This is a genomic window from Pseudomonas sp. KCJK9111 (assembly GCF_046231935.1).
Classification (GTDB): Bacteria; Pseudomonadota; Gammaproteobacteria; order Pseudomonadales; family Pseudomonadaceae; genus Aquipseudomonas; species Aquipseudomonas parafulva_B.
Window position 1 is genome coordinate 1 of record NZ_JBJJMO010000036.1, and the last position, 45,384, is coordinate 45,384.

The window sequence follows — 45,384 nt, forward strand, 5'->3', positions numbered from 1 at the left end:
TCTAGCACTTATCGACCCGCTGAGTACCGCCCTGGATCAATACTAAAGCGCGTTTGCGGTGGTGGGGTCGCGCGTGGCGCTGTGCCTGCAAGCATAGACCAGGGTGCTCTGATTGCTCCTCGTCGTGGCTGCACGCGCTGGAAGGGCAGCGCTCGCGCTAGGCGACATCGCATACGCAGAGCGGGCTCAGCGCCAGGTGCGGTTAGGCGCGGGGTCACTGGAATGTCGGATTTAACCCCTTCCCTGTAGGGCATTTCCCAAACATACTCTTGCCGCCTGTTTTCCGTTGCGGCTGCTCAAGTGGCGCTCTAGTCTCGGCCTGTCGTTGCTCATCAACGACACAGCTTTGACAGGCTGTGACGGTAAATAGTGCGCGGCTTTCCTATATGGTGGCTGTGCGTGCGGGCACGCTTGCGTGCGCCGGAACTTAGCTATTTCCGCCGGTCTGTCAACCCACGTACAGCTGCCGCCCTTCTGTTTGACAGCAGGTGGGTGGCCAGCCATAGAAGGTAAATAGCTATGTTGAAGATAGTCCCCGATCCACCTCGCATCTCTCATTCCCTCGAAGACACCCTGATCCAGGCCACCGACCACGCACTCTGCGCAGCGACCGTGGTGCATCAGGCCTTGCTCCAACAGCCCAAGTCACCTGCATCGATCCTCATGATGACCTCGATGCATGAACTCGAAGCGCTTCGGGCTTTGCTTGAGTCGGCTTTGATTCAGGTGCAGATGCCAGCCGGTGCCAAGCCTTTGCACTGAGGCTGATCGATGTGTAGCGACAGCCGGCCTTTGGCGGGTAAATCCACGCCTACGCAATCACCGCAGCCTGCAATGTTCCACATTGACGGCGGGAGCGGATCTGCCCGCACCAGGAGCCGGCCATGCAGTCGGAAATTTTCAGGGGATTCAACCATGACCATAGAAGACACCCAGTTCACCGTCGGTCAAACAACTTTTTGCCAAGGTGAAAACGGCACGCACGCATTGTTTCGCATCGAGCCCGGCATACCGTGCCGGGATGCTCGCGAGCAGTCGTCAGAGTTGATGGGTTACGTTCGCGAACTGACCATCATTGGCCTGACGGAGGACAGGCCAATGATGATCTGGGCGGCCCACTACCTCAGCGCCATGGCCAAGGCATTGATGGATGACGCCGAGCTGGGCATGGCGCACTGACGTACTGTGCGGTCACATGTCTAGATGCAGTTTTGCATGGCGAGAGCTCAGCTGGCAGCTGAGTAGTCATTGCTTGATGCCTGCATGCCGTTGCAGGTGCAGTGTATGCCTGCTTGTGTCAGGTGCATGAGACAAGCCCCAAGCTTGGGAAGCTCGGGGCTTTGTTCGATTGCAACCCGCTATCAGTGGAACTGCTCTTCCTCAGTCGAACCGGTGAGCGCAGTCACCGACGAAGCCCCACCCTGGATCACGGTGGTCATGTCATCGAAGTAGCCCGTACCCACTTCCTGCTGATGCGCCACGAAGGTGTAACCCTTGCTGGCGTCGGCGAACTCCTGTTCCTGCAACTTCACGTAGGCGGTCATGTCGTTGCGGGCGTAGTCGTGCGCCAGGTTGAACATGCCATGCCACATGTTGTGGATGCCGGCCAGGGTGATGAACTGGTGCTTGTAGCCCATGGCCGAAAGCTCACGCTGGAACTTGGCGATGGTGGCATCGTCCAGGTTCTTCTTCCAGTTGAACGAAGGCGAGCAGTTGTACGACAAGATCTGGTCCGGGTACTCCTTCTTGATCGCTTCGGCAAAGCGGCGGGCTTCGTCCAGGTCCGGCTTGGCGGTTTCGCACCAGATCAGGTCGGCGTACGGGGCGTAGGCCAGGCCGCGGGCGATGGCCTGGTCTAGCCCTGCGCGCACTTTGTAGAAGCCTTCGCGGGTGCGCTCGCCGATCACGAACGGCTGATCGTAGGGGTCGCAGTCACTGGTCAGCAGGTCGGCAGCGTTAGCGTCGGTACGGGCAAGGATGATGGTTGGCACGCCCGAAACGTCGGCTGCCAGGCGCGCGGCGACCAGCTTTTGCACGGCTTCCTGGGTCGGCACCAGCACCTTGCCGCCCATGTGGCCGCATTTTTTCACCGAGGCCAGCTGGTCTTCGAAGTGCACGCCCGCAGCGCCCGCTTCGATCATGTTCTTCATCAGCTCGTAGGCGTTGAGTACGCCGCCAAAACCGGCTTCGGCATCCGCTACGATGGGCGCGAAGTAGTCGATGTAGCCTTCATCGCCTGGGTTCTTGCCAGCCTTCCACTGGATCTGGTCGGCGCGGCGGAAGGCGTTGTTGATGCGCTTGACCACCGTCGGCACGGAGTCGACCGGGTACAGCGACTGGTCGGGGTACATGGACTCGGCGGAGTTGTTGTCGGCAGCTACCTGCCAGCCCGACAGGTAGATGGCCTGGATGCCTGCCTTGACCTGCTGCACGGCCTGGCCGCCGGTGAGGGCGCCCATGCAGTTGACGAAATCTTTTTCCGGGCGGAACGATGGATGTGCACCTTGGGTAACCAGCTTCCACAGCTTTTCTGCACCCAGGCGGGCCAGGGTGTGCTCCGGCTGCAGGGAGCCACGCAGGCGAACGACATCGGCGGCGGTGTAGGTACGGGTCACGCCTTTCCAGCGCGGGTTTTCGGCCCAGTCTTTCTCAAGGGCTGCAATTTGCTGTTCGCGTGTCAGTGCCATGGAAGTAAACCTCGTCGCATCGATCTTGGGTTAATTGTGCGGATGCTCGGGGCAGATCAGGGCGCTGGCGGCAGTCCTGTTCAAGCGGGTGCGGCGACATCGGGCAAGGATGAGGGGCAAGGCGGGCAGTCAGGTCCATCGGTGCCCCGGCAGGTCGGCTCGTGGATGCCTCGCTGCGGTGCTACGCGAATGCTGTGACGGCGGTGACGCACTTGAATCCCTCGCAACCACTTGCTCGTTGCAGTCGCCACCTCGTCGAACCGCCTTGTGGGCTGTACGGACACAGGGCGCCTCCAAGGTGACAGAGGGCGCCCCGAAGGCCCTTGCCAGGGCCCCTGATTAGCGGGAGCGAGGCCATCATGCCCTCGTGAAAAAGTGCCTGTCAAACGTTTTGTAGTGCCTTTTTAGGTCTACTACATCTTTGGTCTAATACGACTCATCAGTCAGTTCAGAGGCCTTTGGTCGAGGCCGCAGACTGTCTGACATCAGTCCAAAACATCGACTTTCACTCGCACTGTCATGTTTTTTTCCCGCTCGGTGCTGTAGATATGGCTTCCGCGGCTGAAACCGGCCTGACTCTGCTGGTTGTACCCGGCCACATCGATCCACTCGCCAACCTTGCCGGTCAGGGTTGTGTCGGTGCTTTGAACATCCACTACATCTGCACGTTCGCGGCTGATACGATCATTATTGGTGCTGATCTGTAGGCGAACGGTGTCCCCAGTAAGCATCGGTGTTACGTAAAAACCTTGGGTGACATTGCGGTATTGGGTGTCGCTCTGCACGCGCCCGTATCCATCGGTGCTGGAGCTGGTGACGGGGATGCTCTGGCCGACCTGGATCAGCGCTGGTTGGCCTTCGCTGGCCTGGATCTGCTGTACGCCGCCGTCGCGGTTGGAGGTGCCATGGCGGATGATCCTGGCGTTGCCGCGGGTATCCTGAAATTGGCTGTCGCTGGTGTCGACGCTGATCAGCAAGCGCTTGGCGGCCGTGTCCAGTTGCTTGAGCAAGTTACGCAACTCGCCAATGCGTTGTGGGCTGGCATTGACGATGAGCTTGTTCTCGAAGGCACTGACGGTGCCGTCCTGGCCGATGAAGGCTTGCGCGGGCGGCAGCAACTCGGTGCTGCTGCGGTGCTGCAGCGGCACGACCTCAGTCTCGGCCTGTGCGCTCAGGCTGACCAGCAGGGCCAGCGATATGAAAAGCGGGCGTGTGGACATGAGCAGAGTCTCCGTAAAAGGTGAGTGTAATCGCTGCATCGGCAGCACCTGGACTTCCTGAGCTATTTCACAGCAATTAATTCCTAAATCGTCAGTGGTGCCATCCTAGGCCTCGGCTTTCATAAACAGGGTTCAGAACGGCAGGGCAGCGGCTGAACCTTGGCAGGTGCCGCGGGTCGCAATCACAGGTCATCCAGGGGCAACTGTCATGAGGCGCTGGTTCATCATATGGGGATGCCTATGGGGCGCCGGTTTGCAGGCAGCGCCTGATACGCTGCGCATCCAGCAACTGCAACGCTGCGGTGATGTATTGAGTACTGAGCGCCAGCAGTGGTGCCTGCGCGTGACGGGGTTGGGTGAACAGCTGCCAACATTCAAGGTTGGGGGTGTGACAGTGCCTGCTAAAGCATTGGAGCGCCAAGGCGACACGTTCACGCTGACCCTTGAACACCGGCCTGGGCCGAGTGCGCCGTTGTGGCTGGAGGTCAACGGGCAGGCCAGCAACTCCGTATGGTTGACCCGTCAGCGCAGCCATGTGGTCGCCGCAGGCCCCGATGACGTGGCCAAGAACATGGACGGCCTGACCACCTACCTGAATCTGGTCAGTGTGCTGGTAGAAGAGAAATACGACGGTCTGCAGGAGGCCAGGCGCATTGCCGACAAGTACGGCGCGCAGGTGGTAGGCGCCATAGCGCCGCTGAACGTCTACCAGTTGCGCCTGCCGGTGCACGACTTGGTGCAACGGGACGCCATGATCCTGCGCATGGGTACGGAGGTCAGTGTCGATGCAGTGATCGTCGAAGAGTCGGCTCCCGAACGGGGCGAGGAGGGGGACGACCGCGCCGAGCCGGCCATCACCCAGGCGGATGAATGGGCCGCCAACCGCTTCATGGACGCCTTGTACTACTATCAACGCCGCATTCCTGCTTCCAGAATCCCTGTCCAGCCTGTGCGTGTCGGGGTGATTGAAAGGGGTGTGGACTTCGATGCGGCTGGCTTCACGCGTTATCGCGGCGCCTGTGAGCACGGGCAGACGTGCGTGTATGCCAGGGACGGCAGCGCGTCTGCTAGCCATGGCACCCATGTGGCGGGGATCTTCGCCGCTCAGGACGAGGGTTTTCTCGCTGGGCTGGGCAAGGCAAGCCCGGGGTTCGATGTGATCATCGACCGTAATTCCGACGCCGGTATCACGGCCAATATCGCCGCATCCGTCAACCTGGTACAGGACGGTGTGCGGGTGCTGAACTGGAGTTGGGGCATTCACCGGGTAGGTGCGCGTAACATCAAGGGGGATGAGGTCGACTCGCTGGTCCGTTCCGGGCTGGCCATGAGCGGTTATGAAGAGCTGCTGGAGGAGTTTTTCCTGTGGCTGCGGGCCAAGCATCCGGATGTCATCGTGGTGAATTCGGCGGGTAATGGGGCTTCGTGGTCGGGCACGGACGAATACCGATTGCCGTCGTCATTCGTCACCGAACAGTTGCTCGTGGTGGGCGGCCATCAGCGCAGTGAGCACGCCGTACCCGTCAGTGACCCGCGGCATGTGCGCAAGCGCCACAGCTCCAACATCGACAGTCGCGTGGATGTCAGCGCCGCCGCATGCCTGCGCCCCTCCGGCGAAGCCAAACCCCATTGCGGCACGTCCTATGCCACGCCTTTGGTGGCGGCCACCGTGGCCGCGATGCTGTCGATCAACCCGGCGCTGACCCCGACGCAGGTGCGTATGCTGCTACGTCGCAGTGCGCTGACCCTTGGCGAGCAGCAGGATTTCGAGGCGATGGATGCCGAGGACTTGACTGCCCCCATTTTGCCGTCGGAGCGAAGCGGGCGCCTGGACGATCCCGACCTTGGGCGTTCTGCGCGCCTGGACATGCAGCGTGCCCTGGATTTAGCGGTGCAGAGCCGCGATCGGGTGCGCTGATCGGTGGCTCCTGCCTGACAAATTCCGTAACATCGCGCCTTTGTTTTCGCACTCCGTCCGTTCTGGACCGTCACCCAGGAATTCCATGAAACCCGCTCGCCTACGTGCCGACCTGCTGGCCGGCTTGACCACCTCGTTTGCCCTCGTGCCCGAATGCATCGCGTTCGCCTTGGTGGCACACCTCAACCCATTGATGGGCCTTTATGGCGCATTCGTCATTTGCACGCTGACCGCGCTGTTCGGCGGCCGGCCGGGGATGATTTCCGGTGCTGCGGGCTCGATGGCTGTCGTGATCGTCGCGCTGGTGGTGCAGCACGGCGCGCAATACCTGCTGGCCACGGTGTTGCTCGGGGGCGTGGTGATGATCCTGTTCGGCGTATTGCGCCTGGGCAAGCTGGTCAGGCTGGTGCCGTACCCGGTAATGCTCGGCTTCGTCAATGGTCTTGCGATCGTCATTGCCATGGCCCAGCTTGAGCATTTCAAGCAAGGCGAGCGCTGGCTGCACGGGGCGCCCTTGTACCTGATGGTCGGCCTGGTGGCCTTGACGATGGCGGTGGTCTACATTCTGCCCAGGCTCACCCGCGCCGTGCCTCCGGCGTTGGTTGCGATCCTGGGCGTAGGCCTGTTGGTGTACCTGTTAGACCTGCCGACCCGCACCCTGGGTGACATGGCCCACATTGCCGGTGGCCTTCCGCAGCTGGCCTGGCCGGCGGTGCCCTGGACCCTTGAAACTTTGCAGATCATTGCCCCTTATGCCGTGTTGATGGCCATGGTGGGCCTGCTCGAAACCCTGCTCACCCTCAACCTGACGGACGAGATCACCGAAAGCCGCGGCTTTCCGGACCGCGAGTGCGTGGCACTCGGGGCGGCCAACATGGTGTCGGGATTGTGCGGCGGCATGGGTGGATGCGCCATGATCGGTCAGACGGTGATCAACCTGAGTTCCGGTGGGCGAGGGCGGCTGTCAGGGGTGATGGCCGGGGTGATGATCCTGTTGTTCGTGCTGTTCCTTTCGCCATTGATCGAGCGTATCCCCTTGGCGGCCCTGGTGGGTGTCATGTTCGTGGTCGCGCAACAGACGTTCGCCTGGGCGTCGCTGCGGGTGCTGCACAAGGTGCCGGTGAACGACATGCTGGCGATCATCGCCGTCACCGTGGTGACTGTGTTCACCGACCTGGCCATGGCTGTGCTGTTCGGCATCGTGATCGCGGCGGTGAACTTTGCCTGGCAGCACGCGCGCGAACTGTACGCCGACAGCCATGAGGACGAGCACGGGCACAAGCGTTATCAGGTGCACGGCACCTTGTTCTTCGCCTCGACCGCGCCGTTTCTGAACCAGTTCGACCCGGCCAATGACCCGGCCGAGGTGACCTTGGACTGCCAGCACCTGAGCTTTGTGGACTATTCGGCCATTGCCGCGCTGAAAACCTTGCGCGAGCGCTATGCCAAAGCCGGCAAGCACCTGCGGGTGGTGCATTTGTCCGAACGTTGCAAGAAGCTGCTCAAGCGGGCCGGCGAACAGCACTGAGGCGGCTCGCCGCATGGGCCGCAGGCCAGAACTTCAGTCAGCCGGGGCCTGCAGGTGCCACTGCCCGTCTGCTTCACGGACCAGCCCGCTGGCGGGCAGCAGGGCGAGCAGGCGCGGGTGCAGCGCTGCATCCGTGAAGGTCTGTACGGTGGCCAGGTCGAGGATGCCGGACAGCGTCAGATCCACCTTGGTGTACGACAGCCAGGCCTTTTTCAGCACTTGCGCCACGTCGCTGGCGGCGGTACTGGCGAAGCGGCGATGCCATGGCCGGCCGTCGAACGAGAACGTGTGCGCCAGGGCGTAGGTCGTCTGGTCGGCGCCTTCAAGGCAACGGTGGCAACGGCAGGGCCCCTCGCCAAACGCATTGCGCAGATAGCTGTTGAAATCGACCACCGGCTTGAGGGACAGGCGTTTGTCGACGTCGAACAGGTCGGCGATCATGGGTTCTTCAGCGCTCACTCGAGATCCTCGTATGCTAGGGCGTATATCGGCCGGCACCCTAACAGATCGTTGCGAGCAGATCACCTGTGTTGGCCTGCACCGCGGCGGTTCGGCAGGCGAACGCTAGAGACAAGGGGCGGCGGCTGCCGTACTCTACGCGCCCCTATGCCCACCCACGTTTCGAGGTAGACCCGCTTGAGCAACCAGTACCCGTACATCGCCACCATCACCATCAGCGCCGAAGACCGAGGCGGCGACATCGAAGCCTCGGAAAACGCCAGCATGCGCGTGGGCCTGGAAGCGGTGACCGAGACCCTCAAGAAGGTGCATTTCGTCGGTACGCTGGCCGCCCCGGAAAAGAACGCCACGCACATCTGCGTGACACTGGAGAATGGCCTGACCTACTACGGCCCGATCGTCAACGGCCACGCCGAACTCGAAGGCGGCTGGATTGCCTTCGAGTCCGATATGCTTACCCCGCAAGAGCTGGGTCTCTAAGCCCCTTTTCAGGAGCCAAGCTCGGCAAGGCACTGCTCGAGAATATCCAAGCCTTCCTCGAGCACGTGGGCCTCGATGGTCAGCGGTGCCAGCAGGCGGATGATGTGCCGTGCCTTGCCGCTGGGCATCAGCAGCAGCCCCCTGGCGCGAGCCGCTTCCATCACCTTGGCCAGGTGCGCCGGCGCCGGGCTGCCGTCGGCTTGGACAAACTCGATTCCGCGCATGGCACCGACCCCGGTCAGGCGGCCGAGGTACGGGCTCAGGCCCGTAGCCTTCCAATGCTCGAAGCGGCGCACGATTGCCTGCTCCTGGCGTTCGCCCCAGGTAGCGACGTTCTCGTCGGTCATCTGTGCCAGGCTGGCCAGGGCCGCTGCGCAGGCGATCGGGTTGCCTGAATAAGTGCCACCCAGGCCGCCCTTGGGCAGCGCTGCCATCAGTTCCTTGCGCCCGACCACCGCACCCAGCGGCATGCCGCCGGCAATGCTTTTGGCCAACAGCAGCAGATCGGGCTCAAGCCCTAAGCGTGGGAAGGCGAAGCGCTGGCCTGTACGCCCGAAGCCCGACTGGATCTCGTCGATGATGATCAGTATGCCGTGCTCGTCGCAGAAACGGCGCAGGGCCTGGGCGAACGTTGGGTCAAGGGTAAGGAACCCGCCTTCACCTTGCACCGGCTCAAAGATGAACGCCGCCACGTCCTCCACTGCCAGCTCGACGCTGAACAGGCGGTCCATGGCCTTGAGGGCCTGTTCGCAGGTAACCCCGGTGTCGGTGCTGGGGTAGGGCAGGTGGTACACCGGCCCCGGCAGCTCGCCGACCCGCTGCTTGTAAGGGGCCACCTTGCCATTGAGGTTCAGGGTGGCCAGGGTACGGCCATGGAAACCGCCATCGAAGGCGACGATGGCGCGCTTGCCGGTCGCCGCGCGGGCCACTTTCAAGGCGTTTTCGGCCGCCTCCGCGCCGCTGTTGGTCAGCATGCCGGCCAGCGGGTAAGCGACCGGGATGAACTGGCTCAGTTGCGCCATCAGCTCAAGGTAAGGGGCATGTGGGGCTGCGTTGAAAGCGTAGTGAGTCAGGCGGCTGGCTTGATCCTGTATGGCTTGTACGACCGCTGGATTGCAATGGCCCAGGTTCAGCACGCCGATGCCGCCTACGAAATCGATGTAGCGTTTCCCTTGGTCGTCCCACACCTCGGCGTTGCGGCCATGTGTAAGGGTGATGGGATGAACGATGGCGATGGATTGGCTGATGCAGTCGTGGTTCATGAGGCGGGGACCTGTGGGCGATGTACTGCCTATCCAAGCGCCTAGGGTCAGGGGGTGCAAGCGAATTATTGGATTGGTTTCATTCCTACGGTTCTTGATGTGTTCGAGGCTGTGATCAGTGGTGCACTGGTCATGCTCTTTGAACAACATGATTCACCCTTTTGCAAGGGAGACTCATGCGCCACGCTAGGGGACGTGGTCCACATAGGAGAGCGCTTGATCATTCCCTCAAGGAATTACGTACTGATAAAACGTCGTTTGTGACACCTCTGGCAAGTCTCAATACTGACCCGGATCAAAAAATGACCGTGCGATCCAGTCAGAGGGTTCAACATGGCTTCCCCGAACAACAAGAAACAGCGTTCCTTGCAACATGGCCTGACGTCCCGTCAGGTATCGATGATTTCCATTGCCGGCATCATTGGCGCCGGGCTGTTCATTGGCTCCTCCAACGCCATCGCCACGGCAGGCCCGGCGATCCTCATTTCCTATGCCATGACCGGGCTGCTGGTGTTGCTGGTGATGCGCATGCTGGGCGAGATGGCCATCGCCAACCCCAATAGCGGTTCTTTTTCCACCTACGCCTCGCAGGCCATCGGCCCGTGGGCAGGCTTTACCATCGGCTGGCTGTACTGGTGGTTCTGGGTGCTGATCATTCCGGTCGAGGCCATCGCCGGCGCTGATATCCTGCATGCCTACTTTCCTGGGGTGCCGTCCTGGCTGTTCGCCTTCCTGATCATGCTCGTGCTGTCGGGTACCAACCTGATCAGTGTCAAGAACTTCGGCGCCTTCGAGTACTGGTTCGCGTTGATCAAGGTCGTGGCCATCGTTGCCTTCATCGTCGTGTGTACCCTGGCGGTGACTGGCTTCTGGCCCTTGGCCGACGTGTCCGGGGTCAGCCGACTCTGGGATACCGGAGGCTTCATGCCCAACGGCTTTGGCACCGTACTGGGCGGTGTACTGATCACCATCTTTTCGTTCTTCGGCGCGGAGATCGTCACCATCGCTGCCGACGAAACGGCCAACCCCAAGGACAAGATCCGTCGTGCCACCAACCTGGTGGTGTATCGCATCGCGATCTTCTACCTGGCTTCGATCTTCCTGGTGGTTTCGCTGGTGGCCTGGAATGACCCAGGGCTCAAGGCAGTCGGCTCGTTCCAACGGGTCCTTGAGGTGCTGAACGTGCCTGGCGCCAAGCTGCTGGTGGACATGGTGGTGCTGGTGGCCGTGACCAGTTGCATGAACTCGGGGCTGTATACCGCCTCGCGCATGCTGTATTCGCTGGGCGCCCGCGGGCAGGCTCTGCCCATTACCCGGCGCATTGCAGGCTCCGGCGTGCCTACGGTCGCGGTGATCCTCTCGACGTTGGCAGGGTTTGCCGGGTGTCTGGTCAACTACGTGTTCCCAGGCAAGGTATTCGGCTTTCTGCTGTCCACCACCGGTGCCATCGCGTTGCTGGTGTATCTGGTCATCGCCGTGTCCCAACTGCGCATGCGCGCACGCGCGGAGCGCGAAGGGCGCTCGCTGGAGCTGAAGATGTGGTTGTTCCCCTGGCTCACCTGGCTGGTGATCGCCACCATCGTCCTGGTGCTGGGGTACATGTTGTTCAGCGATGCCTACCGGTACGAGACATTGATGACAGCCGGGGTCACGACGTTCATCCTTGTGGTGGCGCTGGCCAGGCGCCCCGGCAAGACGAGCCTGCAAACCGCGTGACCTATCTGCTTTAATGAGGGCGTAGCGCGCCCTCATTACAACAAGCACAGGAAGCGTATGGACGATCAAACCTTGAGCCTGCAGGCAGTGGCTGCCCCGGATGGCATTTGCTATGGCTGTGGCAGCGCCCATCCGCACGGGCTCCGTGTACAAAGCCACTGGGCCGAAGACGGCATTCATCTGATCTGTCGACACACCCCCGACGCTACCTTTACCGGCTGGCCGGGGCTGGTCTATGGCGGATTGCTGGCAATGCTGGTGGACTGCCACTCCAATTGGACGGCCATGGCCTATCACTATCGAAGCGAAGGCCGGGCGCCTGGCAGCTTGCCGCGTATCGATTGCGTCACTGGCCGCCTGGGGCTTGAATACCTCAAACCGACACCCATGGGGGTTGAGCTGCTGCTCAAGGCTCGAGTCGAGGGGGAAGTGGCACGCAAAAGCCGGGTAGTCTGCGAGGTGTGGGCCGATGGGGTGCTCACCGTCAGGGCTGATTCGGTGTTCGTTCGTGTCGATACCGATGCATTGCAGCGCCAAGCCCACGCAAGGGCGTGAGTTCGTTCCGGCCAAGCCTGCCTGAGCGGGAGAACGCGTGATGCTGCAACTCATTCCTGCCACTGACAGTGATCTGACGTTCGCCCGCGACCTGACGCGCCGCCTCATGCTGCCGTATTACCATCAATACGACCTGCTCTGGGTGGAGCAGGCATTCGACCAGGCCTGGCAGTGGCGCGAGCAGTGGCTGGTGACCAATACCGACGCCGTGTTGGGTTTCTGCAGCCTCAGCCAGGATAGCCAGGCACTTTTCATCCGTGAGTTGCATTTGCTTCCCGCTTACCAGGGGCAGGGGGTTGGCAGCTGGGTGCTCGAAACGCTCGCGCAATGGGCAGCCCAACGGCGCCTGGCGCTGCTCAGGCTGATGGTGTTTCGCACCAATCCGGCGCGCAGGCTTTACCAGCGACGAGGGTTCGTCGAAATGGGCGAGGATGATTGTTTTGTGCGCATGCAGCGCAGGATCGATTGCTCAGGGCAATGATGCCTTGTCCCAGTCGTCCGGCAGCGGCATAGTGCCCTTTGTAAACGAGGCAGCGGTGCGTGTGGACGTGGCGCTGCTCGGATATACCCAGGGACAAGGAGACGCCCGGATGAATGGAATCGGCCCCCGGCTGCGGGAGGAACGTGAACGGCTGGGTATGACCCAGCGTGTTTTCGGCGATATCGGCGGGGTGGAACCCAACGCGCAGGGCAAATACGAAAGTGGGGAGCGCATGCCACGTGTCGATTACCTGGCTGCGGTAGCGGCCAAGGGGGTTGATGCGCTGTATGTTCTGAACGGGGTACGCACCCCTGTGCCCTTGCATGGGCTTAGTGCGCAGGAGTCGGACGTGCTCAACGCGCTTCGGGGCCTGGCTGAGGCCGACAAGGCGGCGATTGTTCACCTGTTGAAACGTCTGCCTGACCACAGGTATGAGCAGCCGGGGCGTATGTATTCAGACCCAGGTCGTCAGTCGTTTCTGACGAAAGCAATGCGCTAGGCCGGTCTTGAAAAATTTTGTTAAGGTGGCGGCATCCAATCGCCCTGCTGAAGAGGTGTGTGCTTGATTAGGGTCCTAGTGGTCGACGACCACGATCTGGTACGAACCGGTATTACGCGCATGCTGGCCGACATCGACGGCTTGCAGGTGGTAGGTGAAGGGGACTCCGGCGAATCGGCGCTCAAGCTTGCGCGCGAGCTCAAGCCAGACGTTGTGCTGATGGACGTCAAGATGCCTGGCATCGGTGGCCTTGAGGCCACGCGCAAGTTGCTGCGCAGCCACCCTGACATAAAGGTGGTGGCAGTGACCGTGTGTGAAGAAGACCCGTTCCCCACGCGCCTGCTGCAAGCCGGGGCGGCCGGCTACCTGACCAAGGGCGCCGGCCTCGACGAGATGGTCCAGGCCATTCGCCTGGCATTTGCCGGCCAACGCTACATCAGCCCGCAGATCGCTCAGCAGTTGGCGCTAAAATCGTTCCAGCCACAGGGCTCGCCATTCGATGCGTTGTCCGAACGTGAAATCCAGATTGCCCTGATGATCGTCGGCTGCCAGAAAGTGCAGATCATTTCCGACAAGTTGTGCCTCTCGCCCAAGACCGTCAATACCTACCGGTACCGGATCTTTGAAAAACTCTCGGTCACCAGCGACGTCGAACTGACATTGCTGGCCGTTCGCCACGGTATGGTTGACGCAAGCCTGTAAACCTCATGTCTGAAGTCTTTGATGCCAGCGCATTCCTGGCGACCTGCAGTGGTCGCCCGGGTGTGTACCGAATGTTCGACGCCGATGCGCGGCTGCTCTACGTGGGCAAGGCCAAGAACCTCAAGAAGCGCCTGGCCAGTTATTTTCGCAAGTCCGGGCTGGCGCCCAAGACCGCTGCACTGGTCAGCCGCATCGCCCAGGTGGAAACCACCATCACCGCCAACGAAACCGAGGCGCTGCTGCTGGAGCAGAACCTGATCAAGGAGTGGCGCCCGCCGTACAACATCCTGCTGCGTGACGACAAGTCCTACCCTTATGTATTCCTCTCCGACGGTCAGTTCCCACGGCTTGGCATTCATCGGGGCGCGAAGAAAGCCAAGGGGCGCTACTTCGGCCCCTACCCAAGTGCCGGGGCCATCCGCGAGAGCCTGAGCGTGCTGCAAAAGACCTTTCTGGTACGGCAATGCGAGGACAGCTACTACGCCAACCGCACCCGTCCATGCCTGCAATACCAGATCAAGCGCTGCAAGGGGCCCTGCACCGGCCTGGTCAGCGCCGAGGAATATGCCGAGGACGTGCGCCATTCGGTGATGTTCCTGGAAGGGCGCAGCCAGCAATTGGGCAACGAGCTCAATGCCGAGATGGAAAAGGCCGCCACGGACCTCAATTTCGAAAAGGCAGCCGAACTGCGCGATCAGATCGGCCTGCTGCGCCGCGTACAGGACCAGCAGTACATCGAAGGGGGCAGCGGCGAAGTCGACGTCATTGCCGCGTTCGTCAACCCCGGCGGCGCTTGCGTCCACATGATCAGCGTCCGTGGTGGGCGTGTGCTAGGGAGCAAGAACTTCTTCCCGCAGGTCGGCATCGAGGAAGACGTTTCCGAGGTGATGGCGGCATTCGTTTCCCAGTACTACGTCGGCAACCCGGAGCGTGAGTTGCCGGGGGAGCTGATCGTCAACGTGGTGCACGAGGACTTCGAGGCCATCACCGAGGCCCTCAATGCCCTGCGCGGCCGCGAGCTGACCATCAGCCATCGAGTACGTGGCACCCGTGCGCGCTGGCAGCAGTTGGCAGTGACCAACGCCGAGCAGGCGCTCAACGCACGCCTGGCTAACCGCCAGCACATGGCAGCACGCTTTGACGCACTGGCCGAAGTACTGGGCCTGGACGAAGTGCCGCAGCGCCTGGAGTGCTACGACATCAGTCATTCCAGTGGCGAGGCGACGGTCGCCAGCTGCGTGGTGTTCGGGCCGGAAGGGCCGATCAAGTCGGACTACCGGCGCTTCAATATCGAGGGCGTCACGGCCGGCGACGACTACGCCGCCATGCACCAGGCCCTGACCCGTCGTTATGGGCGTATCCGCGATGGCGAGGGCAAGCTGCCGGACGTGCTGCTGGTGGACGGAGGCAAGGGCCAGTTGAACATGGCGCGCGATGTGATGCAGGAACTGGGGTTCAGCGAGTTGACCCTGCTTGGCGTGGCCAAAGGCGTGACGCGCAAGGCTGGTTTCGAAACCCTCTACCTGAACGATGTGCACAACGAATTCACCCTCAAGGGTGATTCGCCGGCGCTGCACCTGATCCAGCAGATCCGCGACGAGGCCCACCGCTTCGCGATCACCGGCCACCGTGCCCGTCGCGGCAAGGCCCGGCGGGTGTCGAGCCTGGAGGATGTGGCAGGCGTCGGGCCCAAGCGCAGGCGGGACTTGCTGAAACATTTCGGCGGCCTGCAAGAGCTCAACCGCGCCAGTGTCGACGAGATTGCCAAGGCACCGGGTATCAGTAAAAAGCTTGCCGAGTCGATTTATGCCAGCCTGCATAGCGAGTAGAATGCCGGGTTCAACCCGCGGCCAGTCGTACCGATGAATATTCCAAACCTGCTCACCGTTCTACGCGTTCTGCTCATCCCGATTTTCATCCTGCTGTTCTACATGCCGTTCCATTGGAGCTACATGGCCGCCAGCAGCGTATTTGCCGTCGCCGCCGCCACCGACTGGCTGGATGGCTACCTGGCGCGTCGGTTGCAGCAGAGCACCCCGTTCGGTGCGTTTCTGGACCCGGTGGCCGACAAGCTCATGGTGGCCGTTGCGCTGGTGCTGCTGGTGCAGACCCACGCCAACTTCTGGCTCACCTTGCCGGCTGCGGTCATCATCGGTCGCGAGATTGTGGTGTCGGCGCTGCGCGAGTGGATGGCCGAACTGGGCGCGCGGGCGCACGTGGCCGTGTCCAACCTGGGCAAGTGGAAGACGGCTGCACAAATGCTGGCGTTGGTGATCCTGCTGGGCAACCCGCCAGCGGTAACCTTTTGGGTGGTCCTGGGTTACGGGTTGTTGTTAGTCGCGGCGGGCTTGACCCTGTGGTCGATGGTGCATTACCTGGTGGCTGCCTGGCCGCACCTGCGCGAAGGCTCTGAGCAGAAATAAAAGTTTTTTTGAATCAAGGGGTTGACGCCATTTTGGATATCGCTACAATGGCACCCATCACGACGCGGGAATAGCTCAGTTGGTAGAGCACGACCTTGCCAAGGTCGGGGTCGCGAGTTCGAGTCTCGTTTCCCGCTCCATTTATAGATCTACAGAGTTCCATGGAAGTCTGTAAGTCGTTGAAATCAGACGCTTCGGCGTCTTTTTTCGTTCCAGTCAAAGCCACTCCGATCCATGGGCATCCGGACTTTTTTAGTCCAGAAATTAGTCCATGAAATCCGGACTCCCACCGTGGCGGTTTGTTGCTGGAGAGGAGCGTCGAGCGTCACGAGCATCTAGCCCTGAATTTCATGTTCAGGAGCTCGTACATGGCGCTCTCAGATGCAACCGTTCGCCACGCCCAGGCCACTGGCAAGACTACACCCTCGGCAATAGCGATGGCCTGTGACTCAGCGTGAGCGGGCTGGCGGCAAGTCGTGGCACTTCCGCTACTCGAGGGCCGGCAAGCAAAAGCGCATCCCCGTCGGTATTTATCCCGAAGTCGGCTTGCGTCAGGCACGCTTGCTGCGCGACGAGGCGCGGCGGCTGATTGCTCAGGGCACCAACCCCTGCACGTATCGCTGGCATCAGCGTCATCCCCAAAACCTAGCAGAACAGAACATCTTCCAGGCGATGTACGCACTGTGGCTTTAGCTCCACGGTCGTGTGCTGGCCAGGATTGAGCGGCGACGGGCGAATACCGGGGCCGAGAAGGTCAGAGCCTGGTTCAGGCAGCTGTTCCGTTTTGCGTTGGTCAAGGCGCCGGGGCTGGAGCAGAACCATGCGTCGGACCTCTATGTGGAGGCCGCGCCCAAGCCGCCTGTTAACCGCAATCCATTCCTGCGATTACCTGAGCTGGCTAACTTGCAGCGAGCCATCGACGGGTTTGGGGGCGCGTTGCAAACCCGTCTGGGCCTGCGCCTTCTGGCTGCTGACGGGTATGCGCACCGGCGAGTTGCGGCTCGCCACGCCGGATCAGTTCGACTGGCAGCAGGGGCTATGGGCGATCCCGCCTGAGGTGGTGAAGCAGCTGTGGCATTGCGCAAAGAGGGGCGCCGGGCCCATGAGATTGCGCTTTACAACGTGCCTCTGTCCGAGCAGGTCAAGCATGTCGTTAGGCAGTTGCTGCGGCAGATGCGTCCGGCGCAGAAATATGTCTTTGCCGATCGCTACCACCTCAACGAGAGGATGAGTGAGAACACGCTAAATTCGGCCTTGCACCGTATGGGTATGCGGGGTTGCTGACGGGGTATGGCATACGCGGGACCTTGTCTGCGCGACATCGGCTATCCGAAAGTCTGGATGGAAATAACTTATCCGCCTGGGTCCTGTGGTTCACAGGACCCAGGCCGAGATAATCCAACGGCTGTTCATCATGATGCGCCATGACCCTAAAGTCGAAAAATCCCAGTCCTCAAACCCTTCGACTTATAGCGAAAACTTCGGTGGTCCACTTTTCTAGATTTTGCTAGAAGGTAACTTCATGAACGGAATATTCATTTTCAGTTCGGATGCACGACAGGCGACAAAGTCGTAAACCTTGTAGGAGTGACCTGCGCTGTCCAACGTATTTAAGGCGTTGGCGAGTGGTCGCGGTCCCGACTTCGGCTTAAGCACCAAAACATCGACATTGTATTTTTCCACAAGTTGACGCAGGTGCAAATCGGAGAATTTTTCAAAATGCTCGATGACATAGTTGGAGGTAAAGTGACTGCCTGGCACGACCTTGGTCACATTGCCAGTCCCTGCGGCAACTCGCTCCAACCCTACATCTCGTGCAACTGTATTCGTTCCTCGTATATACGCGATATCGGTGTTCGCAGTACCCGTGGCGGGAGCATAGTGATTGAGTTGCGCATGTGCTGGAATTTCTACTTTGCCTCCTCTCACTGAGTTCATTCCATGGAATGACATGACGACCCTGTCTGATGGGTCATAGGCTCTACGATAAAGCTGATAATCACCCAGATCGTCTACCGTGACAACATGAGGCACATGCAGTGTACGCGGTGGTGAGACATTGCTGGGAGGTGTAGCAGGACGACTCGCATTGAGCGCGTCCCTCTGTTGTTTCGATACCCGTCCAGGGATTGTTTTGACTGGCGCTTTTGATACCGTCTCAACACGGTACAAGAGTCGCTCCGTGATGTTACCGAGGCCACGGCGAGCACCTTTGGACAGTGAGCTGTACAAGCCCTCAACCCGCCTCAGCATTGAGGTACGCAACGTATTCAACGCTCTTACACCTTTGCTTGCACCTCTGAGCAGCACGCTACCTAACTTGGCCAAACCTTTTCCAGACGCATCGAACAGGCCGACCGCCAGGGATGCCCAGCCCAATTTCGACGACAACGCCGGGTTACTCTGCCGCAAGGACAGTTCCGCCGCTCCCAATCCGAATGCAAGGCCAGCGACGGCGAGTAACAAGACGCCGAGCAAACCGCCTGTAAGAATCGCGCCAATGACACCTAGCACCAGAACACCCGCTAATACTAGCCATTCCCACCACGCCGCAGGCTCATGATGAGGCGGGGCAGTTTCGTGGATCATTTCGTCCAGGGACGCAAGCGTCGAAGCCTCCTCCCGGCGACTGATCATGATGTGCCCGCTCGGATCATGCCAGTTCACCGGATCCCGACCTGCGCAGTACGCACGGTCGTTCAGCCCGCCCTCACCAAACGGGCTCAGGCTGTCGCCCTGGAAAAAAGCCTGGAATCGAGGGTCGTACACGCGATAGCCGTTACCCAAGTGGTAGGCGCCTGTTACCGGGTCGACACACTGGCCGTTGTAGCCAAGACCACTGTTGAGCGCATTGAGGCTATCCAGGGAAGCTTCACCCCACGGCGTCAAACCTATAGATTGACTTACCCAGTCGCCGCGGGCATCCATCGAGTACTCTTCTGCGCCACCATTTTGCGGATCGGGCAATCTGAAGCAGTAGTGAGCGGCGGTAGCCGCCTCGCTCATCTCTTGGCATTGCACTACCAGGCCGGCTTCCTCATCCAGCACCGTGCCCCGCACTGGTGTGTCCCTCGCATCTAACCATACGACTCCGCACAGTTGGTCGCCCTTGTATTGCATGACCCGTCGCTGTTGCTTGTTTTCATCCCATTGAGAGGCCAGACGACCAATGTGGTCATATTCATAACTGGCAAGCAGCGTGCGATCCTTGACGTTAGTCACAGACTGAAGTTGGCCAACGGGCGTATAGACGAATTGGTGGTCTGAGTCATCAGTGGTAAGGCTGCCGTTCTTGTCACTGACCAGGGTGTGCGTTGTCGACTTGCCCGCTTTGCCCCCGTTAGGGGTGTGCGTCACAATGATGCCTGTGCGCTGGGTAGGCTGCAGTGCATTGCCGTAAACGAATTTGCGTGTTTCGCTTGCGCCGTCAAGGAAGGTCGTGACGCACGTAAGCAGGTTGCCTAGCGCGTCATAAGTGTAAGCTTGGTCTTGGATGCCTTTCTGGTTCTTGTCTTGAATCTCGTAGCCTTTGGATGCCCGAACGCTCCATTGCTTGAGTTCGTTGCGATGGGTCTCATAGGCGAAGGTTTCGCTACGGGTCGCCTCGCTTTCACCGTTACGGAACCACGATTTGCTCAAGAGCTGCCCGCTTACCGACCATGTTTGCTCATAGCGGCTCTTAATCTCGCCATTGAGGTGGTAGGTACGCTGAGTTTCCCGGCCAAGGGTATCGTAAGCGAAGGACGCCAGCAGTGTTCTGCCGTTGGCCCGATCACTCACAAGCAACCGGTCGATCTCACCCTGCCCAGCATAGCGATAGCGATAGTCCAGGCCCATGCGTCGTACCCGAATGCGTCTGTTCTGTCCATCGTGCCAGACGCGGGTGGCGATGCCATTGTTGAAGCTCGCTTGACTGATGTCTCCCCGTAGCGACTGTTGAACATGCTCACGCTGGTGCATGCCACGCAGTGTGCGGGTTGTCAAAGTCTGCCCTAACAAGCGGGGCGAGAGGCTCTCGGTACTGATCTTGCTTTGTAGGTTTACTGATGCTTCGAGGCGCTCGAGATTGACGGCCTGGGTGATCTCGTTGTAGGTGAAAGTTGTGATCTTCGCCTTGACTGCACCCGCTTGATTGCCCTTTATGTACCACGACACACTGTTGCCATCGGCGCTGCTTTCATTCCACACATTCGTACCATCAGGGCGTTGATAACCATCGCTTATGAAGGTGATTTTTTGCGTTGAGCCCTCGGCGCCTACCACTCTTGATTCGATATCCGAGCCGTCGTTTCCCTCACCACGCACAGTCTGTCTACCCAATTCTTGCACGGCGCCTGATATGGCCTGAATACTGACTTTGGTAGGAACAGTGCTGAGCCCTTTGAACGCCCATGTCACGACCGTGCCGTCTGGCGCGGTCGTTTGGGTCCGGCGGCCGAGCTCATCGTAGGCGAGCGTCCACTTCCGGTTAACGTTTCCTACCGTCTCGATGACCTGATCGCACAGGCCGCGGCTGTTGATTCGTTGCTCGCAACTCAGTCCAGTAGCCTCCATTTTTTGGCTCGCCGCGCCCCAGCGCTTATGACTGACCGCAAGCGTGACACTACCATCTGCCTGGTTGGTCTGGGTGTTCTCAACGCTGTGCAGAGGGCCTCGCAGCATTGTGCCGGTGAGCGTTTCGACCCGCTGAATTTGTGTACCATCTGGCTTGGTTTGGTCATCCCACGCCTCGGCTTGCCAGAACCAGTCCCGAAGTGAAGCAGGCAGGCTCGCGCCGTCATTACGAACGCATAACCCCCCTGGGTGATAGTCATAAATGCACTGCTGTTGCGGCTCACCGTCTGCGCCGTAAACGACTTCCTCAAGGCAGACGTAATTCTGGGCTGAGTCGTCGCTACCTGCTGCGCGCTGCAGTTCTCGCCGAACGGGACGTTGCAGACCATCAAGCAAGGTGCGGCCCTTGCGACCATCTGGGCCGACCGTGACGATCCAGGTTCCGTTGCCTGTTTCTATCCATTGCTGTGTCGTTTCCGACAGGGCCTTGAGGTCTTCAGGTTCTGAGGAAAATTTCTCGGCATTCCAGGCATACGTGGTGCTCGTCAAAAAACGATCTCGGGCATCGTACGTGTAGTAAGCCATCGATGCTGGCCTACCCAATTCATCTTGATCGGTATCGACCAGCACGCGGCCGCTTCGTGCGGAGCGAATGTGTTGGGCCAGGGTGGCAGTGAGATTCAGCGCTCCAACTGTGAGGGGCGATTGGCTCTTCACCTGCAAGGTGCCGGCGCTGGTATCGATGGTGGTGGTCTCAGTCAGCTTTTGTGTCTGCCGGGCATGATTGTCCTTGAACCAGCGGGTCGAAGTCGTTTCGGTCTTAACATCTGTGTCACTCAGAGTGCTGCTGACCTGCTGCAAGGTGACGACCAGCCCTTGGCGACCAGGTGCTTTGGCAACTGTCCATGGCGTAGTGGAGGTCTCCACCTTAACGCCCTCCAGACTTAGTGTCGTGTCAGGGATCAACCCACCACCGCTGTTTTTGTGAGCGCTCGTGTAGCTGTAAAGGCTGATGTTCATTTCCGAGCAACTGCCGTCCGGAAACGTCAGATAACTGCATTGCGCAAGAAGAGGCGGGTTGTTGACATCGGGGATTTCAGTGCATCCAAGCGCTACTGTAGAAAGAGCAGACTCATCCTTCTCCAATTTGAACCCTTTCAAAAGCGATGCCAGCGCAGGAACCTGATCGCTACGATCCGCTTTTTCAGCACTTGACTTTACCGGGTAATAGCACAAATGCGTTGTCTGACCATCGTCCAACACTGTTTTGGTGAGCAACCCTGAGTCTTGGTCGTATGTGAAGCTCGACGTCTTGCTCACAGTTCCTGCTGCGGTGAATGCCTCGTCACTGCGGCTTGCATTGAGGTCGGTAGTCATGGATGACGCTCCTCTGCGGATTTATCGACAACAGTGTCCACGGGTGCAGTGGGCTGAGAATGGGCACGCAAATCTTCAGTGGTCACTGTCGTGCTGATGGGCTGCGTAGCCAGGCGGAACCTGACTGCGGGATCACTGCTGGCGACCGTGTCGGGGTAGATCATGCTGGTGGTTTGCCGGACCAGATGCGAAAGCTTCTCGACGACCTGGGTTTCGACGATAAAACCATTCTTGAGCGTCCAGGTACGTGACGTGGAGGGCCCTTCGCGATGGCTTCCGCTGTCCAGGCTGCAGGTCGACGAGAACGTCGCGCCTTCTTTCATCAGCGAACTGCTGCCATGCCACTCCCATATATGGGTGATGGGCAGTTGCCCGGCGCCAGGCACCAGCGTGTGGCGCAAAACCCGCGACAAAGGAATGAGGCTGTCGCTACTGTTATCCCAGTCCTTCCACGTCGGCCCGTAACTAACGGCCTCCAGCGAGCCGTCCTCCTCAGCGATTGAGCACAGCACGCGGTCCAGAACCGGTTCACCTTCGTACCCGAACACGACTGTCTGCACTGGCTTTGCATCGTTCTTGCCCTGGCGTGTCAGTTGCGTGAGCAGACAGTCTTTGATACACAATTTGACCGTGTAAGTCTCTTCGGTATCGGGCCACACAGTGAATGTGGAGCTGTATTCACCCTCTGCTACAGGTGTCTCGTGGCTGGCGATCATTAGCGTGGTGTCGCCATCAGCGATATGCTGCAAATGTACGTGGCCTTCCTTACCTTCCCAGGACAACGTGAGCACACCGCCTTGCGATGCCGTGATACTGCGAGGAACCAGAAGATACGCCTTGCGTTTGATATCGCTCTCGAGCTTGCTCAGCTCTTGGATTTTGGCCTGTAGCGTTTCTTTTTGCTCTTTGCTGACACCTGACTCCTTGAGCCATTGCTCAAGGTTTTCTTTGAGTTTTTTTACTTTGCTGACGAAAGCTTCTTTGTAGTTCTCACTTGCTTCCTTGCCATCATGAGGGTCGGGCTTGGCCAGGACTTCACTGCGCCCGCTTGGGAACACTACGGTCAAGCCGGTCAGGGCGCCGTGATTGCCCTTGGCGCCGGTGAGCGTAACGCCATTGATGGTCAAGCGCTTTTTACCGTTCGCTTGGCCCACATGTTCGGCGGTGAGGGTAATGGTCTGACCGCTATGCAGTGTCAACCGGTGGAGGCGATTGTCGTAGACGCTAAAGCGAAATGCCCAGCCGTCGCCCAACGCACTTTCGTTTGCGCGGGTGGCGGCGTAATGCAGGGTCAGGTCAAGCTCCGGGCCTTTGCCTGCCAGTCCGCGTATGACGCCCACGGGGTAATGGGCGTGGAACAAGCCGGTTTTGCTGTCGACACCATTTTCGCTGGCGCCGCTGACGTCATAGAGCTCAGAACCCAGGGTGCCGGCGTAGTCGGCGCAAAGCGAGTCTTTCGGGATGAAGGTGCGGCCTTTGAACGGCATTTCAATGGTGAGTGGCATGGGCCCCAAGGCCCCGTTCGAATAGGCTGTATTAAAGAAGGCGGGGGTGATTCCTGAGCGGTTGACATAGCTGGCGCTGCATAAGCCATCGGCGCGATCGAGCGTTGCACCTTCAGGTATGTGGAGATGAATGCCTCCATTCCAGGACCGCAAGTCCGGAGAAAGCTCATAGATACGGCGTATGTCTGGGGAGAGGTCCGCGGAGTAGTCAATGATGCGGAACCCTTTTGCCCGGGCCGCTGGCGTTAATTGAAGGTGAAGATGATGCTGATCTGGGTTCTGTTCACCGCAGAGTAACTGAACGAGTAGCGGCTCATGTGCAATGTCCAATTTCCCTAAGGCTTGTAGGGTGGTCCAGGTTGCCTCGGAGTACGTTTTCTCCTCTCCGAGCACCACGCGCCTAGCAGATTCAAGGAGTTCGGATTTTATGCTGGAAATTTCAGGGGATGTTGCCGGCAGAGTGCAGAGTTTATTGAAAATTTCCTGTATTTCATCTTCAGGTCTACATATTTCTCTCACCAAGGGCAGATCATAAAACATGTTTTGGACTTGAACTGAATTAAGACTGTAGGCTCTTAAAAACCAATTATATTCACACTTGATCGTGACCTCAAGGAAAGCGATTTTATAGTGCTCGATTACTGCCAGTAGCTCCGTATTTGCCAACGCTGAAACCAGTTCATCAGCCTGTTTAAAACAAGCTGTATCCTGAGGCCTCAACGCATCGATGCTGGTGAGTTTTTTTGCAGCGGCATCAAACCACCCACTCCGCATCGCATTCCTTACGGAATCGCTCATTTTTTTCTCGTTCAAACTTTCGTTGTCACGGGTCGCCTGTATAACTCTCAATATGCCCAACAGGTAAAGATAGTCGTGATCTGGCTTGGTAAATTGAACGACAACATGGCCCTCGCTGCCTGCCCGGCGCTGGGTGATATGGTTGGATGGATATTGAAGTTGCCAAACATCGTTCCGCGCGTATAAAAGATCGTCGCGTGCGAGCCTGGACGCCACCAGTACGGGTGTATTGGCTGATGGGCCTTTAAATTGAAAGTCGGCATAAGTAATCGTCTTGACAGAGGTTGGATTGTACGAGAAATAGCGAGACCGTATTTCGCCCACATCGCGAGCGGTAAGAACATCATCCCCCCAACTGAGGATTTTCGAAAACTGTGTCGAATAGTCCGTCTGGGAGGTCCATTCCGTATAGTAACTGTAATACTGTGCCTCTTCCCATATCAGCTGGTTGCGCTTGTAAATTATCCTTTGTTCGAGCTTTGGCGGTTTTCTTGATTTGTATAAAGATGCAGTGATAAGACGGTGAGCAACCAGCACAACTTCAGCGTCCTTGGGTAACCAGAGGGTTCGATCGGCCAAGTCGTTGGCCTCGACGTCTGGCTGGGTCAGGATCGCTTGACGCGTACCCCACCTCGCAAAGCTCGATGCCACCAGCTCCCCCAACCCCTTGACCCACTTCGCAAAGCGCGCAGCATCGGTCCCTGTGTCCAATTCATCCTCCGCCTGCGTGAAGTCCCAGGAATCAACAACCTGCCCGGTCCAGCGGTCACTCAATGCCAGGGTCAGTCCATCCTTGAAATTTTTGTACAGCTCACCAAGCGTGAGTGGCTGGCCTTCCGGCGTCTCAAGCGCCGGCTCATAGCCACTGGTCAACCCGGGTACACCCGTGACCACTATCCTGACAGGTAAAGGCATATGCCAAAGCATCCAGTCTTCGGTGCCAGTGGGTTTGCCTTGCGCCGAGTCACGCGTGCCTAACCGTAGGTACTCGCCCAGGTCCGATGCATGAAGTGCCTGGGCGAGTGATTCAAGACATTTCGCCGCTGTAGCGTCGGTACTTTTCACTGTGTATCGCAGAGGGGAGCCGGGCAGCTGCTCCGCGCTATAGCGATCATAGAGCCAGATCTGGATGACGGACCCTGGCTGTGGTGTAAACGTGGTGGCCGTGCGGTATTTCTGCCAAACCATCGAGTCCAATTCCACCGACAGATCAGCGTGTTGTGCAACCCACAACGCATTACCTTTGTCGGCGGGTTCAATAGTGACGCCATCACTGCCCAGTACGCCCGCCCGCAGTAGCCCGTAACGCCTATCCTGGCACTTGGCATTGATGTGGCTACACAGCGCCTTGCTCCATAGAGCCGCAGTTATGCTGGGGTCGTCAGAACGCTCGGGGTCGATCGTTGGCTCGAACAGATACGTTTCATACAAACGCAAGGACGTTCGATCACGCACTTGCACCGAAATGCTCTCACCTGGCGGCGGGGGGCTATCGGACAGTCGACTGACAATGGCCTGATTGGCCACGAATGGAGCATTGGTGAAAAGCCGCAGCCCGCTTCCATAGACCCAAAGTCGATTGAGATTATCTTTGCCGGTGGACGTGAGCGCGGTGAAAGCCGCCGTGGTAGGGCTGCCACTCTCGGATACACTCAGCTCACCTGCTACGGTCAAATGACCCGCGCACAGCCATTTGTAACCTTGGGGGTCAACTGGAGCAGCATTGACCGCCTTTAAAAATTCCTCTGGCCATTTGGCCAACGCTAATGTTGCCTCTGCGGCTTTCCATGCGACGTGCTTGACGATGCTTCCATCGGTTTCATTGATGACCCAGGCATGGAGGTATTCATCGACCTGCAAATCCCGATCCGCGAGCAGGTAATTCAGGCTACGCCAGACTTCCTGACCAGCGCCAAGCTGCGCGGGCTCGAAGCCAGTCATGTTTGGGAGGGTGTCATTATCAGCCGGTGTTTCGCTTTCCCCCCACCAGGCGGGCACACGTTCTGGAGTGTCATGGGCCGGTGCCGGGGTGTCCTGCTCCAACTTGACGTCGGCCATACTGTAGATGGTTTTTATACTACCCCAAGGAAGTGTAATTGTTTCGACCGTCGCATAGCGCGAAGCAGCGTCCACCTGAGTGATAAGTGCTTCATATATTTGTTTAGTGCTCTCATCACAGGTGACCTGCAGACTGCCTGCAGACGCTGACCATTTCTGAACATTACTGATCATGCCAAAGATGCCGTCATAAGCTGACGATGCACGTTCAGCCGAGACTTCCTCCTCTTCATCCGAATCAACTTTTACGAACTGTTCTGGCGAATGGAGTTCCACCAGGAAGGGGCCTGGACGATCGCTTAACTTTGCCCACTGAGCACGCTCTACGCTAATCGCACCTGCGGCAATCAGCGCGTTCTGCGTCTGAGCGCGCCTCACCAACAGCGTCTTGAGGTCGGTGAGTTCAGGCAGATCCGTCAATGCGTAAATTGCATGAATGTTCGATTTCTTGATACTGTCAATGAATGCCAATCTAAAGTGATAAACAATACCATAGGCCCTACCGAGTGAGGCTGCACGTTGTTCAAGTGCACTATCGCGTGAGACGCTGACGTGTGTGCCAGTCATTGATGGAGGTGCATCCAGATAACAAAGAATGCCATACGTGTCGGCGAGTGCCACACCATATCCATATATTGCGTCGGGCGTGTCGACCACATCGGGCTTGATTTCAATCAATACAGGTACGCTCCGTGTTGATTGCTCTTTGATGTCGTCCAGTGTTACGAGTTTGGCGCCTGCACGGGTCAGATCACCAAAACCCTCTTGATAGGCTTGTTCCAGCAGCCGATAGTTTTCGGGATCTTGGCTCTCTAAACTGATCTCTGCGCAGGGTACCTCGGAGATCGTTTCGATGCTCGTGTAAGGCACGGTGACAGGGTAACGGCGTGCATAGTCCTCAGTAAATTTGCCATTCTTATCCACATACAGAACGTGGAGCTGAGTGGACTCGGCTTGCAAAAACCAACAGCCATCGCCATTAACATGAATCCGCTGACCTCTCTTCAGGCCTGCATTGTCGATAACGCTTTTGTTATAACCATTGACACGAGCATCCAGGAAGCGACTCATGGCTGATTTCCTGATTAGTGGGGGAGCAGGACTTGCTGCGCAACGTCATTGAGTCGTATGCTCCGGCGCGTATCACCTTTTGTCACCTGACAAAAATACTAGGTTATGTACTAAATCCCGAGAAAGCCAATCGCCGCGCCGCAAGTGCATCGATTTATAAATCCGGATGATCGACTCGACTGCCGTACGCGCCACCCGAGCCTCCTCTGACGCCGGGCAAAAGGCCGGCCCATCGAGCCTGCCGCTCTCGTTCTAGGCCGCAGTCACGGTGGCCTAATGTGGTGTTTCGCAACTACCACTCATATTTTTGATCTAGGCGCTGACTGAGATTCCGGCAAATGGACTGCTGTGACCGGAAAGCCAAAATTCTGTGAATTTTGAAGCTGTCTACCCAAACAAATTCTGTGATGGCCAAGCGCTACGAACTATCAAATGAAGCTTGTGACGTGAATCGCAGATATCTTCACTCCAAAGGCAGGCCGCGATCAAACGATCGCCTGATGCTCGACGGCGTACTGTGGCTGCTGTGCTCAGGTGCCGTAAATCGGCCCCGGTTTCTTAGGTCATCGAAATAAGACGCTTAGCAGACTGTGTGAAAACACACTGACAGGCCCCGGACCAAGCACCCCGACTTGTTCGGGGCGTTTTTTTTATGCTGAAAGAGGTTCATCAGCCCATTGGTTGCATCATTTGCTCGGCACCCAGGATCTGATCGCCCGCTTGAGGTTGTAAGCGGTCACGGCCAGAGCCATTTCAGCGCTTGTGCCTTCGAGTTGTCGCCGCAGTAAACGCCCGTTCCCAAATAGCCATTGCTTGAGATTGCCAAACGGGTGCTCCACGATGGACCTGCGCCGTTCCATCATCTCTGAGTGCAGTCGCATCCGCTGCGCCCTACGCCTAAAGGTTTTCTCTCGAGCGTGGCGCGAAACATAGCGGTGCCTGGCCGTCGTGCATTGGGTTTTCAGCGCACAACCGGCGCAATCACTGATCGCCGCCTGGTAGATCCGGTGTAAGCGTCCGGCGAACTCACCTTCCGAACTCCAGTTTTAAGGGCGATGGTGTCCGCGTATTTTTAAGCGGACGCGATCACCCTTATCGCCAGGATTTCCATGCGCCAACGAAGCTCTTATCCGAAACCGTTCAAAGCCCAGGTCGTTCAGGAATGCCTGCAACCTGGCGCATCCATTTCCAGTGTCGCCATCAGCCATGGCATCAATGCCAACGTTATCCGCAAATGGCTGCCGCTCTATCGAGATCAGCCCACAGCAGCTTCACTACCGGCATTCGTCCCGCTAAAAGCCACACCTAAACGGCCAGTCGAGGCCTCAGTGGTCATCGAGTTGCCCATGGCCGGCCAAGTGATCACAGTGAAATGGCCAACCTCAGATCCCGAGGGTTGCGCGCAATTTATCCGGGCTGTCGCTCAATGATCCGCATCGATGCCATCTGGCTGGCTACCGAGCCGATGGACATGCGCGCCGGTACCGAAACCGCATTGGCCCGAGTGATCGCGGTGTTCGGTGCGGCGAAGCCGCACTGCGCTTACCTGTTCGCCAATCGCCGGGCCAACCGGATGAAGGTGCTGGTGCACGATGGCGTGGGCGTCTGGCTTGCTGCGCGGCGACTAAACCAGGGCAAGTTCCACTGGCCGGGCATTCGCCATGGCGCTGAGGTCGAACTCGACAGCGAACAACTCCAGGCCTTGGTGCTGGGCCTGCCGTGGCAGCGCGTCGGTGCAGGCGGTGTGATTAGCATGCTGTAAACGCCGGCCATTTGGCCGGTCTACTTGTCGTCGCCCCGAGCCTGCTCTGGCACAATCGGCGGCATGACTTTCTCGCCCAACCTCGACCAGATGACCCCGGAACAGCTTCGTGCCTTGGCGGCACAGGCGTTGCAGTTGCAGTCCCAGATCGAGGCTATGAGCAAGAAGATCCAGAACGATCAAACCGTCATTGATCAGCTCACTTACGAAATTGCCCTGCTCAAACGGCACAAGTTTGCCAAGCGCAGCGAGCAAATCAGCCCGGCGCAAAGTAGCCTGCTGGATGACTTGCTCGACACAGACCTTGAGGCTATTGAGGCCGAGCTAAGACAGCTCCTCCCAGCAGCTCCCCAGGCCGAACCACGGCAATTCCCGAAACGTGCGCCATTGCCGCCGCAGTTTCCACGCACGGTGATTCGTCACGAACCCGAAAACACCCAGTGCGCCTGTGGCTGCCAACTTCGACGCATCGGCGAAGACGTCAGCGAGAAGCTGGATTACACGCCGGGCGTGTTTACCGTCGAGCAACATGTGCGGGGCAAATGGGCCTGTCGCCAGTGCGAAACCCTGATCCAGGCCCCGGTGCCAGCCCAGATTATCGACAAAGGTATCCCGACCGCAGGTTTGTTGGCCCACGTGATGGTGGCCAAGTTTGCCGATCACTTGCCGCTGTACCGGCAGGAGAAAATCTTTGGCCGCGCCGGGCTGGCAATTGCTCGCTCGACCCTGGCGCAGTGGGTCGGACAAACCGGCGTGCGGCTTCAGCCACTGGTCGATGCACTGCGTGAAGCCGTGCTGAACCAGGGCGTGATCCACGCTGATGAAACACCGGTGCAAATGCTTGCGCCAGGCGAGAAGAAAACCCATCGGGCCTATGTCTGGGCGTACAGCACGACGCCGTTTTCAGGGCTCAAAGCGGTGGTTTACGACTTCAGCCCAAGCCGTGCTGGCGAACATGCGCGCAACTTCCTGGGTGACTGGAACGGCAAGCTGGTCTGCGACGACTTCGCTGGCTACAAAGCCGGTTTCGAACAAGGCATCACTGAAATCGGCTGCATGGCCCACGCCCGGCGCAAGTTCTTTGATTTGCACGTGGCGAACAAAAGTCAGCTGGCTGAACAGGCCCTGCACTCGATCAGCGGCTTGTACGAGGTCGAACGTCAGGCGCGGGACATGAGTGATGAAGAGCGCTGGCGAATACGACAAGAATTGGCGGTGCCGATCCTCAAAAAACTGCATGACTGGATGTTGGCTCAGCGAGACCTGGTGCCCAATGGATCAGCCACGGCCAAAGCCCTCGAATACAGCCTGAAACGCTGGGTAGCGCTGACGCGCTACCTGGATGATGGGGCTGTGCCCATCGACAATAACCAGGTCGAAAACCAAATACGGCCATGGGCACTCGGGCGCTCGAACTGGTTATTTGCGGGATCCCTGCGCAGCGGTAAGCGAGCTGCGGCGATCATGAGCCTGATCCAGTCGGCGCGGATGAACGGGCATGATCCATATGCGTATCTCAAGGACGTGCTGACGCGGTTGCCGACGCAGAAGGCCAGTGAAATCGAACAACTGCTACCGCATCAATGGACGCCAGCCTAGCTAACCGAGATCAAATGTTTACATACAAGGAAGCCTGCTCAATCTCATTTAGTTGAACAGGCGCCTTGTTGCTTCTAAGAACGGAAGCTAACTCCTGGAACCATTCAAGTCAGCTTTGGCAGAAACGGATACGGTTACCGAAAGGATCGTATACCTCCAAAAGCTTTCCCCATCCCTGCTCCACAATGTCGGGTCGCCCGAAACCGTAGCGTTTGGTGATCAACTCGTCCCGAAACAGCTCAATGTTCTGCATGGGAACAAAAATGGTCGTTCCTGGGCTTGCGTCACCATGATGCTCAGAAAGGTGGACTTGCACTCCATCCCGGCTAAGCCCTAGGTAGAGGGGAAGATCCACTTCGAAGCGATGCTCGAATTCGACACTGAAGCCCAAAAAATCGAGGTAAAACTCCCTCGCCTTCGCTTCATCGAACATTCGCAATATTGGAATAGCTTTCTCCAGCTTGATTTCAGAGCCGGTCAGACCATGAGGGAGCGCTGCTGAAGCCGTATTCCAATCTTTGTAGCCCAGTTGCTGAGCCACCATTTCAAGAGCTACCGAATGGGTTACCTCGTGATCGCGAGCTTCAAGCAAGGTGCGAAGAGACTTGGCCATACGCTTAGCGTTTTCGATTGTCGACATGATTCCTCCTGGAGTCGAAGCGTCTTGGTGCTCGCGTTACCAAACCCCGACTATCAAGAGAGATACGGATGGGTTGGAGCAGATATGCTTTCACCTTTCCTTAAGGGTGCGAGCGGCAGGCAGCATAAGCCTCAACCCATGGTACACAGTCTATGGCACGGTCGGAAGCTGACTTTAGCTAGAGGAGCAATTTGACATGGCCGGACGCTTACGATCCGGTCGCCTTTGTGACGCTGCTTCAGCGTTAGCCACTGACCTGCCGGGCACTGGTATCGTTCCTGTTCGGCGTCGTAGGCAAAGTCCTAGCGCTCGAGTAACGTCTCGCCGCCTGGGTTGGAGGTTCGGTTTGGCGGCACGTAGGCTGTAATGGAAGCTTCCTCGCACGCTTGGAACTGCTGGCCATTCGAATAGCCCCTATTAGCTGTCACGGTCAGCGCTTTGCGCCCCAGCTCAGCTTTGGTAGCGTTAGCCATGGGCTCAAGCTGCTTGCGGTCGTCACCCTCTTGCGTCACCTCATGATGCAAAATTAAGCAGTACTCTGCGTCGACAGCGGTCTGCACGTTATAGGCAACACGCGCTCCTTTGGGCGTGCGCATTATTCGGGCTTCGCTTTCGTGTGTGTTGAACTGCTCCAACGCGATCGATTACATCAAGGCTTGGCAACTGCGGTTGTCTTGCTGCTTGGCCTCAAGGCTCGCGAAGGCCGCCTGGATCGCAGTGCGATCTACCACGTGCTCATCCTCAGACTTATCAGCGGCATCCAGGTCAGCCAGGTAATGGGCGATCCGCTTATCCAGCTTCTCATCCTGACGCCTGAGTTGATTCAGACTCAAATGACGCCGCGAAGAAGCCACTGCCTGAAACTTGCTCCCCGTCGATTGCAACCAAGTGTCAGGCAATAAAACCGACAGTTCGGCAGAACCGCACAATAGCCCTGCATGTCGAAGCCAACGCAGCTTTGTTGTTCTTGCGGAAATCAGCGATGGCTTTAAGTCAGATTTGAGTTAGTTCATCAGCCACATCACTTCGATGTTGCGCTGGCACTCGGTCTCTAGACACCGCGCTGAGCGAATGTCAGTGGCAAGAACGCAGTCCTTGAAGACGACGCGCTGAACTACCGCCCATTCCTTATTCGTGTCAAATCGTCGCTTGGCATTTTTTTTGAATAAAATTTTAGTCGCTTTTTTCATCTCTAGCGGCATCGACTGGGCAAACGCTTGCACATGCCCCACACTCAGTGCACTTCTGAGCGTCTATTACATACTTGTCATCAACCGATGAGATAGCAAATGTTGGGCATTCGGTCTTACAAGCTCCGCAAACAATACAATCCTCAAAGATCTCGTAGGCCATGGTCGTACCCCTCATAGCGCCTTACTATTCACCCATCCGCCACCTAGCTCTACGTGCGCTGGAACAGTGGCAGGCCGGCCTTAATGCTTAATCTTTCGGTACGCCTCGATGGCCTAAGCGCCAACAAATAGCCCGAAATACCTATCAAAATTGCCAGTGTTACCCAGGCTGTTCTCAACGTACGTTACCTTTTTAACGCAATGGCCTTGCCAAGGAAGGTTCGAATGAAAAGATCAATCATGGTGATCGTGTTTGCTGGAGCGACAGCCTATTGGCCTAGCCTCCACGCAGCAAAGATCAGCGCCGCCGCGCAATCTGTGCAAACGCATCTTGCGGCGTGTCATGAGAAAGGCAGTACGGTGAACTGTGAGGTCTCTGGCGTCGTACGCCTGGGCGAGCGCGTGATATTGGCAAATGACAAGCAGATGCCCAACCCTGGTGACCCTGCCATTTTCACAATCGGGCTGGACAATCAAAATCGGCTGGCTGGACAACCCAGTTACCTGGATAGCCAGACACTCAAGCAAGCTGACAAGTATGAAGGGCTCACAACCACGCTGGACGGTAAGTACGTGATTGGCATCACGGCATTCAACAAAGAGGGGACGGCAGAAAACCCTGCGGCAGATGCACTCAATACACTGCTGTATTGGCCCGTAGGCGCGTCTGCCGATGCAAAAATCGTCAATGAGTCAACGCGAGGGAATGTTGCCAGTTCGCGAGATTTGCGTGAGCGCATCAGCAAAGCCGTAGGGTCGCCTTACTACCAGATCGAAGCCCTGACGACGGCACCTGACGATCGGCTGCTGATAGGCGTGCGCAAGTATGGTGAGAACAGCAAGGCCGCCGTGTTCTCGTTTCTGTTACTGTCCGTGCCCTTTCGGATCGACCCGCAACAGGCCGTCTTGGGTGATGAACTTGGAGTCGTCTGGCGTATCCCGGCAGATGAGATGGCTAAAAAGCTGGGCCCTGCCCATTCACCCCGTCCGGAGTTGGGGCTCTCCGGCATTGAGTTCGACCGTTACAACAAAGACCGTTTCTACGCCGTGACGAGTTTTGAAAAGGGTGACGAGCTCGGCGGCTATCTCTGGGTGCTGCCTTATGAGGGTAAACAGATAGGCCAGCCCCAGCCTGTGAAACAGCTGGACGGTTCTGCCGTGGCGTTCAATCACAAGCCAGAAGGCGTGGAAGTGCTCGACCACGATCATGTACTGGTCGTGCATGATGACGATCGTGTCAGGGTGCAGGACCCGAGTGTCGGCAGGCAGCGCCAGGCTCACGAATTTTTCTACAACATTATTGGCTTCAGTACGCCTTGATGTGAGCGCATGCTCGGGGGTGAAGAGCGAGACCTGATAGTTTTGCCAGTAGACCTCTCGTCATGATTCCCGTCTGATCAAAGTGCCGTCACACCGGCGGCGCTTCTATTCAAGGGAATGAACTCATGCGCCTACTGACCGCAAGCCTGCTTCTTCTTCCGCTCGTCTGGATTAACGCTGCCATGGCGTTGGATGCGAACGAGGAAGCCTACGCCGACGCACCGCCGACACGCTTCCTGGTGTATTCCGTGACCTGGCAACCGACGTTCTGCAAGATGAAACCAACGACGGCTGGCTGCGAGCAACCCCCACAGCGCTTTCTAACCCACGGGATTTGGCCCTATAGCGAGAGTATTGGGAAATATACCAACCGCCATCCTCAGTTCTGCACTCGGTCGCCGGCCTGTGAAGAGGGTAAGGCATGCGCCATGAGTGAAGACGACATTGACAAGGTGCTCGCCAATGCCGACTTGAGGGCATTGGTGCCCAGCGATCCCGCCGGGATGTTCGCGCACGAATGGAAAAAACACGGCACGTGTTCAGGCCAGACGATGGAGCAATACTTCCAGAACTTTGTAACGTTTCGCAAGGCCGTCACCTTCGCGAACGAAGCCGCGTTCAAGCAGACGATCGGCCGTGAAACGATGTTCTCTGATATTCGTAAGGCCTTCCCTGCAAACACCGCATTCCGCTGTTACAAGGACGCCACTGGAAATCAATATCTGCATGAAGTTTTCTACTTGATTGATAACCAGGGCGAGCCTTATCTCAAGGAACACAATTTGCAGATTGGCGTCCAGTGTGCGGAGCAGAATACCTGGATTCCACGTGGCAAGCTTTAATAAAGCCGAATTGATACCGGTCAGACGAATACAACAATAGAGGCAAGTTCAAGCCCCGCACAGCTGTTAATTTTGCCAGTTGTGCAGGGCTCTCTATCCCCTGACACTGCACCCGTGTGTGAAGGAACTGAACCGAACGACAACTAAGGGCGCGCCTGCCTCTGGTCCAGTTCTTTCACACCCCTACCTTTTTCCTGTGCAGATCAATCCATCCCCGAACACCTGGCCTGGGTACGAGCCGCCTGTCTCATGGCTTGACGGACGTCGTCGAGCACAGCGACATCCTAGGTGGGTCGTCAGGCGTGAATGCCATTGCAGCATCGAGGGGGTTAGTGGACATCATACGCATGGCGCCTTGCTGCTCAGACTCGACGTGCGGCGTATGCTCCACAGGTTGCACCACCAGGGACGTCACGCTGGCCTGCTCGCGATGGTGCTGCAGCAATGTGTCGACCATATCCTCTGTGGTCGGCGTCTGAGCCCGGTCGATCACTGACAGCACGCCGCCAGAACGAAGAATGCGGTCGGCGATCTCGTAAACCCTGTTCTGCACGAAGATTCGATGCTCATAGGCTGTGGGCATCAGCGCCAGATCGATTGCGACGTTGTGCCCTCGGGCATCATGGGTACCGAGCAACCAGCACGCGACGGCGTCGAACTTTGGCTGACGTTCGAGCCATGCTTCGAGGGCGGGGTCGTTCAGGGCATCGCCCTCGATGAGCAAACAGTCCGCTTCGGACGCTTCTGGGATTTCGCTGTAGATCAGCCGGTAGGCGTTTTCATCGAGGCTAACCGGCGTTTCCCTGGCAATGACCTCGACGCTGAAGCCCTCGTCGGCCAGCCGCTTGCGCGTCGCCGCAATGCACTGTGGGTTCTCTTCCACGCACACGACGGTATGCCCCTGTTGCAGCAGCGCCAGCGTGGAATGGCCGACGCCACAGCCGATCTCCAGAGTACGTGTGAAGCCCTTCACGCGTTCGGCCATCCAGGGGTAGTGGCCCTGGGCCAAGTGACCTTCGGAGTTGATGCCCCAACTCTGGATGTACGCTTTGCGAAAGCTCTTCAGCTGGTAGAGGGCTCGCGGCTGCAGGCCACTGCCACCGCCGATAGCAGGCTTTCTCTTGGCTTTTTTCAGGTCACGTCGTCTTTTGCTGTTGATGCTCATGGCTGCTCTCCCTGAGGGCCTATGTGTGCATCAGGATTTTAATTGGGGCAGTCGTACTTGACTGTAAACAAGGGGTTTGCATGTCTGACAAGGGTTCCGACGTGTAGGAAATGGCCCTCAAGGTACCGCCGAAAAAACCGAACCCGTAATGCGCTCACTCAGCAATTCCAATGCGCGAATACCTGCCAGCGAATTGCCAGAAGCGTTGAGCGCTGGCGACCAGACGCAGATGCTGTACCGCCCGGGGACCACTGCCACGATGCCGCCGCCCACGCCACTCTTGCCCGGCAGGCCCACACGATAGGCAAAATTGCCGGCTTCGTCGTACAAGCCGCTGGTAGCCATGATCGCGTTCACCTGCTGGGCCTGACGTGCGCCGAGCACGTGTTCACCGCTGTGCGGGCAATAGCCGCTGTTGGCCAGAAACGCAAAGCCCCGGGCCACATCGACGCAGTTCATCGACAGCGCGCAGTGATGGAAGTAGCTGCTCAGCACCGCGTCCACGTCGTTATGAAAGTTACCAAACGCAGTCATCAGCCAGGCCATGGCGGCATTGCGCGCGCGGTGCTGGTATTCGGACTCGGCCACCACCGTGTCGCTGACGATGCGCGGGTTGCCAGCCAAGCGGCGAACGAAGTCGCGCATCGACAGGGCAGGGGTGGCGAAGCGTGACTGGTTGATGTCGCAGATCACCAGTGCGCCAGCATTGATGAACGGGTTGCGCGGGCGACCCTTTTCCACCTCCAGCTGCACCAGCGAATTGAAGGCTTGCCCCGAAGGCTCGTAACCCAGGCGTGACCAGATGTCTTCGCCGCTATGGTTGATCGCCTGGACCAGGCTGAACACCTTGGAAATGCTCTGGATGGAAAAGGGCGTATAGGCATCGCCAGCGCAGTGCAGCTGGCCATCAAGGCTGTGCACTGCGATACCCAGCTGGTTGGGGTCGACCTGGGCCAGGGCGGGGATGTATTGCGCGACCTGACCCTGGCTGAGCAGTGGGCGCACCTGGTCGAGGATCTCTTGCAGCATGTCTTGCATCGCGACGGCCTTGGGAACGAGGAAGGATGGGTCTCAGACGCTGCGGTACGCCGACAGGGCACGCCTTTGATCAACGTGCCCGGGCGAGGGTTGAAGTTTAGTGGGCCGTGTGCGGCAGCGGGGTCAGGCCGCTTTTCTCGATGGCGGCGTCCGCCTGGGCAGAGGCCATGTAGTCAAGCAGCGCCTGGGCCGCCGCCCGGTGCTGGCTGTTGGCAACCACCGCACCCGAATACATCGTCATCTTTTGCCCCTCGGCCGGGATCAGCCCCACGATATCGATGCCGGCCACCGGCTTGAGCTCGCTCAGTTGCTGGAACCCGATGGCTGCCTGGCCGCGTGCGACCACCTTGCCGACGGGCTCGGCGGGGATCATGTGGGCTTTGTGTGTGAAGCCTTCGCCCAGGTTCATGCTCGGGAACAAGGTTTTGGACAGGTAGACCCCGCTGGCGCTGTCGGAGTAGGCAACCGAGGGGCTATCGAGCAGCACCTGACGCAACTCACCCATTGTGCCGATAGCCGGCTTGGGCTCACCTTTGCGTACGGCCATGGCAATGAACGACTTGCCCAGGTCGATGCGGCTGGCCTTGTCGGCCTTGCCGTCGGTGACCAACTTGTCCAACGCCGAGCCCACCATCAGCACCACATCGGCCGGCTCGCCCCGTTGCAGCCGATTCGGGATGGCTTGCGGGGTCTGGCCCATCGACGGCGCGGCGAGCACGTTGAGCTTGACCCCGTAGGTGTGTTCATAAGCCGGTGCAACGTTGCGGATGGCGCCCATGATGCCGCCGGAGCTGAGCACGGTCAGCGTGGGGGCCTGGTCAGGGGTGGGCTCTGCGGCACAGCAGGCAAAGGTGGCGATCAGCAGTGCCGTGCAGGACAACGTCTTGAGCATGGGAAAACTCCGAATAAAACGCATAGCTTATTGGCAGGCGGGCCCAGCGCTGAATTAACCGGCGTAAAGAATGTTTCATGCTCAGCGGTTCGGCCATTTCTCCAGCAGGATCGACACGAACTTCTCCGCTGCCGGCGACAGCGAGGCGCCGCGGCGGTAGACCAGGCCCAAAGTGCGGGTGACCTCCGGCTCAATCAACGGCACGCTTACCAGGGTAGGGTGGTCTGCACTGGGCATGGCCAGGCTAGGCATGGCCGATACGCCAAGCCCGGCCTCGACCATGCCCAGGGACGTGGACAGGTGCTGCACTTCGTAGAACCATTTGGGCCGCAGATTCAGCCCGGCCAGAGCGTGGTCGAGCAACATGCGGTTGCCGCTCAACCGGCCGACACCGATCAAGCGATAGTCGGCAAGCTCGGTCCAGGTCACTGCATTGCGGTTGGCCAATGGGTGATCGCGCCGGCAGGCCAGCACGAAGTGCTCCTGCACCAAGGACACGAACTCGATGTCCGGATGCTGGCCGCTCATCATGTTGATGCCAAAATCGGCTTCCCCGCGCAGCACGGCCTCCAGGCCGTCATTGGCGCTCAGGTCCAACAGGCGAATGCGGATCTTAGGGTACTGGTCGTTGTAGTCGCGGATCACCGACGGCAAGAAATAGAACGCTGCAGTCGGGATACAGGCCAGCGTCACCTGCCCGGTCTGGCGCTCGGCCAGCTCCCGGATGCTGAGAATCGAATCCTCGAAGTCGTCCAGCAGGCGCCTGGCCTTGGGCAGAAAATCGCGTCCCACACTGGTCAGGCTGACACGGCGGGTAGTGCGCTCCAACAGCGAGGTGCCCAACCCTTCCTCCAGCTTCTTGATCCGCCGGCTCAATGCCGGCTGTGACAGATGCAGCACTTCGGCGGCCTCGTGGAAGCTGCCGAGTTCGGCGATTTTCACGAAAGATCGTATGTCTTGAAGCTCATATTCCACGATTCACCTCAGGTCGAAGTCGATTTTTATTATGTTGTAAAACGGAATAATCGCTACGATATTTGCATTGGAATGATTTATCCATCCCTGTCACTCTTTTGCTCACGGCATCAATGATGTCCATTGATCAACAAGAGTGCGAAATCATGCAACGAATTCCTTGCGTACTCATGCGCGGCGGCACCTCCAAAGGGCCGTTCTTTCATGCCTGGGACTTGCCTGCCAATGTGGTCGAACGCGATGAATTGCTCATCGACCTGATGGGGTCCGGCCATGAGCTGGAGATCGACGGTATCGGTGGCGGCAGCCCGCAGACCAGCAAGGTCGCGATCATCAGCCCGTCGCTGCATGCCGACGCCGACGTCGATTACCTGTTCGTGCAGGTGATGGTCGCCCAGCGCCGCGTGGACACTGCGCCCAACTGCGGCAACATGCTGTGCGCGGTCGGTCCTTTCGCCATCGAGCAAGGGCTGGTCAAGGGCCAGGAAGGCAAGACCCTGGTGCGCATTCGTAACCTGAACACGGGCACCTTCGTCAACTCGCTGGTGGAAACCCCGGGTGGCATCGTGCGCTATGAAGGGCGTACCGCCATCGATGGCGTGCCCGGGACTGCCGCGCCGGTGCACCTGACCTTCCTCGATGCGGTTGGCAGCAAGACCGGCAAGCTGTTCCCCACCGGGCAAGCCAAGGATGTGATCGATGGCGTGCCCATGACCTGTATCGACATGGCCATGCCCATGATGGTCATCCAGGCCAGTGACCTGGGCATGACCGGCGCCGAAACGCCCGACGAGCTCGACGCCAACGGCCCTCTGCTCAAGCGTCTGGAAGCCCTGCGCCTCAAAGCCGGCAAGGCCATGGGCCTTGGCGATGTCAGCGGCATGGTGATCCCCAAGCCGGTGCTGGTGTCCAAGCCGCGCTACGACGGCACGCTCCAGGTGCGCTACTTCATGCCGCACAATTGCCACCGTGCCCTGGCGATCACCGGTGCTGTGGGGCTGGCCACTGCCTGTGTCAGCCCCGGCAGCGTCATTGTGGATCTGCTGGGCGAACAAGCCCTGGACCTGAGCCAGGTTCGTCTTGAGCATCCAAGTGGTGGCATCGACGTCGCGTTGTCACGCAGCGGCGCAGATGGCAAGACCCTGCAAGCCTCTGTAGTACGTACTGCCCGGCGGCTCTTTTCAGGGTTCGTCTACGCGCCTACCTTGCGCAGGTTGGCTGGCTAGCCACCTCAAGGGTCGACCGCTGTACCTTGCAACAAGCGCATCCGCACAATATGAACAATGGGTGATGCCTCATGAAACTTGCCAAATCGCTGTACTTCCAGATCCTCTGCGCCGTCGTGCTGGGCGTAGTGGTCGGTCACTTCTGGGCGCAACAGGCTGTTGCGCTCAAGCCCTTGGGCGATGCCTTCATCAAGCTGGTCAAGATGATGATCGCGCCCGTGGTGTTCTGCACCATCGTCACCGGTATAGCCGGCATGACCGACAAGCGCTCGCTCGGGCGCCTGATGAGCAAGACACTGTTGCTGTTCCTGGGGCTGACCATTGTCAGCCTGATCATCGGCTTGGCTGCGGTGTACCTGTTCAAGCCAGGGGTCGGCATGAACATCGACCCGGCCACCCTGAGCACCGAAGGCCTGACCCAGTTCACCGCCTCGGCCGCCAAACTGGGCGTGGTGGACTTTTTCATGCACATCATCCCGGACACCTTCATGGGGGCGTTCAACAAGGGTGAAGTGCTCCCTGTGCTGTTCATTGCCGTGCTCAGCGGTTTCGCGCTGTCGTCCATGGGCGAGAAGGGCAAGCCGGTGCTGGACGTACTGGAAGCGGCCTCGGCCATGGTGTTCCGCATCTTCGGCTACCTCATGCGTTTCGCACCGGTCGGTGCGTTCGGTGCCCTGGCGTTCACGGTCGGGCAGTACGGCGTCACCTCGCTGGGGTCGCTCGCCAAGCTGATCGGTACGCTCTACATTGCCTGTGCGTTCTTCGTCCTGGTCGTGCTGGGCGGCATCTGCCGCGCCCATGGTTTCAGCCTGTGGAAGCTGCTGCGCTATTTCCGCGAAGAGTTCCTGGTGGTGCTGGGCACTTCTTCCACGGAACCTGTGTTGCCGCGCATGCTGGAGAAGCTCGAAAAGCTTGGCTGCAAGAAGGGGGTCGTTGGCCTGGTACTGCCTACCGGCTACTCGTTCAACCTCGACGGTACGGCGATCTACCTGTCCTTGGCCGCCGTGTTCATTGCCCAGGCCTGCAACATCGACCTGAGCCTGGGCCAGGTGGTGACCATGCTGGCGATCATGCTGCTGTCGTCAAAAGGCGCAGCGGGCGTGACCGGTAGCGGCTTCGTGGCCTTGGCCTCGACCCTGACAGTCATCCACGACATCCCGTTGGCAGGCCTGGCCCTGCTGATCGGCATCGACCGCTTCATGTCAGAGGCTCGCGCCCTCACGAGCCTTGCCAGCAACGCCGTGGCCACCGTGGTGGTGTCGATTTCCGAAAACGCGTGTGACAAGCAGATACTGCTCAGCCGCCTCAATGGCGAGCCTGTGGTCGAGCAGGCACCCACCACGGTCGGCCCTGACGCCACCTGGGTCGCCAAGCCAAGCCATCACGGCTAGGACGCCCGCAACACCCTGACCTCAAAACGCTGCAACCCGCGCGCAGGAACGCGCGCGGGTAGGGGGCTCGTCTGCGCCATCGACGGCCCAACCCGGATAAAAACAAGAGAGAAAAAGCCATGCTCGCACTCCTGGGCCTGATCATGGTGGTGACGTTCACCTACCTGATCATGAGCAAACGCCTGTCCCCGATCGTCGCCTTGACGGTCGTGCCGATCGTCTTCGCACTGGTGGGGGGCTTTGCGCCTGACCTTGGCAAGATGATGCTCGACGGGCTGAAAATGGTAGCCCCGTCGGCCGCCTTGCTGCTGTTCGCCATCCTGTTTTTCGGCTTGATGATCGATGCCGGCCTGTTCGACCCTCTGATCCGTAAAATCCTCAAGCGCGTCAACGGCGACCCCATCAAGATCGCCATTGGCACTGCATTGCTGTCGCTGCTAGTGGCGCTGGACGGCGACGGCACCACCACCTACATGATCACCTGCGCGGCCATGCTGCCCTTGTACAAGCGCATCGGCATGAACCCGATGATCCTGGCAACGGTGTCGATGCTGTCGTTGAGCATCATGAGTGGCATGAGCCCCTGGGGCGGGCCTGCCACCCGCGCCATCGCAGCACTTGGGCTCGATGCCACCGACTATTTCATTCCCATGCTGCCCACGGTGATCGGTGGCGCCGCCTGGGTGGTGTTCACCGCCTACCTGCTGGGCCGTGCCGAACGGCGCCGCATTGGCAACGTGGCCCTGGAGTCCGGCGGTGGCAACTGCTACATCAAGGAAATCCTGGGTGATACGCCCCACAAGCGCCCGCGTCTGGCCTATGTGAACCTGGTGCTGGTCATCGTGGTCATGACCGCGCTGGTGCTGGGCCTGATGCACGCGGCGATCCTGTTCATGATCGGTTTCGTTGCTGCGCTGATGATCAACTACCCGCAGCTGGAACTGCAGAAAGAACGTATTCTGGCCCATTCGGGCAACGCCATGACCGTGGTGCTGCTGGTGTTCGCCGCCGGTATCTTCGCCGGTATCTTCTCGGGCACCAAGATGGTCGATGCCCTGGCGCAAACCCTCGTGGACTGGATCCCGGAAGCCTGGAGCCACTGGTTCCCGCTGGTGGTGGCGCTGACCAGCATGCCGCTTACCTTCGTGCTGTCCAACGATGCCTATTATTTCGGCGTGGTGCCGATCCTGGCCAACGCAGCCGCCGCCTATGGCATCGACCCGGTGGAGATCGCCCGCGCCTCGGTGCTGGGCCAGCCGGTGCACTTGATGAGCCCGTTGGTCGCCTCGACCCTGCTGCTGGTGGGCATGGTCGACAAGGACATCGGCGACTTCCAGAAAGCCACGGTGAAGTGGGCAGTGCTCACTTCGCTGGTCATCACTGCATTGGCGGTGTTGACCGGCGCGCTGTCGTTCTTCGTCTGAACGATGCGGGCGCCGCCAGGCGCCCGCCATCGCTTACACCCTAAAAACAACAATAGAGTATCGATCATGTCCTTGACCCTCGCGCGTGGGGCCGCCTGTGGCCTGCTCTGCGGCTGCCTGCCTGTGGCCGGCGCTACCGATTTCATTGAAGACAGCAAGCTCAAGCTGCAACTGCGCAACGTCTATTTCAACGAGAACTTTCGCGACGAACAGGGTATGAGCCCCCGCGCCGCAGCCACTGCCAAGAGCGAGCGTACCGAGTGGGCGCAGGGCTTCTTGCTCGATTACCAGTCGGGTTACACCCCCGGTACCCTGGGTCTGGGGCTCGATGCACTGGGCCTGTTGGGCGTGCGCCTGGATTCGGGGCGTGGCCGCAGTGGCACGGGCCTGTTGCCTGTGCATGACGATGGCCGGGCCGCCGACACGTTCGCCAGTGCCGGCGCTACGGTCAAGGCGCGTGTTGGGCAGAGCGTCGTCAGGCATGGCACCCTGTTGCCCAAGTTACCCGTGCTGGTGCACAACGATGCTCGTTTGATGCCGCAAACCTACCAAGGCACGCAGCTCACCAGTACCGCACTCGACAACCTGACCCTCACGGCCGGGCACCTGACCCGTTTCAAGCAGCGCGATTCATCCAACAGCACCGGCCTGTACCTGGACGGTTACAGTGGCGGCGAAACCGGAGACTTCAGCTTTGCCGGCGGCGACTACACCTTCAGCAAACAGCTGCGCCTGAGCTACTACCACGGCCAACTCGAGCACTTCTATCGTCAGGACTTCGCCGGCTTGGTTCACGACCATGCGCTGGCTGGCGGTGTACTGACCACGGACCTGCGTTACTTCAAAAGCAAGAGCACCGGCGCGGCCTACGGTGGCCCCATCGACAATGACATGCTCAGCGGGCATATCGCCTACACGCATTCCGGCCACACGTTAGGCGCAGGTTATCAGGCGCTCAGTGGCGAAGCGGGGTTGCCGTACATCAGTGGCGCGACGGTGTACTCATTCAGCAACGTGGGCATCGGCAAGTTCATCGAAGAAGATGAAAAGACCTGGATGGCGAGCTATGTCTACAATTTCGCCGCTGCCGGGGTGCCGGGGTTGACCTTCATGACCCGTTACCTGAGCGGCGATAACGGCCGTTCTGGCGCGGCGGGCCTGAGCGAATGGGAGCGCGACGCAGAGCTTGCGTATGTGGTGCAATCAGGCCCCGCCAAAGGGCTTGGCGTCAAGCTGCGCAACTACGTGTACCGCTCGGACTTTGCCCGTGGCCGCGACAGCAATCGGTTGTACCTGACGTACGACATCGCGCTGTGGTAAGGCGCTCAAAGCGCAGGCTTGAGCGGGCGTTGGTTTCGTTTCACGTCCACAGCCCCAGCAAGATCAATACGGCCATGCCCAGCGCGGCGGCAATCGAACATCCACCCAACGACAGGGCAGCGCGACCCTTGCGATACCAGCCATCGCGGCCCAGGGCCAGTGCAGGCGCGTACAGGCTGCGCCAGTGCAGTTCGGTAGCGTGGAATGCCTGCAGGTGGTTGGGCGAGGCGTCCAGCCAGCGACGAAAGTCGATACGCTCGCAGGCAGTGACGTCCGGGCTCTGCAAGCGCACATACCACTGTGCTGCCTGGCTCGTCGGGCCATCGGGGCGGGGCTGACCGGCAAGCAACGCCTGCACCATCAGACGCTCGACACTGGGTAGGGGCAGGCCCAGACGTGTGGCGACCCTGCCCTGGGCCAACTGATCGAGACGGCTTAGCAGAAACACTTGTTGCGCAGCACGTGGCAGGCGCTTGAGTGCGAGCAGCAGGGCAGCATCGCTATCGGCAGCGTGCTCGGGCAGAGGCGTATGGAGGCGCAAGAGCGTGCGGGTCATGAGCAGTTCCTTGCTGGAGAGCAGGTGGGGGATATCCGTAAAAGCCGAGCTTAGGATTAACGAGATTGATTCTCAAGTGCTGAATCGGCAAACTTTTGTAATGGCCGTTCACCCCCGGAAACACTTTTGCTACCATCGCCGCCATCACGATCTTCATTAGCCTGAAGAGCCAAAAAAAAGACCCAGCAAAAAGCTGGGTCAAAAACCGTGATTAGCCTGATGAGGAGATAATCCGAGAGCGACCTAAGCTCCGGTTTATCCAGCAGATCTCGCGATCAGCTGAGTGCAATAATAATCGTTATCATTTGCCAGTCAAATGATTTTTTATTCACGACGGTAGAAAATCTACCGCTGCGCTTCCTTGTCCCCCAAAGCGGGGCCTTGGCTTTGCACCCCAAGCGCCTGCTGCGTTCCCTCCCATTCACGACAACCTGCCTCAAGCGGCGGGGTCTGCCGTGCGCTGGTGTTCCAGCAGCGCACGAGCCATGTCCATCATGTGCATCAAGGCAAACAGCAGCTCTCGCTGGCCACCATGCTGGTGGGTGGCGGTTTCCTGGGCGGTTGCTGCCGCACAGCGCAGCAGGGCAAT

The 45,384-nt window shown here is 58.9% G+C and carries 35 protein-coding genes, 1 tRNA gene and 3 pseudogenes; 24 read left to right on the plus strand and 15 right to left on the minus strand.

The annotated features are described in order from the left end of the window. Positions 1-519: 519 nt before the first annotated feature. On the plus strand, positions 520-762 hold the full coding sequence (locus ACK59L_RS13415; protein ID WP_058639792.1) for a hypothetical protein: 243 nt from the start codon (positions 520-522) through the stop codon (positions 760-762). Between the two features lie 153 nt (positions 763-915). Further along, positions 916-1,179, plus strand: coding sequence for a DUF3077 domain-containing protein (locus ACK59L_RS13420; RefSeq protein ID WP_409274110.1), 264 nt, complete (start codon positions 916-918; stop codon positions 1,177-1,179). Between the two features lie 182 nt (positions 1,180-1,361). Here ACK59L_RS13420 and aceA read toward each other — a convergent pair whose 3' ends face one another. After that, entirely contained in the window at positions 1,362-2,687 is a 1,326-nt protein-coding gene (aceA, locus tag ACK59L_RS13425; protein WP_039578362.1) for an isocitrate lyase, read from the minus strand. A gap of 485 nt (positions 2,688-3,172) precedes the next feature. Further along, the gene (locus ACK59L_RS13430) at positions 3,173-3,907 is read right to left on the minus strand and encodes a secretin N-terminal domain-containing protein (protein ID WP_409274113.1); all 735 of its coding nucleotides are present in this window, start codon (positions 3,905-3,907) and stop codon (positions 3,173-3,175) included. A 208-nt stretch (positions 3,908-4,115) separates the two neighbouring features. Here ACK59L_RS13430 and ACK59L_RS13435 point away from each other — a divergent pair, with 208 nt between their 5' ends. Beyond that, complete coding sequence (locus ACK59L_RS13435) at positions 4,116-5,825, plus strand: S8/S53 family peptidase (RefSeq protein WP_409274115.1); 1,710 nt, start codon at positions 4,116-4,118, stop codon at positions 5,823-5,825. A gap of 85 nt (positions 5,826-5,910) precedes the next feature. Then, complete coding sequence (locus ACK59L_RS13440) at positions 5,911-7,353, plus strand: SulP family inorganic anion transporter (protein WP_409274117.1); 1,443 nt, start codon at positions 5,911-5,913, stop codon at positions 7,351-7,353. Positions 7,354-7,386: 33 nt separating this feature from the next. Here the strand turns inward: ACK59L_RS13440 and ACK59L_RS13445 are convergent, their stop codons facing one another. Next, positions 7,387-7,812, minus strand: coding sequence for a hypothetical protein (locus ACK59L_RS13445; RefSeq protein ID WP_100851902.1), 426 nt, complete (start codon positions 7,810-7,812; stop codon positions 7,387-7,389). Between the two features lie 177 nt (positions 7,813-7,989). On the opposite strand from ACK59L_RS13445, the gene ACK59L_RS13450 reads away from it, so the two are divergent. Beyond that, a complete protein-coding gene (locus ACK59L_RS13450; protein ID WP_027916244.1) occupies positions 7,990-8,292 on the plus strand; it encodes a hypothetical protein in 303 nt (100 codons plus the stop codon). 8 nt (positions 8,293-8,300) lie between these two features. Here ACK59L_RS13450 and ACK59L_RS13455 read toward each other — a convergent pair whose 3' ends face one another. Next, positions 8,301-9,554 (minus strand): aspartate aminotransferase family protein, encoded by a 1,254-nt coding sequence (locus ACK59L_RS13455; protein WP_409274120.1) that lies wholly within the window; start codon positions 9,552-9,554, stop codon positions 8,301-8,303. Between the two features lie 333 nt (positions 9,555-9,887). Here ACK59L_RS13455 and ACK59L_RS13460 point away from each other — a divergent pair, with 333 nt between their 5' ends. From ACK59L_RS13460 to ACK59L_RS13500, 9 genes are all read left to right on the plus strand, one after another. After that, a complete protein-coding gene (locus tag ACK59L_RS13460) occupies positions 9,888-11,270 on the plus strand; it encodes an amino acid permease (RefSeq protein WP_409274122.1) in 1,383 nt (460 codons plus the stop codon). Positions 11,271-11,327: 57 nt separating this feature from the next. Then, the gene (locus ACK59L_RS13465) at positions 11,328-11,825 is read left to right on the plus strand and encodes a PaaI family thioesterase (RefSeq protein WP_409274124.1); all 498 of its coding nucleotides are present in this window, start codon (positions 11,328-11,330) and stop codon (positions 11,823-11,825) included. A gap of 37 nt (positions 11,826-11,862) precedes the next feature. Beyond that, positions 11,863-12,306, plus strand: a complete 444-nt coding sequence (locus ACK59L_RS13470) for a GNAT family N-acetyltransferase (protein ID WP_196136364.1) — start codon at positions 11,863-11,865, stop codon at positions 12,304-12,306. 109 nt (positions 12,307-12,415) lie between these two features. Beyond that, positions 12,416-12,805 carry a helix-turn-helix domain-containing protein gene (locus ACK59L_RS13475; RefSeq protein WP_409274126.1) on the plus strand — a complete coding sequence of 130 codons (390 nt, stop codon included), beginning with the start codon at positions 12,416-12,418 and terminating at the stop codon, positions 12,803-12,805. Positions 12,806-12,868: 63 nt separating this feature from the next. Beyond that, positions 12,869-13,507, plus strand: coding sequence for a UvrY/SirA/GacA family response regulator transcription factor (uvrY, locus tag ACK59L_RS13480; protein ID WP_027916239.1), 639 nt, complete (start codon positions 12,869-12,871; stop codon positions 13,505-13,507). A gap of 5 nt (positions 13,508-13,512) precedes the next feature. Then, the gene (gene uvrC / locus ACK59L_RS13485; protein ID WP_409274129.1) at positions 13,513-15,336 is read left to right on the plus strand and encodes an excinuclease ABC subunit UvrC; all 1,824 of its coding nucleotides are present in this window, start codon (positions 13,513-13,515) and stop codon (positions 15,334-15,336) included. A gap of 33 nt (positions 15,337-15,369) precedes the next feature. After that, the gene (gene pgsA, locus ACK59L_RS13490) at positions 15,370-15,930 is read left to right on the plus strand and encodes a CDP-diacylglycerol--glycerol-3-phosphate 3-phosphatidyltransferase (RefSeq protein WP_409274131.1); all 561 of its coding nucleotides are present in this window, start codon (positions 15,370-15,372) and stop codon (positions 15,928-15,930) included. A gap of 64 nt (positions 15,931-15,994) precedes the next feature. Further along, positions 15,995-16,070: transfer RNA gene (locus tag ACK59L_RS13495), tRNA-Gly, on the plus strand. Between the two features lie 304 nt (positions 16,071-16,374). Then, positions 16,375-16,623 carry an Arm DNA-binding domain-containing protein gene (locus ACK59L_RS13500; RefSeq protein ID WP_409274133.1) on the plus strand — a complete coding sequence of 83 codons (249 nt, stop codon included), beginning with the start codon at positions 16,375-16,377 and terminating at the stop codon, positions 16,621-16,623. A gap of 804 nt (positions 16,624-17,427) precedes the next feature. On the opposite strand, the gene ACK59L_RS13505 is transcribed toward ACK59L_RS13500, so the two are convergent. Next, complete coding sequence (locus ACK59L_RS13505; protein ID WP_409274135.1) at positions 17,428-21,861, minus strand: RHS repeat-associated core domain-containing protein; 4,434 nt, start codon at positions 21,859-21,861, stop codon at positions 17,428-17,430. After that, entirely contained in the window at positions 21,858-27,293 is a 5,436-nt protein-coding gene (locus ACK59L_RS13510; RefSeq protein ID WP_409274137.1) for a hypothetical protein, read from the minus strand. Before ACK59L_RS13510 ends, ACK59L_RS13505 begins: the two co-directional genes overlap by 4 nt. A 166-nt stretch (positions 27,294-27,459) precedes the next feature. Between ACK59L_RS13510 and ACK59L_RS13515 the strand changes: the two are divergent. Beyond that, positions 27,460-27,569, plus strand: a pseudogene (locus ACK59L_RS13515) (IS5/IS1182 family transposase); the annotation flags it as partial. A 393-nt stretch (positions 27,570-27,962) separates the two neighbouring features. Here ACK59L_RS13515 and ACK59L_RS13520 read toward each other — a convergent pair. Beyond that, a pseudogene (locus tag ACK59L_RS13520) lies at positions 27,963-28,300 on the minus strand (transposase); the annotation flags it as partial. 102 nt (positions 28,301-28,402) lie between these two features. Here ACK59L_RS13520 and tnpA point away from each other — a divergent pair. The 3 genes from tnpA (at position 28,403) to tnpC (ending at position 30,654) form a co-directional block, all read left to right on the plus strand. Further along, positions 28,403-28,723: an IS66-like element accessory protein TnpA gene (gene tnpA / locus ACK59L_RS13525; RefSeq protein WP_409274139.1), complete on the plus strand. Its 321-nt coding sequence runs from the start codon at positions 28,403-28,405 to the stop codon at positions 28,721-28,723. After that, positions 28,720-29,055, plus strand: a complete 336-nt coding sequence (gene tnpB, locus ACK59L_RS13530) for an IS66 family insertion sequence element accessory protein TnpB (RefSeq protein WP_409274141.1) — start codon at positions 28,720-28,722, stop codon at positions 29,053-29,055. Before tnpA ends, tnpB begins: the two co-directional genes overlap by 4 nt. 63 nt (positions 29,056-29,118) lie before the next feature. Further along, positions 29,119-30,654 (plus strand): IS66 family transposase, encoded by a 1,536-nt coding sequence (gene tnpC, locus ACK59L_RS13535; RefSeq protein WP_409274143.1) that lies wholly within the window; start codon positions 29,119-29,121, stop codon positions 30,652-30,654. Between the two features lie 109 nt (positions 30,655-30,763). Here tnpC and ACK59L_RS13540 read toward each other — a convergent pair whose 3' ends face one another. The 3 genes and pseudogenes from ACK59L_RS13540 to ACK59L_RS13550 form a co-directional block, all read right to left on the minus strand. Beyond that, on the minus strand, positions 30,764-31,294 hold the full coding sequence (locus ACK59L_RS13540; RefSeq protein ID WP_409274145.1) for a glyoxalase superfamily protein: 531 nt from the start codon (positions 31,292-31,294) through the stop codon (positions 30,764-30,766). Positions 31,295-31,506: 212 nt separating this feature from the next. After that, a pseudogene (locus ACK59L_RS13545) lies at positions 31,507-32,367 on the minus strand (IS5/IS1182 family transposase); the annotation flags it as partial. Positions 32,368-32,467: 100 nt separating this feature from the next. Further along, positions 32,468-32,662 carry a 4Fe-4S binding protein gene (locus tag ACK59L_RS13550; protein ID WP_409274147.1) on the minus strand — a complete coding sequence of 65 codons (195 nt, stop codon included), beginning with the start codon at positions 32,660-32,662 and terminating at the stop codon, positions 32,468-32,470. Between the two features lie 209 nt (positions 32,663-32,871). Here ACK59L_RS13550 and ACK59L_RS13555 point away from each other — a divergent pair, with 209 nt between their 5' ends. Both ACK59L_RS13555 and ACK59L_RS13560 read left to right on the plus strand, forming a co-directional pair. Further along, a complete protein-coding gene (locus tag ACK59L_RS13555; RefSeq protein ID WP_409274149.1) occupies positions 32,872-33,966 on the plus strand; it encodes a hypothetical protein in 1,095 nt (364 codons plus the stop codon). A gap of 125 nt (positions 33,967-34,091) precedes the next feature. After that, the gene (locus ACK59L_RS13560; protein ID WP_409274151.1) at positions 34,092-34,808 is read left to right on the plus strand and encodes a ribonuclease T2 family protein; all 717 of its coding nucleotides are present in this window, start codon (positions 34,092-34,094) and stop codon (positions 34,806-34,808) included. 247 nt (positions 34,809-35,055) lie between these two features. Here the strand turns inward: ACK59L_RS13560 and ACK59L_RS13565 are convergent, their stop codons facing one another. The 4 genes from ACK59L_RS13565 to ACK59L_RS13580 all read right to left on the minus strand — a co-directional run bounded on the left by ACK59L_RS13565 (position 35,056) and on the right by ACK59L_RS13580 (position 38,878). Further along, a complete protein-coding gene (locus ACK59L_RS13565) occupies positions 35,056-35,973 on the minus strand; it encodes a methyltransferase domain-containing protein (RefSeq protein WP_409274153.1) in 918 nt (305 codons plus the stop codon). A 117-nt stretch (positions 35,974-36,090) separates the two neighbouring features. Continuing rightward, the gene (gene glsB, locus ACK59L_RS13570; protein WP_409274155.1) at positions 36,091-37,011 is read right to left on the minus strand and encodes a glutaminase B; all 921 of its coding nucleotides are present in this window, start codon (positions 37,009-37,011) and stop codon (positions 36,091-36,093) included. Between the two features lie 97 nt (positions 37,012-37,108). Then, the gene (locus tag ACK59L_RS13575; RefSeq protein WP_409274157.1) at positions 37,109-37,903 is read right to left on the minus strand and encodes a substrate-binding domain-containing protein; all 795 of its coding nucleotides are present in this window, start codon (positions 37,901-37,903) and stop codon (positions 37,109-37,111) included. 81 nt (positions 37,904-37,984) lie between these two features. Then, positions 37,985-38,878: a LysR family transcriptional regulator gene (locus ACK59L_RS13580; RefSeq protein WP_058605064.1), complete on the minus strand. Its 894-nt coding sequence runs from the start codon at positions 38,876-38,878 to the stop codon at positions 37,985-37,987. A 146-nt stretch (positions 38,879-39,024) separates the two neighbouring features. Here ACK59L_RS13580 and ACK59L_RS13585 point away from each other — a divergent pair, with 146 nt between their 5' ends. The 4 genes from ACK59L_RS13585 (at position 39,025) to ACK59L_RS13600 (ending at position 44,239) form a co-directional block, all read left to right on the plus strand. Continuing rightward, entirely contained in the window at positions 39,025-40,104 is a 1,080-nt protein-coding gene (locus tag ACK59L_RS13585; protein WP_078479404.1) for a 4-oxalomesaconate tautomerase, read from the plus strand. Positions 40,105-40,175: 71 nt separating this feature from the next. Then, positions 40,176-41,495, plus strand: a complete 1,320-nt coding sequence (gene dctA / locus ACK59L_RS13590; RefSeq protein ID WP_058605062.1) for a C4-dicarboxylate transporter DctA — start codon at positions 40,176-40,178, stop codon at positions 41,493-41,495. A gap of 119 nt (positions 41,496-41,614) precedes the next feature. Next, the gene (locus ACK59L_RS13595) at positions 41,615-42,919 is read left to right on the plus strand and encodes a CitMHS family transporter (RefSeq protein WP_027916232.1); all 1,305 of its coding nucleotides are present in this window, start codon (positions 41,615-41,617) and stop codon (positions 42,917-42,919) included. 66 nt (positions 42,920-42,985) lie between these two features. Continuing rightward, positions 42,986-44,239, plus strand: coding sequence for an OprD family porin (locus tag ACK59L_RS13600; protein WP_409274161.1), 1,254 nt, complete (start codon positions 42,986-42,988; stop codon positions 44,237-44,239). Between the two features lie 40 nt (positions 44,240-44,279). Here ACK59L_RS13600 and ACK59L_RS13605 read toward each other — a convergent pair whose 3' ends face one another. Next, positions 44,280-44,795: a DUF4880 domain-containing protein gene (locus tag ACK59L_RS13605; protein WP_409274163.1), complete on the minus strand. Its 516-nt coding sequence runs from the start codon at positions 44,793-44,795 to the stop codon at positions 44,280-44,282. Positions 44,796-45,384 lie beyond the last annotated feature (589 nt).

Coding starts and splice junctions, on each gene's coding strand:
- ACK59L_RS13415 (WP_058639792.1), top strand. CDS start 520: ATGTTGAAGATAGTCCCCGATCCACCTCGCATCTCTCATTCCCTCGAA.
- ACK59L_RS13420 (WP_409274110.1), top strand. CDS start 916: ATGACCATAGAAGACACCCAGTTCACCGTCGGTCAAACAACTTTTTGC.
- aceA (WP_039578362.1), bottom strand. CDS start 2,687: ATGGCACTGACACGCGAACAGCAAATTGCAGCCCTTGAGAAAGACTGG.
- ACK59L_RS13430 (WP_409274113.1), bottom strand. CDS start 3,907: ATGTCCACACGCCCGCTTTTCATATCGCTGGCCCTGCTGGTCAGCCTG.
- ACK59L_RS13435 (WP_409274115.1), top strand. CDS start 4,116: ATGAGGCGCTGGTTCATCATATGGGGATGCCTATGGGGCGCCGGTTTG.
- ACK59L_RS13440 (WP_409274117.1), top strand. CDS start 5,911: ATGAAACCCGCTCGCCTACGTGCCGACCTGCTGGCCGGCTTGACCACC.
- ACK59L_RS13455 (WP_409274120.1), bottom strand. CDS start 9,554: ATGAACCACGACTGCATCAGCCAATCCATCGCCATCGTTCATCCCATC.
- ACK59L_RS13460 (WP_409274122.1), top strand. CDS start 9,888: ATGGCTTCCCCGAACAACAAGAAACAGCGTTCCTTGCAACATGGCCTG.
- ACK59L_RS13465 (WP_409274124.1), top strand. CDS start 11,328: ATGGACGATCAAACCTTGAGCCTGCAGGCAGTGGCTGCCCCGGATGGC.
- ACK59L_RS13475 (WP_409274126.1), top strand. CDS start 12,416: ATGAATGGAATCGGCCCCCGGCTGCGGGAGGAACGTGAACGGCTGGGT.
- uvrC (WP_409274129.1), top strand. CDS start 13,513: ATGTCTGAAGTCTTTGATGCCAGCGCATTCCTGGCGACCTGCAGTGGT.
- pgsA (WP_409274131.1), top strand. CDS start 15,370: ATGAATATTCCAAACCTGCTCACCGTTCTACGCGTTCTGCTCATCCCG.
- ACK59L_RS13505 (WP_409274135.1), bottom strand. CDS start 21,861: ATGACTACCGACCTCAATGCAAGCCGCAGTGACGAGGCATTCACCGCA.
- ACK59L_RS13510 (WP_409274137.1), bottom strand. CDS start 27,293: ATGAGTCGCTTCCTGGATGCTCGTGTCAATGGTTATAACAAAAGCGTT.
- tnpA (WP_409274139.1), top strand. CDS start 28,403: ATGCGCCAACGAAGCTCTTATCCGAAACCGTTCAAAGCCCAGGTCGTT.
- tnpB (WP_409274141.1), top strand. CDS start 28,720: ATGATCCGCATCGATGCCATCTGGCTGGCTACCGAGCCGATGGACATG.
- tnpC (WP_409274143.1), top strand. CDS start 29,119: ATGACTTTCTCGCCCAACCTCGACCAGATGACCCCGGAACAGCTTCGT.
- ACK59L_RS13540 (WP_409274145.1), bottom strand. CDS start 31,294: ATGTCGACAATCGAAAACGCTAAGCGTATGGCCAAGTCTCTTCGCACC.
- ACK59L_RS13550 (WP_409274147.1), bottom strand. CDS start 32,662: ATGAGGGGTACGACCATGGCCTACGAGATCTTTGAGGATTGTATTGTT.
- ACK59L_RS13555 (WP_409274149.1), top strand. CDS start 32,872: ATGAAAAGATCAATCATGGTGATCGTGTTTGCTGGAGCGACAGCCTAT.
- ACK59L_RS13560 (WP_409274151.1), top strand. CDS start 34,092: ATGCGCCTACTGACCGCAAGCCTGCTTCTTCTTCCGCTCGTCTGGATT.
- ACK59L_RS13565 (WP_409274153.1), bottom strand. CDS start 35,973: ATGAGCATCAACAGCAAAAGACGACGTGACCTGAAAAAAGCCAAGAGA.
- glsB (WP_409274155.1), bottom strand. CDS start 37,011: ATGCAAGACATGCTGCAAGAGATCCTCGACCAGGTGCGCCCACTGCTC.
- ACK59L_RS13575 (WP_409274157.1), bottom strand. CDS start 37,903: ATGCTCAAGACGTTGTCCTGCACGGCACTGCTGATCGCCACCTTTGCC.
- ACK59L_RS13585 (WP_078479404.1), top strand. CDS start 39,025: ATGCAACGAATTCCTTGCGTACTCATGCGCGGCGGCACCTCCAAAGGG.
- dctA (WP_058605062.1), top strand. CDS start 40,176: ATGAAACTTGCCAAATCGCTGTACTTCCAGATCCTCTGCGCCGTCGTG.
- ACK59L_RS13595 (WP_027916232.1), top strand. CDS start 41,615: ATGCTCGCACTCCTGGGCCTGATCATGGTGGTGACGTTCACCTACCTG.
- ACK59L_RS13600 (WP_409274161.1), top strand. CDS start 42,986: ATGTCCTTGACCCTCGCGCGTGGGGCCGCCTGTGGCCTGCTCTGCGGC.
- ACK59L_RS13605 (WP_409274163.1), bottom strand. CDS start 44,795: ATGACCCGCACGCTCTTGCGCCTCCATACGCCTCTGCCCGAGCACGCT.